Origin of the sequence: Paucidesulfovibrio gracilis DSM 16080 (genome assembly GCF_900167125.1) — a bacterium.
Classification (GTDB): Bacteria; Desulfobacterota; Desulfovibrionia; order Desulfovibrionales; family Desulfovibrionaceae; genus Paucidesulfovibrio; species Paucidesulfovibrio gracilis.
On record NZ_FUYC01000014.1, the window covers coordinates 1 to 53,680 of the forward strand.

Here is a 53,680-nt window from a genome sequence, read left to right on the forward strand (position 1 = left end):
GGAGCAGCGCGGCGGCGTGTCGTTCTGTTGCCGCGATTTCCGGGATGGCTGCGCCCTCCCGAAACTCGCGGCAACGGTGCGCCCCAAAGCAAAAGAACGGCTTCGGCCGTTCTTTTGCTTTGGGAGGGGGGAGAAAATAAAAATCAGATAAACAACGAACATCTGCGACAGACCGCAGGTCTGGAGCTAGGAAAAGTCTTTGGAAAGGGGGTCCAGGGGGAAGAACCTTTCTTCAGAAAGGTTTTCCCCCTGGTCGCCGAAGGCCACTTCTTTTTCCCCTTGGTCGCCGAAGGCCACGTTTCTGATGATCACGTAAAAAAGCGGGGAAGGATGATTCCTTCCCCGCTGGAGTGAGCAGGCTATTGTTCTTCTTTCTTTTCCCGAAGTCGGATGCCCAGTTCCCGCAGTTGTTTTCGTGCCACTTGCGAGGGCGCTTCGGTCATCATGCAGGTACCCCGTTGTGTTTTGGGGAAGGCGATGACGTCGCGGATGGACTTGGCGCCGGTCATGATCATTACGAGCCGGTCCAGGCCAAAGGCGATGCCGCCGTGGGGCGGAGCGCCGAATTTCAGCGCGTCCATGAGGAAGCCGAATTTGGCGCGGGCTTCTTCTTCGTCAATGCCCAGGGCCGCGAACATTTTTTCCTGCATCTCCGGGGTATGGATGCGGATGGAGCCGCCGCCGATTTCGTGTCCGTTAAGCACGAGGTCGTAGGCGCGGGCCAGGGCTTCGCCGGGATTGTCGGTCAGGGTGTCCAGCTGTCCGGGTTGGGCCGAGGTAAAGGGGTGGTGCCGGGCGACCCAGCGTTTGTCTTCCTCGTCCCATTCCAGCAGCGGGAAGTCCGTGATCCAAAGCGGCGCAAAGGCGTTTTCGTCGATGAGTTCGAAGCGTTCGCCGACCTTGAGGCGCAGGTTGCCCAGTGCGGCGTTGACGATGTCGGCCTGGCCAGCCTGGAAAAAGAGGATGTCCCCGGCCTGCACGCCGGTGCGTTCGGCCAGGCGGCTTTTTTCCTCATCCGAGAAGAATTTGACAATGGGGGACTGCCATTCACCGTCCTCCTTGACCTTGATCCAGGCCAAGCCCTTGGAGCCATAGATTTCCACGAACTTGGTGAAGTCGTCGATTTCCTTACGGGTGAGACGGCCGCCGCCGGGTACGCGCATGACCTTGACCAGGGAGGCCTGGGCAAAGACCTTGAAGCCTGAGCCTTCGAAAACATCGCTCACGTTTTGGAGCTTGAGGTCAAAGCGCACATCGGGCTTATCCACGCCGTAGTCGCGCATGGCGTCGGCATAGGTCATGCGGGGGAAGGCTTCGGGCAGGTTTACGTCAAGGGTTTCGCGGAACAGGGTCCGGACCATGTTTTCAGCCATGTCCTGAACGATTTCCTCGTCCACGAAGCTCATTTCAATGTCGATCTGGGTGAACTCGGGCTGCCGGTCGGCGCGCAGGTCTTCATCGCGGAAGCATTTGACGATTTGGAAATAGCGTTCCATGCCCGAAACCATGAGCATCTGCTTGAAGAGCTGCGGGGACTGGGGCAGGGCAAAAAAATCGCCCTGGCTCAGGCGGCTGGGTACCAGAAAATCGCGCGCGCCTTCGGGCGTGGACTTGGTCAGCACCGGGGTTTCGATTTCCAGGAAACCCAGGTTGTCCAGGTAGCGGCGTACGCTTTGGGCGGCCTTGTTGCGCAGGATGAAGTTGCGGGCCAGCGCGGGACGGCGAAGATCCAGGTAGCGGTATTTGAGGCGCAGATTTTCACCGGCCTCCACGCGGTCTTCAATGGGAAACGGGGGCGTATCCGAGGTGTTCAGCAGTTTCCATTCGTCCACCACGATTTCGATTTCCCCGGTGACCAGATTGGAATTGGCCATGCCTTCGGGCCGGGGGCGCACTGTGCCGCGCACGGCCACCACGTATTCGGGCCGGATGGCGTGGGCGCGTTCGTGGGCCTCGGTATTGTGTTCGGGGCTGAAGACCACCTGGGTCAGGCCTTCGCGGTCGCGCAGGTCGATGAAGATCAGGCCGCCGTGGTCGCGCCGGAACTGGACCCAGCCCATGAGACAGACCTGTTCGCCCATGTTGGCGGCGGTGAGTTCGTTGTTGTGGTGCGAGCGCCGCCAGCCGCCCAGATCGTCGATCCAGCGGTATTTGTCGTAAACGCTGTCGTCCTGAAAAATTTGTTCACTCATGGTTTGGTCCTTATGATGCGGGCCGGTGCAGGGCGGCCGTTAACGGGCTGGTGAGAAACGGCGATCTGCCGTGGCATCTGGAACGCCTTTGGCCGTCGTGTCGGCCCGAAGCATTTCCAGCGTGGTGCATCTCGGCATTCATTCCCAGCCTGTGTTTTCAACTTATCCGGCAGACTGTCTCGGGCAGCGCCGGTTACCGTTTTTTGCCGCCCAGCAGCAGTTGTCGGCATTGCTCCGGGGTCACGGTGACCTGGGGGGAATCGCCCACCATGTCCTTGACCGTGACGGTATGATCGACGTTCTCTTCCTCGCCGAGGATCAGGCAATAGCGTGCGCCGATGCGGTTGGCGGCGCGCAAACGGCTTTTCATGCTGCCCGCGCTGTAGCTGACCTGGCCGCCCAATCCGGCCAGGCGGAGTTCCTGGGCCAGAAGCAGGGCGTTGTTGGCGGCTTTAGGCGCGGTTACGGCGATGTAGAAGTCCGGCTGGTCGGCGGATTGTTCCCCGAGCAGCAGGGCCAGACGCTCCATGCCGCAGGCAAAGCCCGTGGCCGGGACATCCGGGCCGCCCAGGTGCTTGACCAATCCGTCGTAGCGGCCGCCTCCGGCCACCGCGGTTTGTGCGCCGATGTCGCCGGAGGTGATTTCAAAGGTGGTGCGCTGGTAATAATCCAGCCCGCGCACCAGACGCGGGTTCAGCTCGTAGACCAGACCGGCCCGGTCGAGCACCTCGCGCACCTGGGCGAAGTGGTCGGCGCATTCAGCGCAGAGGTGGTCCGTGACGCTGGGCGCATCCTTGACCAGCTCCTTGCAGGCGGGCACCTTGCAGTCCAGCACGCGCAGGGGGTTGGTATCCTTGCGGCGGCGGCAGTCTTCGCACAGCTCGTCCACGGGCAGGGAATTGAAATACTCGGTCAGAGCGCGGCGGTATGTGGGACGGCATTCCGGGCAGCCCAGGGAGTTCAGCTCAATGGACAGTTTTTTCAGGCCCAGGTCGCGCAGAAAGGTATCGAGCATGAGGATCAGCTCGGCGTCGGACTGCGGTTCGGGCGCGCCGATGATTTCGGCGTTGATTTGATGAAACTGGCGCTGGCGGCCCTTTTGCGGACGCTCGTATCGGAACATGGGACCAAAGGAATAATACTTGGCCACACTGCCGGGCTGGTGTTTTCCGGCCTCCACGAACGCGCGGATCACTCCGGCCGTGGCCTCGGGCCGCATGGTCAGCGAGCGCCCCTTGCGGTCCGGAAAGGTGAACATTTCTTTGCCGACCACGTCCGTGTCTTCACCAATGGACTTTTGGAACAGTTCGGTTTTTTCCAGCACGGGCGTGCGCAGCTCACCGAAGCCAAAACGCTCAAACGCGTTGCGGGCCTTGGCCTCCATGAAGCTGAAAATGGCGGCCTCTTCTGGAAAGAGGTCGGCGAATCCCTTGATTTTCTGAATCTTTTTGCTCATACGATCGTGTCTTCCTGAACCCTGTTTCGGGGAGGGTCGTTCGGGGCATAGAGATGTTCACAGGAAACGAATTTCGTTAGTCCATCGGGGCCGGGTTGTCAAAGTCTGCATCTCTTGGGCCGGGGATGATCTGGGCCTTGGGGCGGGCTTTGTTGCCTTCTGGGGTCGGTTTTTCGGTTGCCCTCTATTGACAGGATAGATTACATGAATAGCTTTGAAGAAACCAACGGGGTGCGCAAGCCCACCCTCAAGCCGAGCTGGAGGCACCATGCTTCAATTGTCCGACGCGGCCCTGAATGGGCTGAAACAATACTTTGAATCCAACGAGAAGGCGCCGGTGCGCGTATTTGTGGCCCAGAGCTGCTCCGGGGCGTCCCTGGCCCTGGGACTGGACCAGGTGCGCGATGGCGACAAGAGCTTTGATTTTGACGGCGACATCACCGTTGTCGTGGACGAGGAACTGATTGAACAGGCCCAACCCGTGACCATCGACATGGGTCCCATGGGATTTGAAGTGAAGTCCAGCCTGGAGTTTCCCCAGGACGGCGGTTGCGGTTGCAGCTCCTGCGGCACAGGTTCCTGCTCGTCCGGCAGTTGCCACTAGCGCCACGGAACGAATACGGCGATCCGAAGCGGACCTTTCCAGACCAGGAAGGGTTCGCTTTTTTTGTTGCCGCTGGCGGGGCGTTGAGTAAGGGAAGCGCTAGGCTGGGCCGATGCCGAGCCGGTGCAGTATTTTTTTGCAGCTGCGGAGCAACCGACGTACCGGACGTTTGTTTTCCCTCTTTTGCAACGCGTCAAGTTGCTCCTGTTGGCGGGCACAAACGCAACCAAACGCCTGCACCACTTTTTCAAGCGGAATGCCGGGGTATGGTTGCCAATCCTCCTGGTCCGGCAAGGGGTCGAAAAACAGCTTGCCGTGCTCACGTCCCAGATACTCCCTTGCAATGATTTCATATTCTTTGCCGCACCCTTCGATCAAAGCGATCCGTCTTTGCGGAGAGAGCAGGGAATAGGGGGTAAACAGCTGGTTCTGGTCGGTAGGGTGGGATAACTCCCACAGGCAGCTTGTAAAAAGACGTTGCACGTTTCCCCGGGGAATTTTTGGATGGTTGAGCATCATGCGCAGTTCCAAGAAATCCCGGTCAAACCCCGGATTGATGGCCCGTTGTGGGAGCTGGAACTCGCCGGTCAGAGGAATTCCCAGGATCGTGAGGAAATCCGAGAAAATGTTGCCGTCCGTGAATTGCCCTTTTTCATACGGGCGGATGATGACCTTGTCTTTTTCGTATCCACGGACGAATTGGAGCAATGCTTGGGCCGCATTCTCGCCGAGCAGCTGCATGAAGCCGTTGAACATGGGATCATCGCTTTCCCAGGCGTCCAGTGAGCGCAGGCCGTGGAGCTTCACGCCTTGTTGCAGGTAGGATTGCAGGTAAAGATCCTGCCGCCGCAGGTAGGCGATGATGTGGATATCGAAATCAGAGAGCGCCTTATGAAGCCGTGCCATGCGTTCGTCGGACTGGGCAATGAAGAACTCCGAAGAAACGAGAACCGTGTCAAACTCGCTGGCCTGGATTTGCCGCAGCGCGTGCTTATATTCTTTGGAATCGGGTTTCGCGAGGCACAGGTCTCGCCCATTGCCGGACTGGGCGCTGAATTGTGTTTTTTTGGCGGGACCGCCCGGGTAATCAATGCCCTTGGAACGCAATACCTCTCTGTTTTGCTCCAAAAAAGTCTGGATGGCCGAGGATCCTGTCTTGGGTGTGCCGATATGAAGGTACAGCGTTTTACGCATTTGTCTGATCCTCTCAACAGCCTGTAGGATTGATTTTTTCAACGGCCAGTTACTGAAGCAGGTCGCGTTTCCCCGGTATGGGGAAAGGGACCGGTCAAAGATACGGCAAAAACCGTTCCGCGGTTTCAAAGATAACCAAATCCACGTTGTATCGGGTTACCAGATCCTCACAGATATCCCGGTTGGCCTTGCCGGTATACACCACCTTTGAAAATGTCTGGCTGAGCATTGGAATGAGCGCCCGGCTGAAGGAATCACGAAATACCAGCACCGTCAGGTGGTTGAGCGCTTCGGGATTGACCGTGATTCGGTTCAGGTGTTTGGGAAACCGCTCGTCAAGGCCGATGGACACTTCGTTGCCTGAAAAGTCGAAGGCGCGCAAGGTGCGGAACGGTTCGTTGAACCGCAGACGAATCAAGGCGTCGTTCACCGCATCAAGCCCGGCGAGCCTGGCCAGTCCAAAGCCTTCGGGCTGTGGAGTAACCACGCAGCGTTCCATGGTCAGGGCGCGAAGCGGTCCCAACGCATCCGAAAGCTGCTCCATCATGGCTCTGTAGACCAGATAGGCTCCCAAGTCCGACCAGTGGCTGTCCGTATTGGGGTAGAGCAAGGCGTTGAATCGTGATTTTTCCCTTTGCAGAATGCGGCGGCCGTCCACGGTCGGGAGTCCTGCCTCTGCTGCTCCTTCCATGAACAAGTCCGCCGAAGTTACTCCCTGAAAAGGGGACAGCCAGCCCGGCAGGTCTTCGGGATAGATTCCATGTTTGTCCGGTGCCAGAAGAAACAGGAACTCCACGTTCATGTCGTCGAGGGCATGGGCCATTGCGGTCATGCGTTGCACCAGGGCGTCCCGGAGGTCTTCGGACATGACATAGGCGTCACCGGTGTGCTGGGTCATGACCTGATCAAAACGGTCCCCGAGAAAAAAGCGGTCGTTTTTGCCGATGACGACCCTTGCGTTTGGGTCGGCGGGGGGCAGAATGCCGAGCAATCGGTTGAGGTCTTTGTCCGCGTCGAGAAAAACGCGGCGAAAGGCGTAATGGTCGTTGAACCAGGCCTCGAAATCGTGGGGCCACTGGCGCATCGCGTTGAGCACGGTTCCGGGAGCTGCCTTGGCCGGAAAACCTGGAAATTTGTTCGGTGGGCGCAGTTCCTTTCGTTCGAAGCGGGCCTCGTCCACGGTTGCCAGTCCGGAAAGCATAACCAGGGCGGGCAAAAGGAACAATGCCATGCACAGGGCGGCGTGGATCGGATACGATCGGGTCTTCATGCTCTAGAACCTGAAATATAAAAACGGGTTGTAGGTGGAGGCCGAAAGGCGGAACAGGCAGATCATGTACACGCCAAGCAGCATCCCCTGGTGCGCCGGGCGAAGCCAGCCTGCGGCGTTCGAGGCGGCAAGCGCGTTTTTGAGCCGGGGGTAGACGGGCCAGGAAAAAAAGAGACCCATCCCCAATGCCAGGAGGACGTCGTTGGTCAGCACCCGTTCGATCTGGTGCGGATTGGTGGCAATGCCGCCGAGCATGGCTCCGGCCCTCAGGAATTCCAACGCCTGGGGAAGTGTCTCGGCCCGGAAGATGACCCAGCCGCCCAATACCACCAGTAAGGCGTAGGCATGGCGCACCAGCCCCGGCAAACGGTGTAGCACCTTGCCCAGAAAGAGGCGCTCAAGCACGAGGAAGAGTCCGTGGTAGGCTCCCCACGCCACGAAGGTCCAGGCTGCCCCGTGCCAGAATCCGCAGAGCAGGAACACCGTGGCGAGGTTGGCGTAGGTGCGTAAGGGGGAGACGCGGTTGCCGCCCAGGGGAATGTACAGATAATCCCGAAACCAGGTGGAAAGGGATATATGCCACCTTCGCCAGAAATCCTGAATGGAATTAGCAATGTACGGATAATTGAAGTTTTCCGGAAAATGGAATCCAAGCATCCGCCCCAGGCCGATGGCCATGTCGGAGTAGCCTGAAAAATCATAATATATTTGGAGTGAATACGCCAGCGTTCCAAGCCAGGCCTCGCCGGGTCCGATCTGTCCGGAAGGAAGCGCGAAAAGCGTGTCCGCGCATTGGGCCAGGGGGTTGGCGATGAGCACTTTCTTCCCAAGCCCGAGAAAGAACCGATTGGCTCCCTGGGAAAAGTCCTTCACGCTTGTTTTCCGGTCGTGAAGATCCGTTTCAATGTCGCGGTAGCGGACGATGGGACCGGCCACGAGTTGCGGAAAGGACGCGATGTAGCAGGCCAGAGTGGTGAAGCTGCGGGCCGGGCGGATGTCTCCCCGGTAGACGTCGATGATGTAGCTGATGGCCTGGAAGGTAAAAAAGCTGATGCCCACGGGCAGGGCCACGTGTTCCCATCCGGTATTCCCGGCGTGCAGGACGTCCAGGACGAAGAAGTTTGCGTATTTATAATAGCCGAGGAAGCTGAGGTTTACACAGACGGCAAAGAAAAGGATCAGCCTTGCCCGCGCCGGATTCGTGGTCCGATTTTGATGGAGGAGCAGGCCGCAGAAATAGACGCTGAACGCGGAAAACAGCAGCAAAAGGACCGTGAAGCCCTCGCCCCAAAAATAGAACACGAGGCTGCTAAAAAGCAGCGCGGCGTTACGCGCCCGGGGCGGCAAAACAAAATTCAGCGCCAGCGCCGCCGGAAGAAAAAAGAGGAGAAAGACAATGGAACTGAATACCATGCGCGGCCCATATTATCTTATGCGAAAGGTTCCGAGGCGTTTTGCATGCGTGCCTTTGCAATCATTTGCTGTGCGGCGCTCTATCGTACCTGTTTTTCAACGTGTTACCGTCGCGTTCCACAAGCAGGTCAGTGCTCCTGCGGCGGTTTCCACGCGGGACCGGGAGTTAGCAAAAACGTATCGATATCGTATTCCACAACCGTGCACTCACCCGAGGAGGGGGGACAAACCTGAAAGCGCTCCAGCCGCTCCAAGACTTCCGACAGTGCCAGGCCGGGGAATTTTCCCCGAAGCGTGCGTTTTAGAAAATTTTTCTTTGCGTCATGACTCAGTCGGAGCTTGATGTTTCGGATGATGCGTTTGCCTTTTTTGGCGGTGCGGTAAACCCAGCTTTTGGGCTTCGGCAATGTGTACGCTGGGAGTTCTTCCATGGTGTAATCTTGTAGCACCGTGGAAACAATTGTGTCGGAGGCGCTTTGTCCGTCGATATTTGCCAACAACTTGCGTAACTTTGCCATTCGTTCTTCGCGTTCTTCAGGGAGCAAGTTTGAGCGGCCATTGTTGGCGATGGCGTTTCGTACAAGAGCTATAACCTCGTCTGCATCATCCGTTGCCTGGGAAATCTGAACAGCCATGCTGTCCATGTTGGTTTCCGGGCCTGTGTAGCTGATCACGGGTTTCCCCATGGTAAAGGCTTCGATTCCCGTTGTGCAGTCGTTGTGGATCACGGCCACGGCTCGCTTGATCCAGGAATAGGAATTGCCCTGCTTGGATACAAGAATATTTTTTGCAGTAAAGTAGGACGCATAATGCTTTTCGTCTTCAACCGGATGCGGCCGGATGACGATTGTGTGGTCCGGGAACGCGGCCGTTAGTTTTTTTATAAGAGGTATCATGCGTTGCAACGTGTGGTTGTCTTTAACCGTTGCTCGCTCCAAACGTTCCAGTCCCATCTTTAGCGAAATATGAAGTTCTCTGAGCGCTTCAGCTCCGGCGACATAGTGAGCGGAAGCCCAATTGGAGTTAATGAGAATAAATTTTTCCGGAAAGCAAAGTTGTTCTTCCGCTTTTGTTTGGCGGAATGTTTCAACTTCTTGCAAGTCAAACTTGGGATGCCCTGAGGCGACGATTTTGTCTGGGTCGCCGCCATTGGCGACCATAAAATCTCGATACGCTTCGCCCCAGCAAAAAATTTTGCGCAATTTGTCTTGAACCTTGACCGGTGCCAAACGGCAATTCCCTGATGTGGAAAACTTGGCGCCTCCTTCTTCATCAAGGCTATAGATGTTCATCGCCGGGCGGGCGTATTCACTCAGGTTTGCCATTTCTTTGGCAATATAACATATTGGAATGTCCGCGGCATCCTTTCTGAAAAATCTCCAAATGCGGGCACGGTGGCCTATCAAAACCGGAAATCCGGCTTTAATGAAGTTGGCCGACAAGAACAACAATGGGCTGATTTCCCGTCCTTTGACTTCTATGGCAATACAGACCAGTGGAGTTCTCATTGTATTCTCTTTTTGTAATACCGTACAATAACAAGGTTGCACGGCAGCAGCTCATTATGCGGAGCAACGCTTCAACACCGTTGTTCCCCAGGAAAGCCCGACCCCGAATCCCGAGATGAGGATAGTACGTTGTTTTTCTTGCAGCCGCGGCTGCAGCGTCATGGGAATGGTGGAAGAAACCGTATTCCCGATGCGGGCCAAGGCAAAGGGAACCTTTTCCGCGGGAACCCCCAGTCGTTTGGCCATGTTTTCCACGATGTACCTGGAAGCCTGATGCAGCACGAAAAGGTCAACGTCTGCGGGCGTAAGCTGGTTTTGTTCCAGGCATTTTTTTATTTGTCGGGGAACGGTTCCCAAGCTGAAATTAAAAATACTCCGGCCGTCCATTTGCAGTCGGCCTGTTTTTTCGACGGAAAGGAGCTGGTGTTTGGTTCCGTCGTTTTCAAAAAGGCAATGACCGAGCTGATACAACGGGTCCGTCCCGATCAAGGTACAGGTTGCTCCGTCGCCGAACAAAAGTTCCGTCACCACGTCTTCGCTATCCAGTACCTTGGAGTAAGGATCCGCTGTAAACAACAGCCCGCAACGCATGCCGTTGGCCTGCATGAAAGCGTTGAGAATGGAAAGTCCGTGGACATAGCCGGAGCACCCCAGGGAAACGTCAAAGGCGGCGGCTCCGTGAAGTCCAAGCTTGCCCTGTACGATGGAAGAGGTATGCGGCAATCCGTGTCCGTCCGGGGTTTGTGTCACCACGACGATGCATTCCACGGATTCGGGATCTATGGGCGTGCGCTCGCAAAGGTTTTCAAAGGCGGCGACACACAAATCCGATGTTTCGGTTTCCGGCTGTTTCCGCCGCAACTCGGTAAACCCGATTTTGTCCCGAATGAAATCCTCGGGACGGTCAAAGGTCTGGGCGCGACGAAGATTGTCGATAACAACGTCACCATAGGAGACCCCTATGTCAACAATTCCGATCATTCCAGCGACTCCTGGCTAAACTTTGCGAACAATTGATTCGAGCGTGCTGGTAGGCTGCAAAAAAAGCACAAAAAAGTTCTATTCCGCCTTGTCGTTGCCGTAGACCGCCGAGCATGGGGACACAACACCCCGGTCCCGACATCCGAAGAGTCCCTCCAATATATTGTTCCAGTCTTCTTTTCAACTCGCATGGGGGCGGCTTGTGCCGGAGCGGGGCGGGTACGGTTCGGTCGGCCGGGGACGCCGCAAAATCTACGGCGGGCCAACAGGGATCGTCTTGCAGGCACGGGGTGTCTGAGGCGGCGTGTTCAAGTGAAAGGCACGGTATCTGCATGGTTGGTTCCCAAACGGCAAAAAACCGTCAATATCAGGAGCCGAACCATGAAGAACCGATGCTGCAAGTGCGGATTGTCCATTGATTCCTGGGACTTTTACGTACAATCCCGTGAAGGGAACATTTGCAGTTCCTGTTTGGTGGCCCAGGACGCGCTTGACGAGGACATTCGTGCCTTGTTCAAGACCGCGCCCTCCCGGAAGACCGCCCTGGCCGCCCTGCGGGAAATGCCCCAGGCCGAGCTGGAGACGGAACCTTTGATTTTGGCCCGGTCCAGCGGCTGATTCCGCGCCCGGGCCGAGGCAGGGCAAAAAAACGCCTTGCCGGAGGAACGCCATGTCCGCCATGCGTTGTGAGATTTGCGGTGCACGATTGGATGATCGGGAATTTTACCTCGGCGTCAGGGGCCGTTGTGTCTGTCCCGCCTGTGTTCCCCTGTTCCGGAGCGTTGTTCCCCAGGGCAGGCCGGGCAGCACTCCCAGGGGTCAGTGGTTTGACACGGTCCCCAACGGCCCGACATCACGCCGGACCGTGCTGGTCGGCAACGCGCCGCATTTGCGCCCCATGTTCCGCTGATCCAGCGGCGGGACGGTTTGCGCCGCGCTACTCATTCCCGGGCAGCCAAAGATAATAGACACCGCATTCCCTGGGCAGGCCCGAGCCGAGTGCTGTTCCGAGCAATCCGGCATCCAGCAGGGCGGGGCGCACCAGGCGGGCGGACGCGTTATACGCCGTATCATTGGCGTATCGCTGGTCCCGGTAGGCCACGAGTTTCGCATCCTCGGGCAATTCCGCCAACTCCCTTGCCAGGGCGAAAGCCGATTCCAGATACCCCACTCGGTCCACTAGTCCCAGATCCAGGGCTTGCGTACCCGTGAACACCCGCGCCGTGGCAACGGTGTCCATCTGCTCCGGCGTGAGGTCTCGCGCCTGGCGAACCAACGTCTGAAACCGCGTTCCCATTTCATTGATCAGGGTTTGGGCGATATCCTGTTCCTCTTTCGTGGACTCCCGAAAGGGCGACCCCATGTCCTTGTTGCGACCCGATTTGGCCACTTCCACACGCACACCCGCCATTTCCATCAATCCGGTGACCCGGGGCTGGAAAAACACCGCGCCCACGGATCCCGTCACGCTGGTGGGATGCGCCACAATGCGGTCGGCCGGCAGAGCCACATAGTATCCGCCGGACGCGGCCACATCCATGAGCAGCGCCACCACGGGCTTTCCCGACTCCCGGCGGAAGCGTTCAATCTCATGGTGCAGCACGTCGCTGGCCGTGACCCCGCCGCCCGGGGAGTTGATTTTCAGTATGACGGCGCGTACCTCGGCATCTTTTTCCGCCAACCGCAAACGGCTGACCACCTCCTGCAGCAAACTGGGACGGCGGCCCAGCAGTCCCTGGTCCGGGGCATCGCTGATCAGACCGCGCACGTTCACCAGCAGCACTTTTTCCGAACCCTCTCCCTGCAGCACCTGTTCCTCCAGCGGATCCGTGCCGTCGGGAAACAGCCGCACCTTGGGTGCGCATCCCGCCAGCACAAGGAGCAGGATCGTAATCAGGGCCAAGCGCATTGCTTTTGTTCCAACCAGCTTCTCAACCATTGTACGTCTCCCGCATTCGTAACAGGCGTTTTCTTGACAGGCCGGACCGCATCGGGAAAGATTACGCGGTTTGTAGCCTGTCGGAGCCGGGACGCGGCCATGCCGCTGGTCCCTTATCATCCAACCCGGGCCGTTCACTGAAAGCCATGCTGACATTCGATCTTCATTACCATGCCAATGTGCATCAAATGCCGGGAGTGCAGCGCCGCTGCCGGTTGCGAAGCATTGCGCATACGGTTTCCCGCCATGGGCTGCACTATCTGGCTTCCACGGAACATTGCTACAAAAAGCCTCTGGAGGCGTACCAATGGCTGGCGCATGCCCTTGCGGACACGTCCACCGCGGTGCTGCCCGGCATGGAGAGCGTCACTTCCGAAGGCATCGACATCATATATCTCTATCGCACCGAGGACCAGCTTCGTCGGGCCGTGGTGGAGATTCCCAGTTTTCGGCGCTCCGTGCGCGACGTGAAGCGTCTTGCCGAGGCCACGGACGCGCTGACCATCATCCCGCATCCGTTTCATATCTGCCGCTCGGCAGCGGGCAATGTGCTGTGCCGCCGTTCCTACGCCAATTTGTTGCGGGCCTGCGACTATGTGGAAATCCACAACGGCTCCGCGCTCACCTTTGACAAGCGACTCGCCACCAGCCGCACCAAACCGTTGCTCAAAAAAACGCTTTCCAAGCTCCAGCGCACGATCGACCTGCCCATGAAGGATCGTGGCCGGGGCATGGGCTGGGCCGTGGGGTCGGACGCCCATTTTCCGGGAGAACAGTACATTGTGGGCAGCACGGACGCGGTCATGTCGCCCCGCGAAGATATCTTTGATTTCCTCCGTCGCCGCATCCGGTTTTCCACGTATGTGTTGCGCCAGCCTGCGACGGATAATTCCGTAAATAATTATCGCTTGTTGCGGAGCCTGCAAAGCATCGTCAAGGAAGGGGCGCGCAAGGAATACATCAAGGCCCGGGCCAAAGCCGTTGTCATGGCGTCGGCCGTGCTGCGCATCGGCCTGTACCCTCCGGGCTGATGTTCCGTCCCCGAGCGAGAACCCGCACCGGATTAAACAGTCTGCCTATTGATTTTTCAACGGCCAGCACGATTTTTTTCCGTACCGCGTGCTCCCGACCACGGCGCACGATCCGGGCCGGGGGAAGATGGATTCCTCTTACGCTTCGGCCTGGAGCGCCCAGAACCAGCGCGTGCTTTCCTCCCGGCCAGGACGGATGGTGTAGGAGCGGGATTCCACGGGCCGCCATGCCTCGGGCAAAACAGCGGGAAGCGGTTCGTTGGCCAGCACCACCACTTGTCCGCCCGGAGTGAGCATGGGCCGCACAAAGGGCAGCAGCTCCTGCCAGGGCATGAAGGCCCGGCTGAGGATCAGGTCCGCGCCCTGGTCGGCGATTTCCTCGTCCGGCAGCTGCTGGAGCGCTTCCTCGGCGCGAACCTGCAGCACGGCAGTACGCGCGAGGTCCAAGCGTCCCACGGCCAAGCGCAAAAACACACATCGTTTTTCCCGCACCTCCACCAGATAGTACCGGCCACGCGTCCAGAGGCAGCGCAGGGGAATGCCGGGCAGGCCCGCGCCCGCGCCCAGGTCCAGACACAAGGGATCATCAGCCAGGGGCAGGGATTCCAGGAATCCGGCCAGGGGCAGGCTGTCCGCCACCAGGGTATGCAGAATCTCGTCGGCTCGGCGCGGTCCCACAAGGTTGGTTTTGCGGTTCCATTGCGTGAGCAGGTCGAGATAGCCGGCGATGCGGATGGCGGTTTCCGGCTCCGGTGAAACGCCCAGGGAACGGCACAAGGCCGCGACCTGGGCTGCCAGTTGCTCTGTGGATTCCTTGGACGACATCCGGTTCCTCCCGTTCGAACATTGCGGCCTGGGTCATGCATCGGTTCGCGCCCCCGGTGGGCCGTTGTGCTGCGTTTATTCGTTTTTCCCGAACAGGCGGCGTTGCAGATCCGCCAGGGTGCGGCAGGACTCCGCCTCAAACACGGGGTCATGTCCGAGCCGTCCGGCCTGTTTGAGTCGGGTGTCCCGCCCGGATACCGGGCGAACCTGTCCGTTGAGATCCACCTCCCCCCAAAAAATAGCGCCTTCGGGCAGGGGGCGGTCGTAAAACGAGGACAGGATCGCGGCCACCACGCCCAGGTCCAGTCCGGGGTCGCGCATGGCCAGCCCGCCGGAAATCTTGGCATAGATATCATGGCTGGAGAGATTCAGACGCAGGCGCTTTTCCAGCACGGCCAGGAGCAGGTGCAGCCGGTTGGTGTCAAACCCCAGGGCGGTGCGGCGGGGGATGGAAAGAAAGGTCTTGGAGGCCAATGCCTGCACTTCCACGGCAAAGGGACGCTGCCCTTCCACGGCCATGACCAGGGCCGAGCCGGAAAGCGCGGCATCCCGCCGCCCCAGAAACATGGTGGAAGGATCATCCACGATTTCCAGCCCCTGTTCCTTCATGACGAAGACGACCAGTTCGTCACTGGGACCATAGCGGTTTTTGAGCACGCGCAGAATGCGGGAAAAATGGCTGCGGTCCCCTTCCAGATAGAGCACCGTGTCCACCATGTGCTCCAGGAGTTTGGGGCCGGCAATCTGGCCCTCCTTGGTCACGTGGCCCACCAGGATCAAGGTGGTGCGGCTCTTTTTGGCGGCTTCCACCAGTTCCGCGGACACGGCCCGGACCTGGCTCACGCTCCCGGGAATGCCTTCGGCGGAAACCGAGGCCAGCGTCTGCACCGAATCCACGATGAGCAGTTCCGGAGGTTCCGGTCCTTCCAGCACGGCCAGGCCGTCTGCCGCGCTGGTGGAGGCCATGGCCAGCAGGCCCGGTCCCAGCAGCCCCAGGCGTTCGGCCCGGTTGCGCAGTTGGGGCAGGCTTTCCTCGCCCGAGAGGTACACAGCGCGTGCGCCCAGGGCCGCCTGCCGACCCGCAAGCTGCAACAGGAGCGTGGACTTGCCGATGCCTGGTTCCCCGCCCAGCAGAATAGCCCCGCCGGGAGTCAGCCCCTTGCCCAAGACCTGGTCCAGGGCCGGGAAGCCCGACGGCCGCCCCTGGCCGCCCTCCTGGGAAAGCTCCTCCAGGGGGCGCGGAGCCTGGGAGCCTTCCGGACTGCGTGTGCCGGACCGGTTTTTCCCCTTGACCACGGACAGCGGTTCCAGGGTGTTCCAGGCGCGACAGGACGGACACTGCCCCTGCCATTGCGGGGATTGGGCGCCGCATTCGGCGCAGCGAAACACTTCCTTGGTCTTCATGCGTCACCTCGGATGGCCAACGTGGGCGCGGGGTCGGGACGTTCCTCGAAAAAAAACCGGGAGGCCTTACGGCGTACCCCCGGTCTTGATTGCACATTGCGCGGCGGCAGCGGACCGGTGTTTGCCGGTCGGCCCCGCAGGGTGCCGTTCATCGTTTGGGATTGCGGGCGTCCACGATCTCGATCTGGTATTCCTTCACATCCCGGGGTGGATCAAAGAAGACCACCATAAAGGGTGTGGTCTGCTCCGGCTTGATGAACGAGTTGTTGGCATAGATTCCGGCCGAGGAATTCAGGCTTTCCACGATTTCATCGCGGGTCTGCACCTGGAGCTGGAGCAGGGACAGCGTGTTGCCGCACATCTGTTCCTGGGAGGCCAGCACATTGCCTTGCTCGTCGAACAAGGTCACCAACACCTTGATGCGTTCCTTTGGCTCGGTGAATTTGTTCTGGGCTTTTCCTTCCACCACGAACAGGGGACCGGCGTTTTCGTTGCTGATCACGTATTGGCGGAAGTCCACGGGCTGGATGTTTTTGATTCGTTCGGCGGGCAGTTCGCCGGGCTTGGGCTGTTCGGGTTCATCCGGACCAAGCACAAAGGGCACCTTGAAGGGCAGTTCAAAGCCCAGTTGGATGCCTGTGGACTGCATGGAACCCGGCAGGGACCAGAGTCCAAAATTATAGGTCACAATGGCGCCGCCCGCCCCAAGCAGGAGCAGGAGCAGGAGGTAGAGCAGGGCTTTGCCCAGGCCGCCGCGCCGGGGTTCGGGTTCCAGGTCGAGATCCTCGCCGGAGAGGGATTGGAACAAGTCTTCTCCGTCTTCATTCTCTTCCTGGTCCGCGTCCAGTTCGTCCTGGCCCTCGTCCAGATCGTGTTCCGCAAGGTCAAAGCCGTCATCGTCCGAGTCCTGGGCGGGTTTTTCGTCCAGGGAGTCCAGATCAAAGCCGCCGCCCAGTGGATCGTCGTCTTGGTTTTCTTCTTCGCCAAAGCCGCCGAACAGGTCGTCATCCTTGGCATCCAGGTCGTCGCCAAGTTCCTGATCCAGGCTCGAATCCAGGTCGCCGAGCAGGTCGTCGCTCAGGTCCGGTTCCGGTGCGGAGAGGTCGTTGTCGAGTTCATCCTCGGCATCGAACGCGGGAGCCGTGTCCGTTGTCTCGTCGGCCACGGCCTCTTCAAAGGCTTTGTCGAAATCGGGTGCGGCATCGGCAGCCGTGTCCGGCCGGGTCGGGGGTTGTTCTGGTTCCGGAGCCGTATCCGCTGGGGGGTTGGGCGCGGGAGGCACCGGCGCGGAGGCCGGGCTTTCGGCCGATTTGCCAGGCGTGGCCGCCGCAGGGGCGGGAGCCTCGGGTGTCGGAGCCGGTACGCGAAAAACGTGTTCGCATTTGGCGCACTTGACCTTCAACCCTTTGGCGGGAATCTTGTCATCCGGAAGGTTGTATTTCGTCTCACAGCTCGGGCAAGCAACGATCATGGCACTCTCTCTTGGGAAGCGGTTCCGTTGGTCCCGGACCGAGCTGAAGGCGGGTGGCCACGGGGGGAGCGCGGTGTACCTGCGCTGTGCCATGGCATGTTCGCCGTTGCCGGTTCCAGGAAGTGATGGTCGGCCTCCGGAAAGGTTTGACTAGTCGCCCTGGTGGCGTACCAGCTCGTAGATGGCGTCAAGTTCCCGGTATCGCTCGGCATAATCCATGCCGTATCCCACCAGGAATCCCGCACCGGTCAGGTTGAACCCGGCGAAGTCGACATTGATGTCGAGTTCCCGCCTTTCTCGTTTATCAACAAGTGCGCAAACTTTCAAACTCTGAGGCCTTCTTTTCGCAAAGACATGCTTGAGAAATTCTACGGAATTGCCGGTGTCCACGATGTCTTCCACGATGACCACGTGCTTTCCTTCGATGGGGACTTCCAAGTCTTTGGAAAAGCGCATTTCCTTACCTCGGCTCGTGCCGGATCCGTAGCTGGCCAGGCGCACGAAGTCATGCTCGCACTCGATGGTCATGGCCCGGGCCAGGTCCGCAAAGAATAAAAATGCGCCTTTGAGCACGCAGACCAGGACAACGGGTTCGTTGCCGTAGGCTTCGCCCATTTCGCGTCCCAGTTCCCGTACCCGCTGGTGGATGGTATCGGCGTCCACCAGCACGCTCAACGTATGACTCATGGTTCGTATCCTTGTCAGGCCGTTTCCAAACGGTACTTCGTCGTTGCTGCCAAAAAAAGCAAACTTCCGCGTACAGGGAATACGCTTCAGCCTGGACTGTTGCCTGCGTCCGACGCTGTCCTTTTTTTTGAACGGTCTGCGGTTTTGCTCTTTTTATGGACAGCTTTTCTGCTGCCGGGAAAATGGCCCGCCGCGTTGCCGCACAAGCAATCCATCTGCTGCGTTCCTTGTGACGGAGGCAGCCGATTGAAAAAGTATATCATGCCTAGAGCCGGAGCATCATGGCGATTTCATCGCAATCCGGGAATTTCGGACAGTTCAGGCAGTCGGACCAGACCTTTTGGGGCAACACGTCCTTGGGTACTTCGCGGAATCCGAGATGCGCGAAAAACTCCGGCGTATTGGTGAGCACAAAGACCTTGTACAGTTCCAGGGTCACGGCCTCGCTCAAACAGGCATCCACAAGCCGTCGTCCCAGGCCGCGGCCGCGGAACGTGTTCCGTACCACCAGGGAGCGGACCTCGGCCAGCTCTTCCCAGCAGATGGACAGGGCGCAGCATCCGGCCAGTTCTCCGGAGTTCTTTTCCACCACAACAAAAAAATCCCGCAGCAGGGTGTAGAGCTTGTTAAAGGAGCGGGGCAGCACCAGCCCTTCTTCCTCGGGATTGTCCAACAGCATGGCGTGCATGGCCTTTACATCCGAGATGCGGGCCTTGCGCACGACGAAATCGTGGTCCAATTTATTCTCCTGACGCACGCTGGATCAACGCTTCCAGCATGCCTTTGGGATAAAATCCGGAGTCGTCAAAGACTTTTTCCCCCGAAGCATCGTAGAGCACCAGCTTGGGGATGTAGGTGGCCTGAAACGCGTCGGCCACGGACGGCTCCACCAGCAGCACGGTGGCAGCTGGTTCATATTCCTTGAAAAATCCGCGCACAACGGCCCGGTTGCCGTCCAGATTGAGCAGCAAGACCTCCAGGTCGTCCGGGGCATACTGGTCGGCCAGTTCTTCAAGCACGGGCAGTTCCTGCACGCAGGCAGGGCAGTTCACGGACCAGAGGCAAACCAGCACAGGCCGCCCTTTGGCCGCGGCAATGCGTTCCCGCACCTGGTCCGTGTCCAGGGTGCTCAGCGCATCGGTCCAGTGGGCCTCGGCGGCTTGGGTTTGGGCGTCGGGCGTGGCGCTAGCCGAGGAAGCGGGTTCGGAGGAACAGCCCGAAGCCAGGGCCAGGGCAAGAATCGCGGCGGCCAGCAAAGAGCGGAAAACAGGCGTCGTGTTCATGGTAACCTCATACTATAATGTAGCCGGGTTGTATCAGAATCCCCGGACATGGAAAAGCGCAGACTACGAAGCCGCGCCGCCGGAGGCAAGCCCGATTCGTCCTGTGTCGCAAACGGTGTTTTTCCGTCATCGGCGATGCGGGCATACACCGGAACCGCATTCGCCTCAAGCGTCGCGGGGACCGGTGGATTGATTGGCGGGGAAGGGCAGTCGGAAAAGTGTTATAAATCAGTTTGTTGCATTTGGTTGTCCACGTTTCCAACTAACGTGCCGTCATTTGGTGTTTTTTTTCGGAATATTTTTCCAACCCCCTTGTCAACACCCTAAGATTACTTTAATTGTCTTGCAGTACGCTTAGTTTGAGTTGAAAATAACGCCTATTCCATCACTTTCCTTGGGAATACCGCTTGATCTAAACCGGTTCGTAGGCTATCTTCCTCATAACTGGCGTCTTTTTCCCCGGCATTGTGTCGGGAGGGGCTGGCGGGACAACATCCCGCCATGGGAAACATCAGACATTCGGAAGTGACATGAGTGCGGACTGTATTTTTTGCAAGATCGTTGCGGGAGAGATCCCCAGCGCCACAATCCACGAAAGTGAACACACCATCGCGTTCCTGGACATCGCCCCTGTAATCCCCGGTCATGCCCTGGTTATCCCCCGGAAGCATTATGCGAACCTCTTTGAGCTGCCGGACGACCTGGGCAATGCCCTGCTCTCAGACGTCAAGCGCGTGGGCGAGGCCATTGTGTCCGCCACGGGCGCGCAGGGTCTGAACCTGGGGATGAACAACCACGAGGCCGCGGGCCAGCTGGTCATGCATGCGCATTTCCACCTGATCCCAAGGTTCGATGGTGACGGACTGAAATTGTGGGGGCAGCAGGCCTACGAGAGCCAGGAAGCAATGATGGCTCTTGCGGAAAAAATCAGAAACTCGCTCAGCTGAGCGGCACCATGTCTTGATCAGGAGGCAACAATGGGACAGACGCTGACCAAAGCCGGGATCGTCGATTACATCTACGAGCGCACCGACAAGAATCGCGCTGAAATCAAGGATCTGGTGGAATCCATCCTTGAGATCATGAAACAGTCCATCAAAAAGGACCATGCCCTTTTGGTGAGTGGATTCGGCAAGTTCGAAGCCTACGACAAAAAGGCGCGCAAGGGGCGCAACCCCCAGACCAGCGAAACCATTACCCTGCCTCCGCGCAAGGTCGTGGTCTTCCGCCTTTCCCGCAAGTTCAGGGCTGAATTGAATCCGAGCTAAGCACAAAGCTGGCCGGATAATTTGTCTTCAGCTGATCCAGCACGGTTTCCGCTTCGGGCCGGTCCGTAAAGGTACCGGCCTGAACGCGGTATAGTCCATCCTGGGCCATTTCCGCGATGCGCGACTGCTCGTAGCCCTTGGCGTATAACTCCGCCAGGGCGCGTTTGGCGTTTTCACGGTCCTCGAACGCCCCCACCTGCACATACCAGCACGGGGTCGTGGTGGTGGCCTTTGCCGTCGAGTCCATGCTCCGCGTGGTCTGGTCCGCGGTCTGCGTGGCCGGTTCGGACGTTTGGGCGGGCTGCGGTGCGGCCGTGCCTGGGGCTGCGAGGGCGCCGTCCCCTGCTGTGGCCATGCCGTCCAAGACGCGCAGTCGAACTTTGATCACGCCCGGGCCGATCATGCCGAGTTGCTCTGCGGCCCGGCGGGAAACATCAATGATCCGTTCCTGCTTGAACGGGCCGCGGTCATTGATGCGCACCACGATGGACCGACCGTTTTCCAGGTTGGTCACTTCCACCCGGGTATTCATGGGCAGGGTGCGGTGCGCTCCGGTGAGTGCTTCTTTGTCGTAGAGTTCGCCGCTGGCCGTGCGCAGGCCGTGGAAGTCGTCGGCAATCCAGGAAGCCAGCCCCTCGAGCCGTTCCGGTTGATCGGCTGCTGTGGCGGCGTTGGGCGTGGGTTGCAACGTTGTGGACGTGGGCTGGGCTTTGGCTGCGGGTTGTGGTGATGCCGGTGCAGCAGTGGCGGCCGTGGTACCGGCTGCTTGCGTTGCGGCCTGGCGTGGAGCCGGAGCACTAGAGTAGTGCGGCGGCTCGGAATAAATACGTTTTTTCTGAACACAGCCTACGCCGGTCAACAGGAAAACGCCACAGATCACCAGTGCCAAGGCACCCGCGCAATGGACGGTACGTCGCATAAGTCCCACCCTTGTTCGTCCGTCAGTCTAGAATTTTTCTAACATAGAGGAAAGTAAAGATAATCGCAAGAAGAATATCGGCCGTCCAACCTCTGGACGCAGCGGAAAAAAAGTGTCGGGATTCCAGGCGGCCAGGCGGTTCGTCCATGCCCGGCGGATGTGCAGCCGGAGCCGGGCTGTTGTTTAGTGCCGAACCGCGACCCAGGAACCCGCCACGCAAACCAGTGTGACCACCCCGGCGAGCAGCAGGCAATGCTGTGTGGGGAAAAAGGAAATCACCAGGAACACGGGCGGAAAATCCAGGACATGTTCCAGGCGCAGATGCAGCAACCGCAGCAGCCCCAGGGCCAGACCGCTGGAAACCAAACCGGTGAACGCGCCGGACGCCAGCAGCGGAGCGCGGATATACCAGGGTCTGGCTCCCACCAGGGAGAGGATTTCAATCTCATCCTTGCGGGTGAGCATGGAGAGCTTCACGGTGTTGCCCACCACCAGCGCCACCACCAGGGCCAAAAAGCCCACCACGGGCCAGATCACGGAGTGCGACACGGCCAGCCAGCTTTTGGCGAGATCCAATTGCATGGGGTTGTAATGTACGGCCTGCACCTCGGGCAGCACGCGCAGTTCCGCGAGCAGCCCTTTGGCCCAGACTTCGCTGTGATCGCCGGGTGGAATGTTGAAGGCCAGAAACGCGGATGGGGGCAGGGGGTTTTCCTCCTCCAGCCAGTCCAGGGCGCTTTGACCGGAAAGATCCCTGGAGAGTTCGCGCAAGGCCCGTTCCGGCGTAAAGGTTTCCAGCTCCTTAAGATGGTCCATGGAGGCCATCCGTTCCCACTGCCCGCGCACCACGTCCATGTCCGCATTGTGCCGCCAGAAAATTTGAAATTCCACGGCGCCGCGATTGCGGATCAACTCCTGGTTCACGTTGTGCAGCAACAACAAAAAGATCCCGGCCAAAACCGCGGCCATGGTCACGGCACTGAGCGTGAACAGTTGCGCCCAAGGGTGCAGAAAGGATTCCCGCACGCCGCGTCCGATCAGTCGAAGCAGGCGCAGTATCACAGCAGTCCCCCTGGTTCGGCCGGCGCCTGGTTCGGCAGGGTGGTTTCGGTCACCTGTCCGTTTTCCAGGTGCAGCACATGGGCGTCCGGCACCATGTCCAGGATGTGCCGGTTGTGGGTGGCCATGATCACAGTGGTGCCGTAGGAATTGAATTGTTTAAAGATGTTGATCAGATCCGTGCTCAGGTCCGCGTCCAGGTTGCCGGTGGGTTCGTCCGCCAGGATCAGCTTGGGGTTCACCACCATGGAACGGGCAATGGCCACGCGTTGCTGTTCGCCGCCGGAAAGATGACCGCAGCGGGTGTAGCTTTTGTTTTCCAGGCCCAGGGCGCGCACTATGGCCCGCACGCGCCGTTCCAGATGCTGACGCGATACCCCGCGTACTTCCAGGGCAAGGGCCACGTTGTCAAACACCGAGCGCTGGGCCAGGATCTTGAAATCCTGAAAAATGACACTGACCCGCCGCCGCAGCTCGGGTACATGCCCCCGGCGCAGCTTGCGTAAATCGAATCCAGCCACAGAGGCGTGTCCACGCTTGAGGGGCAGCCCCGCATACATGAGCCGCAGCAGAGTGGTCTTGCCTGCGCCGGAATGGCCGGTAAGAAATAAAAAGCCGCCCTTGTCCAAAGCAAAGGAAACATCCTTGAGCGCCCAACTGGAGCCGAACACATGGGAGACCCGTTTGAATTCCACCATGCGAACCTGTGTACCTCCCTGGCAGGGCTTTGTAAATCCGCCACGGCGTTTGGTTCGGCCGGTCGGAGACAACAATCGCTTTGGGATGTTTTACGAATGGGGGGCGGGCCGAAAAATGTTCACTCCACTTGTCAGCATGATCCCGACAGGTTAGGTTGCAGACAACCATTCATTTCAATCGGGCGATCCGCCCAGGGAGGCTCCATGCCGAAAGTAAGCAAAGAAGAACGCGAGGCCCGCAAGGCCAAGGTCGTGGAAGTACTCAACCAGGCCCGCGCCATGGAATTGACCGCCATCACACAGTACATGAACCAGCATTACGGTCTGGACGACATGGACTACGGCGAACTGGCCAAGAACATGAAGCTCATCGCCATTGACGAAATGCGCCACGCCGAGATGTTCGCGGAGCGCATCAAGGAGCTGGGCGGCGAGCCTGTTTCCCTTGCGGACGGGGACATTGAAAAACGCCAGCCCGTGCAGACTATCTTCCCCTTTGACTCCGAACTGGAAGACGACACCATTGCGGCCTACAATGACTTTCTGCTGGTCTGTAGGGAAAACGGCGACAGCGTGAGCATGAAACTCTTTGAAACCATCATTGAGGAAGAGCAGGAACATTACAATTACTTTGACAGTGTTGCCGGACACATCGAAGACCTGGGCGAGACCTACCTCTCCAAAATCGCGGGGACGTCCGCTTCCACGGGCGGCACGCAAAAGGGGTTCGTGCTGGGCGGCGAATAACCGCGAACCGGGCCTTCAGCCTGTATCCCACAGCAGGATAGCCGCCGGAATCGCAACTGCGACGTGCATGGGCGGACGTTTTCCGGCCGGGTACAAGCGGCGAAACCGGTCAACGGTGGACCAGGGGGCGGCGTGCCTCCTGGTCGCCGAAGATCCGCCTTTCCATGATATGTGCCTGCGTTACCCCAGCAATCCCGCTTGTTGCGCCACGTCCAGGCATTGGGACGACTGGTTCAGGGGATAGAGGTGGATTCCAGGGGCACCGCCGTTCAGCAGCCCCTGCACTTGCTGCACGGCGTGGGCGGTTCCCACTTCGCGCACGGCGTCATCTCCGCCTTGGGCGTGGGCTTTTTCCAGGGCGGCGTATAGATTTCCCGGAATGGCCGCGCCGCACAGAGAGAGGATGCGCCGTGCCGAGGCCATGGTTCGCAAGGGCATGATTCCTGGAATCACCGGCTTATGACATCCCTGATCCGCCAGCCGTTCCACCATGTCGAAGTAGCGGCGGTTGTCGAAGAAAAGCTGGGTCACGCCGAAATCCGATCCCGCATCAAGCTTGAACCGGAGCATATCAATATCGGCCTGTACGCTGGGGGATTGCGGATGCGGTTCCGGATACGCGGCCACGCCCAGGGCTATGTCCGGGTATGACTTGCGGATGTGCTCCACCAGGTCCGACGCGTGCTGCAAGGGAGCGTCCCCGTCCGGACCGTTGCCGTCGGTGCCGTCGCCGCGAAGCGCCAGGACATTGTTTATCCCGTTGGCCTGGAATTGGGCGAGGGCGTCGTCCACGCCTTTTGGCTCGAGACCGCAACAGGTCAGGTGCGGCATAACTCTGTACCCCAGAGCGGTGTGCAGCATGTTGGCCGCCTGCAACGTGCCGCGTCCTCCGCCGCCCCCGGCTCCGCAAGTCACGGAAACGAACAAGGGGTGCAGCACCTTAAGCTCCTCCCCCACGCGCAGCATGCGCTGGCGGGCCTCTTCATCCCGCGGGGGAAAAAATTCAAAGGAAACAAACGGCGTTCCGGGCCGGATCAGGTCGGGGATTCGTTCTTGCATGGGTGGCTCCTGGCGATCAGCTTGTTGGGGTGGCGTTTGGTCGTTGGGGAAATATTTCGGTCTTTGCGCATGGATTTTCCGCATCAAGCAGGAACGTGTTGGGTGTTTGGGCTGCTGCGCCGCGTCCCACGTTACCGCATGGACCGATACGGGCTGGTCCAGTGTTGTCTTTGGCGTATCGTTATATTCGGTTATTGTGATATATCGTTCTACGCATCTTTTTCCCAGGGGTCAAGCCGGGATTGTTTGGCCGGGATTGTTTGGCAGGGAGTTTCAGGAACAAGTCCGGCTCGTCCTGAAATGGAGCAAGGCAGCCCGCGGAGCCGTGAGCGTATGCAACGCATGCCCCTTGGTTGGCGGATACAAGGATGCGGGAGCGTGCTGTTCTTTTCACGGCCGTGGCGCATGGCGCTGTCCCGTAACCTGGCCTGTGAACGGGTCCGGGGGGGGGCAGCAGGGAGTGGCGGGGACAGATAGATCGTCTAAGGGCGGGGCGAAAAAGGGTTCGGCTGTGATCAGGTCTGTTGTGAGGGACCGGTGTACGAACTAAGCAGGTGCCGGGGCGCGTGCGTGGCGCCGAGCAGCCGCAGGAGGGTGGTCAATTCACCACGGTGGTGCGCGGCATGCTGTGCCATGTGGAGCAAAATCACGTCCAGGGGGCGTTCCTGCTGCCGACCGGCCAGGTCAACGTACCCGATGGTCCGCTGCAAATCCTTGGGAGCGATGACCAGCAGATAGGCGAGCATGGCTTCTTCCTGCCGCGCCAGAATTTCCTTCATATTGATCAGGCTGGAAAAGAATGCCTCGCCCGGCAGGTGTTCAAGGGAGATGCCCTCCCGGCAGCGCAGGCTCCAAAGCCGGTCAACGCCGACGATATGTGCCAGGGTGCCGAACACGCTGTTGTAGGGGCATTCCAACGGTGTGTGAATCAGGTGCTCCACCTGACCGGCGGCTTCAATGCAATCCATGGTTGATGCGTAGTGGTGACACATCAATTCCCGCATAGCGTGCATGGGATGTATCTCCCGGGAGAATCGGTTCCGAGTCGGTCAGCATATGATCATCCGGCATGGCCGGCTTGTTTGCGACGCGGGGAAAACGATGCACGCCGTTCTTTACCCGCTTTTTTATAGAAGAGCGCATTCCGGGATCGTTTGTCAACTCTGATCCGGGAATGCGTTGGATAGGGGCGTGCGGAAAACGGTTCGTGTCAGAGCCGGCTTGTTATTTTTTTGGGGGAGAGCAGTTCAGGGAAAAGCCGCGTGGTGACGAAGGTTGCTATTTCGCGGGCCTGGAGCAAGCGTGGTCGCCACGTTCCCGGATGGCCCTGTCCGGGTCGTCCAGGTGGAAAAAGACCCGGATCCGCTCGTACACCAATTCCGGCGTGAGCGCATAGAGGCATTCCAGGGTGCCGAGGCGGCAGGTGGACTTGTTGCAGCCCAGGCAGGTGTATTCTCCGGGGCGCTCGTTGCGGATGTACCCATGCTGGGGGGAGGGAAAGGTCCAGGAACCGGGTTTATTGGAACCGAGCACGGCCATGCTGGGAGTCCCCACGGCAACGGCCAGGTGGCGGGGGGAGGAACAGTTGCCGAAATGGGCGTGGGCGTGGCGAATGATGGCGGCAACCTCGCGCAGGGTGGTTTGTTTCTCCGGCAGGATACAGCCGTCGGGATTGCCGGCCTGTTGCCAGATGTTTCGCACCTCTTGCTCCTCACCCGGGCCATAGAGCAGAAAAAGGCGCAGACGCGGGTGGCGGGCCGCCAGCATGGACAGCAGCCTGGCATAATATTCAGCGGGCCATTTGCGGGTGATGCGGCGGTGGGTCATGTCCAGGGTCATGAGCATGGTGGAGCTGTCCACGCCCTGCTTGGCGAGGTATTGTTTTCCCCAGGCGAGTTCCTCTTCCGTGAGGTGCAATTCCGGAGGCTGGCCGCTCCAGGCAACGCCCAGAGGCTCCAGCACCCCGGCCTTGGCCTTGGCTGCGTACCCTTTGCCCACGGCACCGAAGCGGTTGTAAAACAGCTTGTTGTACCATCTGGGTTTGTAGGAAAGGCGCACCGGAGCGCGGCTGCAGAGCGTGGCCAGGCGCAGACGCACAAACTGTTGCAGGTCGATGGCCAGATCGAACCGTTCCCGGAGCAGGCCGGAATACAGGCCCATGGTTCCCGAAAGTCCGGCTTTTTTGTCGATGGTCCAGATCTTGGTCAACAGGGGATTGTTTTCCAGCATGGGGCGGCACTTTTGTTCTGTAAGAAAATGCAGCTCAGCCTGTGGAAAGCGTTCATGCAGCAGGCGGACACAGGGGGTGGCCAAAAGCACGTCCCCGATTTGGTGCTGCTGACAGATGAGGATTTTATGAAAGTCCTGCAAGGTGTGTATCCTGTATGTCGGTTCGGCCCCGACCGAGGGTGACGGGCGCGGCGTGGTCCGGCGGCCATCTCTGGGGATTGGTCCGGTGGGCCTTGGGAACCGTGAAATGTTGTGTTTTGGAACCGCTAGTCCCTACCCTTTTTTTCCGTGGGCTTCAATGTGCGGCAATCGGGGCGCCACGCAGCGGCTCCAGCCGTGTACGCTCATGAAAAAGGCGCTCCCCCGTGTTGGGAGAGCGCCTTGCGGTATCTCTATCGTATGAGCGGCTGTCGGGCTTAGAAGCTGTAGCCGAGGTTGGCGCGCATTTGCGCCGGGATCACGGCCTCTGCGCCTGGCTCCAGAGCCTGCCAGGGAGCGCCGGCCATCTTGCGGCCGTCCTTGACTTCGTCCATGGAGAAGTCACGGGGCACGGAGAAAGTCTGTCCGGGGTAGATCAGGTCAGGGTTCTTGATCTGGTCACGGTTGGCCTTGTAGATGAGCGGCCACATGAACGGATCGTTGTAGATCTGCTGGTATTCAGCGATCCACCACAGGCATTCACCCTTGGACACGCTGTGGCTGGTGGGCAGTTGGGCGTAGTCCTGCTCATAACGCTGCATGGGCGTGAGCACCTCGTCCACTTTTTGTTCCTTCACCACCACGGTCTCGGGCTCGGTTTTTACCTTCTTGGAACAGCCCCAGACAAAGACGAGGCTGAGGGCAACCGAAATCAAAAGCAATTTTTTCATTTTTTTCCGCCTCCTCAATTGGGTAAAGAAATGACAGCCTTGCACATACGTATAAGGGTCAAGAATGAATACTAAGGGACCAATTATCAATAATTTTTTTTTCCTGCAAGACAATTTTATGGTTTGGGTTGATTTTATACGCTTCTGTAACAGCTTCCTCGGCCTGGTCCATCCACCCGCCCAGACGCAGACTGCGCGATGCGAGAATGTAAAGCATCCACGGCCGACCCGCATAAATACCGTTTACCAGGGCGTCGTACAGTTCGCAAAACACGGCCCGGACCATGGAGTTCTGGGAAAAGATGAACCGGGCAAGCAGAGCATTTTCACTATGGCGGGAAAGATACACGGGCAAGAGGCGCTTGCACTGGTCCAGAATCACCCGGATGCGGGCGATTTCACGCCGCATGGATTCCTCGGTCTGCGCGGGCAGGGAAAGCAATTGTCCGGCCACGTCATGCCCGTGCGCGCCTTCCACGGCCATTTCCCGCAACCAGGGCGCGTAGGTCATTTGCTGGTAGATGTCTTCCTTGAGCTTGATGCATTCATGGAAGATGTACCCCATGCCCCAGTCCAGAAACCGTCCCTGAATGGGGTCGTCCGGATCGTTGCGGAACACGTGGTGGGCTGTGTCCTTGAGCCGCCAGAGCAGCCCCTTGAAGCCTTCTTCGCCGATGAGGTCGCGCAACTGGTCGAAATCCATGCTGCCCAGACGGTCATAGCGTTCGAACTGCTCGTCCAGGGTCATGCACGCCTGGCAGAAGTTCCGGAACATGTCCCGCACAAATTCGGGACGCTTTGCCATAATCCACGCTTTGGACATGCATTTCCTCCGACTTGGAAGCGTACGGCATATTTGGCCCGAGTTCAACGGCTTCTCAGGATGGACCGCCTCCGGCACCGTAGGCGCGGGCCAGCCGGGCAAACTCGGCCAGCCGGCGGTCTGCGGCGTGGTAGAGCGTGCCGGTGGCGAATCCGCCCTTGGCGTCGCGACGGTCCACGGGCATCCCCGTGAGGATGCGCATGGCCTGTTCCACGCTGGAGACCGGATAAATGCGGAAGGTGCCGTTTTCCACGGCCTGGAGCACGTCGTCCCGCAACATGAGGTTGGCCACGTTGTCCTTGGGGATGAGCACGCCCTGCTCGCCCGTGAGACCATGACGGCGGCAGACTTCGAAAAATCCTTCGATCTTGCGGTTCACCCCGCCCACGGCCATGATCTGCCCGGACTGGCTCACCGCGCCGGTGAACGCATAGGAAAGGTTGATGGGGACGCCGGAAAGGGCCGAAAGTAGGGCGGCCAGTTCCGCGCCCGAAGCGGAGTCCCCTTCCACGCCCGCATAGCTTTGCTCAAAGCAGAGGCTGCCGGTCATGACGATGGGCTTGTCCTGGGCGAACAGGCCCAGGAGATAGCTCTTCAGGATCATCATGCCTTTGGTATGGATGGGACCGCCGAGCTGGGCCTCGCGCTCCAGGTCCAGAATGCCGCCATGCCCCACGCCCACGGTGCAGGAAATCTGGTGGGGCAGGCCGAATTCGTAGTCGCCGAACAGGGTCACGGACAAACCGTTGCAGCGGCCCACGGCCTGGCCCGAGGTGGCCACCTTGATGATCTCCCGCTCATAGTCGCCCATGTATTCCTCTTCAAAGAGGTTGGACCGAAAGTCGCGGGTGCCAACGGCCTCGCGCAGGTGCGCCGCGCCCACCATGGCCTTGCCGTCCATTTCCGCCAGGGCCGAGGCCTCGATCATGCGTTCGCGCACCAGGGGGAATTGCAGGGACAGTTTTTTCTGGTCCTCGGCCAGCCTGGAGGAGAAGTCCACCAGCCCGGCCAGGGCCGCACGGTCAAAGGGCAGCAGTTCGGCCTCGCGCACAATGCGGCCGAGCACGGTCAGGTAGTGCCGGATGTTGGGCATGGTGCGCGGCGCTGTGGACTGCATGTGCGCCTTGAGCTTGAAGAATTTCTGGAACCGGTCGTCGTGGTAGAGCAGCGCCTCGTAGTGCTCGTCCGAACCGATGAGCACGATCTTGAGGTCCAGCGGGATACATTCCGGCTCAATGGTGCGGGTGCGGGCCTGTTCCTGGTCCACGGGATCCTCAATGCGGGAGTGTCCGGCGCGCAGGGCGCGAAGCAGTCCTTCCCAGGAAGAGGAGCTGGAGAGCAGATCATCGGTATTGAGCAGCAAAAAGCCGTTGTTGGCCTTGTGCAGACTGCCGGGACGTATCAGGGTGTGGTCGGTGTAGAGTGAGCCGAGTTCGGCCTCGCGTTCAATGCTGCCCAGCAGGTTGAAGGTGGTGGGATGGTCCTCCACCACCACGGGCGCGCCCTTGGTCGGGCCGTTATCCACGAAAAGGTTCACCTCAAAACGGGAAAACTGGTCGTCCCCGGAGGCGTCGCCCTGGCTTGCCGCCGCAGCTCCGGCCGGAGTGTTGGCCGTGGATTCCTTGGGCAGGAACATGTCCACGTTTTCCACCAGGTCATCTTCCGCGGCCTTGAGGTAGGCGGTCAGCTTTTCATTGTCGCCGAAGCGCTCCCGCAGGGGCTGCAAACATTCCGTGACCACTTCGCGGGCAATGGCGCGTTGTAATTCCAGCTCTTTGCGCTTGAGTCCCTTTTCGCTCTGGTTGATCTGCCGCAGAAAGGTGCTGATCTCCGAGAGGACGTTGTCTCCCTCGCGCTTGAGCCGATCGCGCTCCTTTTTGGGCAGCTTGTCAAAACTGCCGTCCTCCATGGGTTCGCCGTCCACCAGCGGAGCCAGGGTCAATGCCCCGGCGTCATCCATGTCCAGGCGGAAGTTTTTTTCCCGGGCCGCGTCCTCCATCTGGGAGAACAGTTCTTCGCGCTGCCGGGTATGGCTCTTGAACAGGGATTCGTGCTGGCTGTGGTAGGCGTCCCGTTCAAAGTGGGCGGGCAGGTCCGCACGGATGGCGTTCAGCGCCTTGGACATGGCGTTTTTGAACTGTCGTCCTTGCCCGGCGGTCAGGGACACGGCCAGGGGCCGGTCCGCATCGTCGAAATTGTGCAGGTAGAGCCAGTCCGGGGGCGTGGCCGCCTTTTTTGCGGCGGGGCGCAGGTGGTCGCGGACAAAGTAGGTCCGGCCCATGTTGGCCTCCCCCGCGACAAAAATATTATATTCATTTCCTTTGATGCGCAGAGCCAGCTCCAGCGCCTGGATGGCCCGGGGCTGAAATTTGGAATAGCCGTTGCCCGCAGGAATTTCGCGGCTATCGGCATAGGGAATGCGGTCAGGGTGCAGGGAGGCTCCAAGATGGCGGTGAGCCAGGGGTTTGGGTATGCTGGTCATATCCTCTCTCTTACGGCGTTGTTTCGGGCAGTGGCCCGATAACCGGACACTAAGGGCTTTGAACCGGTTTGTCACGGTCTGCCGGACCGGAATCCCCGGGGCGGAACGCGTGAGCGCTTGAATTCGGCTCCGCCTGCTGATAACGCAGTGACATGGAAGAAAAGCGCGGCAGGGACGAAGCCCCGGACACTCGGGAACAGCGGGCCAGGGGCGAGGATTCCGACATCCCACGGGAACACGGGGTGATTCCCGAGGTACCGGTTTCCAGCGACGATCCGGATCAAGCGGTTCCCGAAGACCTGGAAGCCCAAGCCCCGGAAGCTCCTGGTCCGGCAACGTCCATCGCCGTGGGCGCGCCCCACGCCAAGGAACGCAAGCGGCGGCGCTGGGAGCTGCTCATCGCCGTAACCTGCTTCGGCCTCATTGCCCTGCTCACCTGGGTCCAGCTCAAATACCTGGCCGTGGATTCCTACCTCTTCCTGGGCCTGTTCAACATCAACTTCATCCTGTTGCTGCTGGTGCTCTTCATCGTCACGCGCAACGCGGTGAAGCTGCTCCTGGAGCGGCGGCGCAAGGTGCTCGGCTCACGGCTGCGAACCCGGCTTGTGGTGGCCTTTGTGTCCCTGTCCCTGATCCCCACCCTGCTCATGTTCATCGTTTCCGTGAAGTTCGTGCAGACCTCGGTGGACTACTGGTTCAAAGTCCAGGTGGAGGACAGCATGGAGCATGCGCTCAAGCTTTCCGAGACCTTTTACCGCGTCATGGAAGAACGGCTGGCCCGGCAGGCCGGAACCCTGGAAAACCTGCTGCGCGAAAAGGGCTTCCGCTGGGGCGGCAAGGGCATGGACGCGTTCTGTGAGGAAAAGGCCACGGAATGGGGTGTGAGCCTTTTGGGGGTGGCCCAGCCCGACGGCACCTACGTCAGCCTCTACCGCAACGCCCGCATGCAGCGGCGCTGGGGCGAGTTTGAAAAGCGCATTGCCAAACAATACCGCAAAAAGCCCGGAGCCGCGTTTCTGCTGGAAGGAGGCGGCCCGGATCATGTGATTGTCTACCGGCCCGTGGACGCGGGCGAAACCGGATACATCGTCATCGGCGAGCAGCTAGGCTGGGACGTGCATGAAAAACTCAGCCAGGTTATCAACGGGCTTAACGAATATCAAAAGCTGAAGACCCTCAAAAGCCCCTGGAAAAGTACGCTCTACATGACCCTGGGCGTCATGACCGCCCTGATTATTCTGGGCGCGGTCTGGTTCGGGTTCCGGCTGGCCAAGGAGATGTCCGCGCCCATCCAGGCGCTGGCCGCAGGCACCGAACGCGTGGCCCGGGGCGACTTGTCCGTGCACCTTGAGGATCCCTCGGACGACGAGCTGGGCTTTCTGGTCAAGTCCTTCAACAGCATGACCGAAGATCTGCGCGAGAGCCGGTCGCGCCTGGATACCTACAACCGCCGCCTCTCCCAGCAGAACAGGGAGTTGGAGCGGCGTGGACGCTACATCGAAGCCGTGCTGGAAAACATCACCTCCGGCGTGGTGACCATGGACCACGAAGGACGGGTGGGTACCATGAACCGGGCGGCCGAGGACATGCTCGGTCTGGTGGCCCGGGAGATCATCGGCCGCAAGCCCCTGATGTTTCTCCAGGGGGAGTTCGCGGAAATGCTTCGCGAGGCCCGGGAGCAGATGGCCCTGGACCCCTTTTCCCAATGGCAGCGCCAGATCGACATCCAGGTGCGGGGACGGCTGGCCAAATTCTTTGTGAACGTGGTCTCCCTGCGGGCCAAGGACGGCGAGGCCTACGGCATTGTGGCCGTGTTCGAGGATATCACCGAACTGGAGCGCGTGCAGCGCATGGCGGCCTGGCGCGAAGTGGCCCGGCGCATCGCCCATGAGATCAAAAATCCGCTCACGCCCATCAAACTTTCGGCCCAGCGGCTGCAACGTCGCTACGGCGGGGACCATACGGACAAGACCTTTGCCAGCTGCACCGAGCTGATCGTGCGGCAGGTGGAGCGCATTCAGCAGATGGTCACCCAGTTTTCATCCTATGCCAAGCTCCCGGAAATGCAGCCCAAGCCCGGAGAACTTCCCCTGCTGCTTCAGGAAGTGGTGGACATGTTCGCCAACACCCACCGTGATATTTCCTGGAGTCTTGAACTGGAAACGGAGATCCCTGTTTTTTCCTTTGACCGTGAAGGATTGCGGCGGGTATTCATCAACCTGCTTACCAACGCGGCCGAAGCGCTCCATGAAACGGAAAACGCCGAAGTGCGGGTCATGGCCCGGCACGATGCGGAAAAAGGCCGCGTGGTGGTGCGCGTGCGGGACAACGGTCCCGGCATTTCCAAGGAAGAGGCCGCTCGTCTGTTCGAGCCGTACTTTTCTCGCAAAAAGGGCGGCACCGGCCTGGGCCTGACCATTGTTCGCACCGTGGTGGGCGACCATCGCGGCGTGGTCCATGCCTCGGCGCGGCCCAAGGACGGCGGCGCGGAATTCGTGGTGCGCCTGCCCGACAGTTGATCCGAACGAAACAATCACAAGCAAGCCAGATTGGGGAGAAAATCCGATATGCAGGGAAACGGCATCCAGCGGCTGGCCGAAGCCTTTATCAATGAATCCGCGTCCGCAGCCCGGTGCGAGGTGGCGGCGCTGCGCGCCCGTGCCGAGGGTCGCCCGCAGGCCGCTCGCCTGCTCAATGCCCTGGCCGTGGCCCAGAAAGTCCACGCGGACAAGGCGCTCATGATCCTGCGCGGCAAGCTGGGAGATACGGACGCGAACCTGGACGAACTTTTGGAAGGTCTGGACCAAAGCGCGACCCATTACCAAGAGGCTCTGACCTGCCTGGAATGCGCCACCGGCCCGGCCAACGGATTTTTGGACCAGTTCCGACGCACAGCGCGCAATCATGCGGGATTGGTTCGCCAAGTGGATGAAAGAGCGCCGTCTGCGTACCAGGTATGCACCGTGTGCGGCTTTGTCGCCCGGGAAAATGCGCCGGAACGCTGCCCGGTCTGCGACGCGGTACCCGAACGGTTCGCCTGCGTGGACTGACCCTGCCCCCCCAAGCGGCAAGCATATATTTTCCCTGAGGGGCAACTCTTTTTCCAGGGGGAAAACCTTTCTGAAGAAAGGTTTTTCCCACTGGACCCCCTTTCCAAAGACTTTTCCTTGCTCCAGGCCTGCGGCCTGTCGCGGTTATCGTTTCTTTCCCTTTCCTCCTCCCCTTTCCCCCCTCCCAAAAGAAAAGAACGGCCGAAGCCGTTCTTTTCTTTTGGGGGCGCACCGTTGCCGCGAGTTTCGGGAGGGCGGAGCCATCCCGGAAATCGCGGCAACATGAGATCACGCCGCCGCACGACTCCGCCTGTCCACTCCCCAGACGTCCTCCCACCCCATGCCCCCGGCCGCGCGCAGCGCGAGACCGGGAAATGGGATTCCAAAGGGTCGCGGACCCTTTGGCCGCCGGAGGCATGCTTTATTCGGACAAACGCTACCTGTCAGGGAACGATTTGCCAATGGCGAACAGCGGCGTTGTAGAATCCGCTTTCCTGGTAGGCGCGTTCCAGGGTTCCCTGATCCCGGAGGAGTCGGATTCCCCGGTTCAGGGCGTGCAAGGCTTCTTGGCCCCGTTCGTGTACGGCGGAAACCGGCAGGTGACGGCTACCCGGGAGCGTGGTCTTGATGCCGGGGATGGGAACCAGCCGCAGTTCTCCTATGGTCAGGGAAAGGTCCGTCGTGGCCGGGAAGGGTGCCAGGGTCACGTCGGCCCGGCCGCGATCCAGCACCCGAAGCATGTCTTCCCAGTCGTTCACGTCCAGAACGTCGTGGCAGAGAGCCGTCATGGCGGCCCAATCTGGTGTCCAGTCCCGTGAGGACACGCCCCGAAGCTGCCGCAAATCCGATGTGGTGCGTGCTTCCAGCGCCAGAATATTTTTGGAATCCACGTAGAGTCCGGCCTCGAATCGCCCTTCGGGGATCAGCGGGTCCGAGGCCAGCATTGTGGTATTATTTTGTTCCAGGTCCGTACGCCAGACCGTGTTGCCGGAGAGCAGCACGTCCCCGCGTTCCAACTCCGCGAGCAGCCGCGCATACGTGGGAACGGCCACAAATTGTACGGTTGCGTGCAGGCCGCCCAGGGCCAGCGCCTGTTGGGTGAGCACCACTTCCACCACGTCCCGCCGGGAGTGCGGGCCGGAAAATCGTTTGATTTCCAGTGGATTTCGCCCTTGCAAAAACCGCTGGTAGTCCTTGAGCACATCCTCGGGTACGACCATGCGTATCTGGTCCGCAACACCGCCCGTGGGCGCCTGGTCCCGGCCGAACCCCGATGCGGCCCACGCGAGCGACAACAGGAGGCTGAGCAGCATTCCCCGCCCAATGGGGCGCAGGATACGCAGGGAGCGTTCTGTGGCTTTGGTGTTCATTTTTCGCATGGCGCGTGCATACATATTACGAGGTCCGGCTCCTAGAGAAAAACGTCGTTCATGATGCTTCGGGACTAAAATTCTGTCATGAACGTCGTATCCAACTCAAATCGCCGTAGCTTTTGTTTTGATTGCGTCGGCAGATGTTTTTGTAGAACGTTTGTTGTGTGACGCACCATACACATTTTGCATTTCCAAGGTAAGGGTGCGGCTCTGCATACACTGGAGCGGCCCGTCCAACGTATCCAAAAAAATCCTTGAGCCGTCTTGGTCTTCCTGTCGGGGTTTGGTATTGACTATCCATAGAAGTATCGAGTCGTCGGAATATCACTACGGAGGTCACCCACCATGCCCGATCTGAAAGGTTGGAGCTACCGCGAGTTGGGCAGGCTGCGGCGCGACATGGACCGGCTGTTCGACAGCCTGTGCCAGGACTATGGGCTACCCGGTCCCAAGTGCGCGGAGCGTGCGGAAATTGAGGAAGACGACCAGGAGGTCCGTATCCGCCTGGTGTTGCCCGGGTTGCGTGCCCGTGATCTGGATGTCCGCGTAACGGAGCTGGATTTGGAAATCTCCGGCAGACAGGAAAAAGCAACGGACCAGGGACACACACTGCGAGGGTTTACCCGCCGTTTGGGGCTGCCCTGCCGGGTGCAGCCCGACCAAGTGCGGGCCGTGTACCGCGACGATGTCCTCAACGTGATCCTGCCCAAATGCCGGGGCGCACAGTGCCGAAGCATCCACATTTCCGAGGAGTGAACATGCCGAGCAAAATGGACCGGACCATCAAGGTGCCGCAGGAATCTCTGCGCTGGAAACTCGATCCCGCCACCCTGCCTTTCGAGACAACGGACGATCTGGAACCGCCTTCCGATATCATCGGCCAGGGGCGGGGAGTGGAGGCCTTCCGTTTTGGCATGGGCATGGACCGTAAGGGGTACAACATCTTCGTTACCGGCCCGGCGGGTACGGGCAAGATGTTTACGGTCAAGAAGCTGCTCAAGGAGCTTTCCGATGACAGAGCCACACCGGACGACCTGTGCTACGTGAACAATTTCAAGCACCCGGAATCACCGGTGCTGTTGCGGTTTGCTCCGGGTCGCGGCGCGGCCTTCAAAAAGGCGGTGCAGGAGTTTTTGGACAACGTCAAAAAGGAAGTGCCGCAGCTTTTTGAGTCCGAAGAATACATCGCCCGCAAGAACGAGATTATGGAAGCGCATGAAAAGCAAGTGCGCGAATTCTATAAGGGCGTGGAAGAAAAGGTAAAGGACACGGACCTTGTGGTGGTGAACATGCAGATGGGTCCGGTGCAGCGACCCGACGTGGTACCCCTGGTGGACGGGGAGCCGAAGCGCATGGTCGAGGTGGAGGAGATGGTGGAGAAGGGGCGCTTCCCCCAGGAAGAGCTGGAACGCCTCAAGCAGCGCCGTCTGGAGGTCAAGGAGGAGCTGGACCAGATCGTCATTCAGGTCAAGCAGCTCAACAAGGAGGTCAAGGACAAGAGCGAGGAAGTGGACCGGCTCATGTTTCTGGCCCTGGCCAGGGAGCACATGCAGCCCCTGCGCGACGAATTTTGCCAGGGTGACAACGCCGAAAAGATCGAACGCCATTTGGACGCGGTGCTCGACGACATGGTGGAGAACATGGACGCCCTGAAGATGCTCGGTGCCAAGCCGCAGCAGGCCGGGCCAATGATGATGATGGCGCCGCCCCCGGAAGTGGTCTTTCATCCCTACCAGGTGAATCTGCTGGTGGACAATGCCGAGCAGGACGGCCCGCCCGTGATCATCGAATCCTACCCCACCTATCGGAACCTGTTCGGATCCATTGAGCGCATCATGGACCGCAACGGCGGCTGGCGGACGGATTTTACCAAGATCAAGGCGGGATCCTTTGTCAAGGCCAACGGCGGCTTTTTGGTGCTCAACCTCATGGACGCCATTATGGAGCCGGGGGTCTGGCAAACCCTGAAGCGTTCGCTCAAAACCGAAGCCATTGAGATACAGACCTTTGATCCCTATTACTTCATCACGGCCACGGGCCTGAAGCCGGAATCCATCCCCATGCAGGTCAAAGTGGTGGTCACCGGCGATCCGCGCCTGTATCACCTGCTGCGCCACTACGACCCGGACACGCAGAAAATATTCAAGGTCCGGGCGGATATCGAAACCAGCATGGACCGCACGGACGAGAACGTGCTGCAGGTGGCCCGCTTTGTACGGGCCGTGGTCCAGCGCCATGAACACAAGCCCTTCCATGCCTCGGCTGTGTCGCGCATCACGGAACGGGCCGTGCGCATGGCCGGGCGGCAGGAAAAAATCTCCACCGCGTTTCCCCGGCTCTCGGACCTGGTGGACGAGGCTGCCTACTTCGCAAGCCGGTGCTCTGCGTGCGATACGGTCACGGCCGAACATGTGGAGCAGGCTGTGGAGGCCAAGATTCATCGTTCCAACCAGATTGAGGAACAGCTCCAGGAGATGATCGACCGCGGTTCCCTGTTCGTGGATACGGACGGAAGCGAGGTGGGGCAGATCAACGGCCTTGCCGTGTATTCCATGGGCGACCACATGTTCGGCAAGCCTTCGCGCATCACGGCCGTGACCAGTCTGGGCAAGGAAGGGGTCATCAACATCGAGCGGGAGGCGGACCTTTCCGGTCCCACGCACAACAAAGGCATGCTCATCCTTGCGGGCTGGCTGCGGCGTATGTTCGCCCAGGACAAGCCCATGGCCCTGGCCGCGTCCATTGCGTTTGAACAGAGCTATGGCGGCGTGGACGGCGATTCCGCATCCAGCACCGAGCTGTACGCCCTGCTTTCCAGCCTATCCGGGCTGCCCATCCGTCAGGACATCGCCGTGACAGGCTCCGTGAACCAGAAGGGCGAGGTGCAGCCCATCGGCGGGGTGAATGAAAAAATCGAGGGGTTCTACCTCTGCTGCAAGCGGGCCGGACTTACAGGGCGTCAGGGCGTGCTCATTCCCCGGGCCAATGTCAAGGATCTGATGCTCCGCCAGGAGGTGGTCGATGCCGTGGCCGAGGGCCGGTTCCATGTCTGGGCCGCGTCCAGCGTGGAGCAAGGGGCCGAGTTGCTCATGGGTAAGCCCGCGGGCAAACGCGGCAAGAACGGCAACTATCCCAAAACGTCCATTTTTGGCCGGGCGGATGCTGCGTTGGCGGAAATGGCCGAGGCGCTGCAAAAATTCGGCAAGGACGACAAAGAGGAAAAGGATTCCTGACGAGCTTCGGCTTTGTCGGGATGGCGGCTTGGGACCGGTCGGCGGAATGTCGGCCGGTCTTTTTGTGCGTGGAGGGGCGCATTGCGGTTGTGTCCTGGGGCGCGTTGCCGGAAGCTGCCGAGCAAGGCACGAATAATGCAATAAATCGCGGGAGGACAAGGGACCGACAGTAAAATGACCCCCAGACCGGCAATGTCTCCGCTGCCTGCCGGTCGAAACGAGGTGAGGCATGGACGAGGAACTGCGGGATTTTTTGAAACGACAGGCCAGAATCACGGCCGAATACACCCTGCTGGGCGAGCGCACCCCCAAGGACAAACAGCGCTATGTCTTTATCGGACGTCGGCGGGGCGGTTTTTCCGGCAATACCAAATATCAGTTTCTGCACATGTTGCGGCATCACCCGGAATTGGACTGCCGATACTTCACCGAGGAGCGCGGGGTATACAACGAATTGTGCGATGCGGGTCTTCCCGCTGCATATTTCCCATCGCGCCATGCCGTGGAAGTGCTGGCCGGAGCCGGAACCGTGGTGGTGGAATCCATCAGTTTCCGGACGCAAATTTATTATCCGCTGCTGGCCGGAGCCAGGCAGATTCAGCTCTGGCACGGCGTAGGCAACAAAAAGATCGGGTTTTTGCTGCGGGGCGTTCCGGTCCTCCAGGGCTATGAGGACGACCTCCTGCGCGACCACAGCGACTACGACCTCATTGTTTCCACCTCGCCGTTCTACACCGAGGAAGTGTTCCGCAAGTCCATGCATGCCAAGGAGTTCGCCTCCCTGGGGTATCCGCGTACGGATGTTTTGTACCGGCCTGTGGACAAGCAAACCCTGGTGGGCTGCGATCTCCAGGCCTACTCCCGGGTACGCCGCGCCGCCAAGCGCGGTCCTGTGGTGCTCTTTGCGCCCACGTTCCGCGATACGGACATGAATCCCATCACCCAGAACGTCCTGGACCTGCGTCGGCTGGTGGAGCTTTTTGCCGAGCACGACGCCCACCTGCTGGTCAAGCCCCACGGTCGGATTCCCCTGGAAACCGGAACCCTGCCGGACAACGTCACTTTTTGCCGTTCCGATTCGGACGTCTATCCCTTCTTCCCCCTGGTGGACGCCATGATTACAGATTATTCCTCCATCCACACGGAATTTTTGCTTATGAATCGTCCCGTGTTGTTTTTCTGGGCGGATTTTGACAGTTATATGGCCGTGGACCGGGGGTTTCAGTTCCCGTTTGAGTCCATGTGTCCCGGGCCGAAATGCCGCGACGCGGAAAGCCTGATCCGTGAGCTGGAAAACGTGCTCACCGGCGGACCGGACCACTGGGCCGAAGCCCGGAGCGCCCTGCGCGACAAAGCGTTTTCCCATCAGGATGGCCGTTCCGCCCAGCGTGTGGCCGAACACATCCTGCAAGGCGAATTCGCGCCAGCCGTCAGTGGGCAGACCGTTTCCTGAGCGGTACGACTACGTCAACACACCGGAATTACAAGGATAGCAAGGTCATGAACGAACCCAAGACCATTCGTAACGGCGCAACCTATTTCGGACGCATCGATCGGCAACAATGGAACGGCTGGACTGTGCTGGCTCTTGGGGATGTGGACGTGGATCCGGACATTCCGGAAGAGTATGTGGTCCGGGTTCCGAATCCGGCGCAAGTCCGGCCGGAGAATTTGGTCGAGCGTCTTCCCGGGGAGCATGCCCGGCGGCCTCTTGCCCTGGTCATGCCCGAGCAGCCCGGTCCAGACAATGGCGCGGCCCAACGCCGATTGCTCATGCATCTGCTCCGCAAACATTACCATGCCGTGTTCGAAGGGCTTACGCGGCAGGATCCTCCCGGGCCTTTGCAGCCTTTGCTGCGCGGACTGCGCGACCCCTCCAGAAGCATCCATCAATTGCAGAATTATCCCTGGCTGCTGCGCTACCCTCTGGTGGACCAATTGCAAAACGTCTTTCAGGATACGCCGGCACTGATCTTGGTGGGCGGTCCCTCTTTTCGTGAGCTGCTGCCCCGCCTGCCGGAGCTGGCCAAGCATTGCCTGGTGATCTGCATCGCCCGCACCCTGCGCCCCTGCCTGGAGGCCGGGGTGGAGCCGGATTTTGTGGTGCAGTACGACACCAATCCCGAGCAGGCCCAGTTCTATGAAGAATTGCCGCGGCTGGAGCACACCACGCTTGTTTCCCTGTCCACGGCCTACATCGCTCCCTATGCGGATTTGTTCCGTGGGGTGCTCTTTCGCGGCAGCTTCGGCAAAAATTTTCTGCCCAACCCGTTCACCATGCGCGAAGGCACCGAAGGCTCGCTCATTGCCTGTTTGGGATTGGTGGAGGTGTTGGGCTGTTCCCATACGTTCGTCACCGGCACGGACCTGAGTTGGCCTTTGGACGGATGCCGGTATGGGACATCAAAGGTCTCCGAATTTTCAGAGTCGGAAGAGACGGCCATCGCTCCCGACGACCAGCGGGTTCACCTGGTGAACGGCATGTGGGTGCGACTGCGGCGTCGGGATGGTGAAATCGTCAATTCCAACTGGAACTTTGTGGCTGCCGCGGTCAAGGCCGAAACCATGGCTCGGGAAATCAATCAGGCCAACGGTACCCGGTTTTTCACCATGAATGACAGCACCCTGCTGGATGATGAGGTGTTTCCCACCAGCCCCGAAGAAGCGGTGCGCGCCCTGCCGACCCTGGACCGCCACGCCCTGCGGCAGACCATTGACACGGCTTTGACGACGAGGGAATCCATTCATCTTGAGCGGCTCTATGAGTACCTCAAGTCCTGGGAGCAGGGACTTGCCTCCATGGGGGAACTTTTTGCCATGCGCCGCCTGAATCCCAAGGAGCAGTCCAAACTGAAGACCGACATGTTTGTGCGGCTGCTGGAAAATTTTCGCGGTGCCTGCTGGATGCGCGGAATGAATGATCCCGTGGAGTCGGCTTCACGCTTTATCCGCATTTGGAAAGGCCACAACGCCCGGGCCGCAAAACTGGCTTTGGCGCACCACCGCGTGGCCGGGGGGATTCCCCTGCCGTTGCTCTGCCGTGCGGATGAGCAACCCGGCCTGCTGCGCGCTTTGGAGCAATACCTGCCCGGAGGCCGGTTCACGATCCGGCTGGTGGTTCCCTTTGGCAAAAAGAAGACCAGCCCCACGGAATTCGACGACATGGACCTCAAGCCCCTGCTGGATGGATACGATTTGATCCTGGTATCGCCCGCTGTGCAGAAGCGGTATCGCCACTTCTGGAGCATGGCTCCGGACGACAGCGTGTTGGACGTGGACTGGCTGGTCGGGCAGCGCTCCATATAGCGACTCGACGGACGGCCGGTTTTTTTCGCATAAGATCATCCCGCGTTCCGCGCGGCAACGGCCAAAGGAACGGCCTCGGCTGTCCATGGTCCGTTGGCAAGGGATCACACTCTGCTGAATCCGGCCCTGCCACCCCGGTTTTGCGCTGCCACTGACCACTATTTTTCGATCCGACATGGACTTGTCCCCGGACTCGTGTCTATGATGGGACACGGGGTCACAACTATCGCAGGAGATATCAAATGAATGTTTTCCCTATGTTGCTCATTGCCGTGGGCGTCTACAACGCCCTGGCGTTTTTGTTTCCGGAATCTCTGGCCGGAGCGCTGGTCTCGGTTCCGCTGCTCTCGGGGCGTGTTCTGTCCGTAACCACGGGGGAACTCGTCATTTGCCTCGCCGTGTTGCTGCTGTTCGTGGAAATCGTCAAAGCCACGCGCACCGGCGGAGCCACAGCCATCGACCATGCGCTGTCCCTGGTTTTGTTCGTGGTCTGCCTCATTGAATTTCTGGCGGTTCCCGCCCTGGGGACCGGAACCTTCATGATCATCACACTGCTCACCCTGCTGGACGTGATCGCTGGATTCACGGTCAGCCTGAGTACCGCCCGCCGCGACCTGATGGTTGGCAGCGCCTAGCCGGACCCGGCATCGGCCGCCCCGGTTTGGGGCTATGGCACGCCGTGCACTACGCGGCTGCCGGAACATTGCGGCCCGTTGCTCCGGGCCTATGCCGCCTTTTGGTTCTTTTTCATTGCAGCGGTTGGTTCATCGCCAGCGCGTTGCCATACGCCCTGGTTCGTCTTGTTCGAGCCGGGGCGTTTTGTCCCGCACTTTCCCCGGCACCTGTCCTGTCAGATGTTGGGTGCCACTGTGTTGTTTTCCAAAAAATAACACGACCGTTCTTGTGATTTCCACCTCTCGTTATATACTTGGCGTTCATTGGAACGCCCCGCGGGTCTTGCTCGTTTTTTTGTACACTAACACGCTACAATTGAATGTTTTTTTGCATGTCGGCCGATTCGCGACGCCCATGCATGCGGCCCGCCACACGGAAGCATTATTCGCGAAAAGCGGTAGCTGCCCCTTTTCGCGCAGGAGAGGTTGCCCATGACCCTGCGACGCCAATTGATCCTTTTTTTTCTGCTTGCCGGATTGCTCCCCCTCGGCAGTGTCGGCATCATCAGCGAGTGGGCCTCCACGGACGCCCTGCTCAGCCAAGCCTATCAACAACTTGTTTCCGTGCGCGAGATCAAGCGTTCTTGGATCACGGATTATATGGAAACCATCCATGACCAGATTCTGACGCTTTCCGAAAACCAGATGGTTGTGGACGGCATGCGCGCGGCTGCCCGGGGCATCAACACGTATCTCTCCGAGCGCCGCATCGAGCCGGAGCAAGTGGATGCCATGCGCCGGGAACTGACGGGCTACTATCGAAGCGATTTTTCCACGGAATATAACAGCCGGACCGGGCAGGACGCGCCGCTGGAGCGCATGCTTGCCGGGTTGGACGATGTGGCCGTGGTCATGCAGCACGCCTTTATTCAGGACAACAGCCACCCATTGGGCAGTAAGGATTTGCTGGACGACCCCGGGGACGGCACCCGCTACGCCATGCTCCACGCGCGCATACATCCCAAGCTACGAAGCTATCTAAAGGAATTTGGATACTACGACATTTTTCTGGTGGAACCGAAAAGCGGACGCATCGTGTATTCCGTGTTCAAGGAGCTGGACTTTGCCACGTCGTTGAGAACCGGTCCCTACGCCAACAGCGGCATCGGGCGCGTTTTCCAGCAGGCCGTGGACAAGGGAAAAGAGGTCGTGGTCTTTGACGATTTTGACCGCTATACCCCTTCCTACGAAGCTCCGGCCGGGTTCATTGCCTCCCCCATTTTCGACGGGGAATACCTGCTCGGCGTACTGATCTTTCAAATGCCCATCAATCGCATCAACGGCATTATGAATCAGCGGGAAGGACTCGGGGAAACAGGCGAGTCCTACTTGGTCGGACCGAATAAACTGATGCGTTCGGATTCCTACCTGGATCCGGAAAACCATTCCGTGCAGGCCTCCTTTGCCAATCCCGATGAAGGCCGCGTGGACACGCTTGCCGTGCGGGAAGCCCTGGCCGGCAACAGCGGCGTGGGCATTATCGAGGATTATACTGGCAACAGCGTGCTTTCTGCCTATGCCCCGCTGGACGTCTATGGATTGCACTGGGCGCTGCTGGCCGAAGTGGATGAATCCGAAATCATGGCGCCCATCCAAACGTTCCGCATAGCCGTGACTATCGCGGCCGTGCTCTCGGCCCTGGGCGTGGGCTTTATCGCCTGGTTCGTAAGCCGGGGCGTGCTTCGCAAGCTCGGAGCCGATCCCACGAAACTCTCCGCAGTAGCCGATCAGGTGGCGCTCGGTGATCAGGAAATGGAATTCGGGGAGAATCCCCAAGGTGTGTACGCCTCGCTGCAACGCATGACCGCGAGCCTGCGCAAGATGGCCGATGTCGCCACGGCCATTGCCGAAGGGGATTTGAGCCGCGAGGTGCACCCTATCTCGGAAAAAGACCGCCTGGGCCGCGCTCTGGAACGCATGAGCGAAAATCTGAACGAAGTCATGGGACAGGTGAGCAGCGCCGCAGCCATGGTCAACAGCGGCTCGGACCAGGTCTCGTCCGCAAGCCAGGCGTTGTCCCAGGGAGCCACGCAACAGGCCGCCTCCTTGCAGGAAATCAGCAGCTCGTCCGCAGAAGTGAGCAACGGAGTCAAGCTGAATGCGGACGGCGCAGGGCAGGCCAACAGCGCCGCAGAAAAATTGTACCAAGTGGCCGAGCAGGGCCGTGAGCACATGGCCGCCATGGTCACGGCCATGGCTGAAATCAATGATTCCAGTCAAAATATTGCCAAGATTATCAAGGTCATCGATGAAATCGCCTTTCAGACGAACCTGCTGGCCCTGAATGCGGCCGTGGAAGCGGCCCGGGCCGGACAGCACGGCAAAGGATTCGCCGTGGTGGCCGAAGAGGTTCGCAATCTCGCTTCCCGTAGCGCCAAGGCCGCACAGGAGACCGCCGGAATTATCGAGGCGTCCGGAACCAAGGTGGAGTCTGGAAGCCGCATCGCCAACGAAACCGAACACGCCCTGGAAGAGGTGTCCGTACAGGTTACCAAATTGCGGGGACTGCTTGAGGAAATTGCGGAGCAGTCCAACCAGCAGGCCGCACAGGTCACCCAGATCAGCAATGCGCTCAATCAGCTGGACCAGGTGACACAGGCCAATACGTCCAATGCCGAACAAACCGCGTCCGCGTCCGAAGAATTGATGGCCCAGGCCGTGGAATTGCGGCATCTCCTGGATCGGTTCTCGCTGAAGGATCACGCCTCGGCACGACCGGCCCTGACCGAAAGCCGCTATAACAATGCGGACGAGGAAGAGGAACAGGAACCCGGACCGAGCGCATCCACGGATGATGGCTTTGCCGCCTGGTAAATCGAAACAATGTGTCGTATTTTGAGAGTGTTCCGAGGGGCAACCCTTTCTTGCAGAAAGGGCTTTCCCCTCGGGCTGCTCCCCTTCCCAAAGACCGTTCATTCCTCTCGGCTGACGCCGCTCTGATTTTCCGCCAAAATTGCCGGGATTGGTTCAACGGAGCAGCCCTGCCGGATATCCCGGCCGCGCAGCGCGCGGTCGGTAAATGGGATTGCAAAGGGTCGTGGACCCTTTGCCCGCCGGAGGCAATTGTTTCAACAAAGAGGATTTTCATGTTCGAGGGTATTCATCCCCGCACCGAGTATCTGGAAGCCGGGCGTTTGGGCCTGACATTGCAGTGGAGCGTCCGGGGGCTTTGCGGCATGGAGTTGCGTTGGAGCGTGGGGACCGGGCCGGACGCGGCGTTGAGCGCCTGGGGCCGCGCCATGCAGGGGGCGCTTGCGGCGTATGTTCAGGGTCGCGATGCGCCGTGGCCTGCGGTGCCGTTGGACGACACGGGTCTGACGGCGTTCACGCGTTTGATTTTACGAACGTTGCGTGACCGTGTCGGGTACGGTTGTACTGTGGCGTATGGGGAGCTGGCCGCCATGGCCGGGAGACCGGGTGCGGCGCGTGCCGTGGGCGGAGCATTGGGCCGCAACCCCTGGCCGCTGCTGGTGCCATGTCACCGTGTGGTGGGAGCGGGCGGCGCGCTCACGGGATTCACCAACCCCTGCGGTCTGGATATGAAGCGTTATTTGTTGATGTGCGAGTCGCGCTCTCTTGCGGAGTAGGCATAGTCGGCAAAATCCATGTCTTCGCGCAGGATGTGCGTGCGCAGCCAATCCGCGAGAAAGAGGAATATATCCAGGTGGAGTTCACGCCGTCCCTGGGCGCGTTCCAATTCATTGATTCGTTGCAGAAATTCCTTGTGGAGAAAGGCGTGGTTCTGCGTGCCGGGATAGCCAAGGCGGAGCATGTGCTCTTCTTCGAGGTCGAAGTGGTCACGGGCATAGTCCCGCATATCCTGAAGCATGGCCTGAATCCGTTGTTCATCGTCCGCCTCGGGATTTCTCAGCACGGTTTCGTAGGCCTGGTTCAACAGGTGCATCAGATCTTTATGCTGTTCATCCAGGGTTTCCACCCCGAGGCTCATGTCATCGGTCCATTGAATGATGGCCACGTTCCCCCCCCTTTGGTTGTTCTCATGTTTCCGACGGATCAATGGAAACGGCAATGTGTCCGTTATTCCGAAAACCACCGACCGGTATCCCATGGAACGGCTCGACGGTGTGGGACGTTTTCGGTGCTGCCGAAGAGTGGCTCCGGAACAGCGTGTTGTGTTGCGGATTCTCTAGGCGGTCCATCGGCAACGATTCGTCGAAGGCAATGCGAACAATGTTAACGAAGTATGCCTGGATACGGACCGCAGGGCAACCCTGCTTTCTATTCTCTCGAATTGACACAAAAAAAACCCCGAACCAGGTCGGAATGGACCGTGGGTTCGGGGCTGGGTAGGGTTTTTCTATTTGCTCAGTTTACGCTGGAGCCTGGCCCGCAGGAAGATGGCGATCAGGTTCATGCCCAGTACCAGGGCGATGAGCACCAGTGCCGTGCCGTACTGCAGGGGTCGGGTTTGTTCGATGTTGGTTCCTGCCGTGGCCAAAACATAGATGTGGTAGGGCAGGGCCATGACGTCGTCGAAAATGGACGTGGGCATGTCCGGCGTGGAAAATACTGCCGCTGTGAACATGATGGCCGCGGTTTCGCCCGCTGCGCGCGAGAGCGACAGGATGGAACCGGTGAGGATGCCCGGCAGGGAGGCCGGAAGCACCACACGATAGATGGTCTGCCATTTGGTGGCGCCCAGGCCCAGCGAGGCTTCCCGGTAGGTGTCCGGTACGGAGCGCATGGCCTCCTCAGTGGTGCCGATGACCACGGGCAGGGTCAACGCGCCCAGGGTCAGCGCGCCCGCGGCAATGGAAACGCCCAGTTGCATGACCGTGACGAACAGGCCCAGGCCGAACAGACCGAAGACCACGGAAGGGACGCCGGCCAGGTTGTTGATGCCGATGCGTATGACGCGCAGCAGTTTGCCGGGCCGTGCGTATTCGTTGAGGTAGATGGCCGAGGCCACGCCCAGGGGCAGGGCCACGACCATGGCGCTGAGCGCGAGGAGAAAGGTGCCCACGATACAGGGCAGGATTCCTCCGGCGGTCATGGAATCGCGTGGTTGTTCGGAAAGGAACTCCCAGGAAAGCGCGGGAACGCCGTGGTAGAGCAGAAAGCCCAGGATGATGGCCAGCGCAAGCCCGCATACCCAGGCCGCGGACTGGAATAGTCCGAAGGTGAAGAGCTGGGAAAGTTTGCGCCGACGGTTCCGTTTTTCCGCCTGGTCCATGATGGCGGCCACGCGCTGCATGGATTCCTGCATCACGATGGATCTCCTTGGTCTGGAGGGTTGTGGTCCCCGTTACAGGGTGGCCGCGCCCACCTGCTTGTATTTGTGCGAAATGTGATCCGCCACGATGTTGAAGAGCATGGTAAACAAGAACAGGACGATGCCGATGGCGAACAGGGCGTAGTAATGGTCGCTTCCCAGGGGGGCTTCGCCCATTTCCGCGGCAATGGACGAGGGCATGGGCCGTACCGGATCAAAGATGGAATCCGGCACCATGCCTGCGCCGCCCGCCACCATGAGCACCACCATGGTTTCGCCGATGGCCCGGGACATGCCCAGGATCACGGCCGTGCTGATGCCGGAAAGCGAGGCCGGAACCACCACTTTCCAGATGGTTTCATTATGCGTGGCCCCGAGCGCGAGGGAAGCTTCCTTCAGTTCCAGCGGCACGGCGTAAATGGCATCCTCGGAAACGGAGGTGATGGTGGGTACGGACATGAACGCCAGCATGAGCGAGGCGTTGAACATGTTCAACCCGGTGTTGATGTCGAACGAGTTTTGCAGGAAGGGCGCCACCACGACCATGCCGAAAAAGCCGATGACCACCGACGGCAGGGAGGCCAGCAGTTCGATGATGGGCTTGACGATGTTGCGCACGCGCAGGGAGGCGATCTCCGCCAGGTAGAGCGCGGTCATGACGCCGAGAGGAATGGCGATGGCCGAAGACAGGGCCGTGACCGAAAGGGAACCCATGATCAGCGGGAAAATGCCGAATTCGGGATCGTCCTCGTCCGTGGGGTACCACCCGTAACCGAACAAAAAGTCCATGACGTCCACTTTTTGGAAGATGGGCAGACCTTCCAGAAAGAGAAAGACCATGATCAGCCCGAGCACCACGATGGAAGTGAGGGCCGTGCCGAAAAAGACGCTCTGGATGAGTTTGTCGCGGGTTTTGCGTTGCAGGTTCAGGGCGCGGAGCACCAGCGTGAGCACGCTGAAAAACGCGAAAATGGCGGCGAACACGTAGTACCAGGTGGCCCGGGCCTCCATGTGCGCGTGGACGAAGTCATCGAGGTAGTGCAGTCCCTGCTCCTCCAGGTCTTGTCCATGTCCCTGGCGTCGCAGCTTGGCACCGTGCTCCGTGATTTCCTTGGTCAGGGCGTCCAGTTCAAGCAGCGACTGGTGGAGCTTTTTTGCGTTCAGAGCCGGATCTCCGGGCCGCGTCTCCATCTCTTCCGTAATCACGAAAGTGACGTAGCGCGACATCTCCTTCAAGGCTCCATTCAGGCTTTTGTCCGGCATAATGCGATGCGGGGCCATTTCCAGTTGTTGGAGATAGACCCGTTCCACATAGTCCGGCTGCGCCTTGTGGTGGCCGTAGAGGGCCAGGCCAACGGCAGCCAACAGACCGGCGATGATGAAAATTTTGATCCTGTCCACGACAGCGGTTCCCCTTTGCTTGGCACAAGTCCGCCGGAACAGCCTCGGATCGGAAGCGGTTCCGGCGGACGTTTACACGTTACGCCTTGGAGTTCGTCGTTACTTGATGGGGATGAAGCCTTCGTCGGCAGCCATCTTCTGACCGGCCGGGCTCATGACGAAGTCGATGACGGTCTTGGTGTCGCCGGTGGGCTGACCAGCGGTGTAGAGGTTCAGGCCGCGGGAGATGGGGTAGGAACCGTCCATGGCGCTCTTCACGCCGGCGGCAACGCCGTCCACGGGCAGAGCCTTCAGCTCGGAGTTCACATAGGCCAGGCCCACGTACCCGATGGCCTGCACGTTTTTGGAAACGGCCTGGGCAACAGCGCCGTTGGAGGCCAGCAGGGAGGCGCCGGGGAAGACCTTGTGCTTCTTGCCGTCGCGCTTCATGATCTTGGACTTCCAGCAGTCGTAGGTGCCGGAGGAGGTGTCGCGGGAAACGACCACGATCTCTTCATCCTGGCCGCCCAGCTCGGACCAGTTGGTCAGCTCGCCGGTGTAGATCTTGAAGAGCTGTTCCTTGGTGATGGCGGAGACCGGGTTGTCCGGGTGCACCACAGGGACGATGCAGTCGTAGGCGACCACGTGCTGCATAGGCTCACGGCCGTTGGACTTGGCAGCCTTGATTTCCTTGTCCTTCATGTCGCGGGACATCATGCCGATGTCGGTGGTGCCGTCGATGAGCGCCTTGGCGCCGTTGGAGGAGCCGCCGCCGGAAAGGGAGATCTGAATGCCCAGATCCGGGTTGGCTTTGAAGTGATCATCCACGAGCTGCATCAGGGGCAGCACGGTGGTGGAACCCTTGACTTCGACTTTTCCGGCGTAGGCCGTGGAAGCCATCAGGGCAAACACGGCGACAAGAGCGAGAAGCTTCTTCATTGGTTTTTTTCCTCCGAAAGGGTTGAAGCGGTTGCGAACAAATTCATTGTTGACGGCAGTAGTTAGCAGGGGGGAGTTACAGAATCGTTACGGCCTGGAAAAAGATGCGTTACACACGGTTCCAACCTTGAAAAATCACGCTTTTTCCGCTCCCCGCCTTGCCAAGGGGTGGGAAATGCCGCATATTTGATTCATGCATGTAAAATATCTGATCATTGGTGCCGGGCCGACCGGTCTCGGCGCGGCGCATCGGCTGCGGGAGCTGGGCGAGCAATCCTTTGCCGTGCTGGAACGGGAGGGGCATCCCGGCGGTCTGGCCGCCAGCTTTCGCGATACCCAGGGCTTTACCTGGGACTTTGGCGGACACGTGCTGTTTTCCCACTACGATTATTTCGACAGGCTCACGGATGAGCTGCTGGACGGGGAATATTACGAACATGAGCGGGAATCCTGGGTCCGGGTGGCCGGAACCTGGGTGCCGTACCCCTTTCAGAACAACATCCGCCACCTGCCTCCGGCCCTGCGTTGGAAATGCGTGCAGGGGCTGCTCCCCGGAAATCGGCCCGAGCCTGGTCCCGGCGTCCGGCCCGCGGATTTCGGCCAATGGATCGACACCGTGTTCGGCCCGGGCATCGCGGAAGTGTTCATGCGGCCCTATAATTATAAGGTATGGGCCACCCCGCCGGAGCGCATGGGCTATTCCTGGATCGGCGAACGCGTCAGCCTCGTGGCCCTGGAAAAAGTGCTGGAAAATATCCTCCTGGAACAGGACGATGTGGCCTGGGGACCGAACAATACCTTTCGGTTTCCCAAAAAGGGCGGCACCGGAGCCATTTTCCAGGCCTTGGCCCGTCGTGTGGAGAAGCATGTCCAGTACGGCCAGGCCGTGACCCGCGTGTTTGCCCGGGAGCACCGGGCCGTCACGGATCAGGGGCTGGAACTGGAATACGACGTGCTGCTCAACACCGGACCGCTGGACCTGCTGGTGCGCCGCTGGCTGGACCGGCCCGACGCCGACATGGTCGAAGCCGCCGCACAGCTGGCCCACAACAGCGTACACGTCACAGGTCTGGGCGTGGACGGCCTGGGTACGGACCCCCGGCATATGGGCGAGGATACCCGGTGCTGGATGTACTTCCCGGATACGCAGATTCCCTTTTACCGCATGACCAATTTCCATCACTATTCGCCGCAAAACACGGCGCACCCGGGCAGCCAGCGCGCCCTGATGTGCGAAACCGCGACCTCCGAACACAAGAAAGAAGATTTGGACAGCCTGAGCGAACGCGTGGTGCGCGGATTGCAACGCGCCGATCTGCTCGATCGCGGCGAGAAAAAACGCATTGTGTCCCGCTTTGAAATCAGCCGGGAATACGGCTACCCCGTCCCCACGCTGGAACGCGACAATGCCTTGGAAACAATTCAACCACGCTTGGAATCATTGGACATATATTCAAGAGGCCGCTTCGGTGGCTGGAAGTATGAAGTGGGCAACATGGACCACAGCGTCATGCAGGGGGTGGAATGGGCGCAACGAATGCTTGAAGAGCGCAAGGAAACCACATACACCCTTTCATCATGACCAATACCAATACGATCTATCAGCAGCGTCGTGAGGCGCTGCGCAAACGGCTTTCGGAAAAAGGGCTGAATGCTCTTTTGGTCAGCCACGCCGCCAACCGGTACTACCTTTCCGGATTCGAGCTGCACGATTCCCAGTGCAATGAATCCGCAGGCTGGCTCGTGGTTACCGACAACGGCACGGACTACCTGCTCACGGATCCCCGCTACGAAGACGCGGCAAAACGCTGCATGCCCGAAGAAAATGTTTTTATTTATTCGGGAAAGAAATTCGAACAGGTCGGCCCGTTCCTCAAAGGACTCAACCTCGGCTCCCTGGGATTCGAACCCAAGGCCATGAGCCTGTTCGACCATGAAAAACTACGGGATTACGTGCAGCTGACCGCCACGGAAAATCTCGTGGAGGATCTGCGCCTGATCAAGGATGCGGATGAAATCGAACGCATGCGGGCGGCCTGCGCCCTGAACCACCGCGTGTTCCGCGCCCTGGAGGATTCCCTGCGGCCCGGGCAGACCGAAGTGGAAGTGGCCTGGAACGCGGAACGTATGTTCCGGGAATGGGGCGCCAGCGAGCTGGCCTTCTCCACCATCGTGGGCGTCGGACCCAACGCGGCTCTGCCCCACGCCATCCCCGGCAATACCACACTCAAAGAAAACGAGCTGGTGCTCATCGACATGGGCTGCCGACTCAATGATTACTGCTCGGACCAGACCCGAACCTTCTGGGTGGGCGAAAATCGGTCCGAACGCTTCCGCAATGTGCGGGAAATGGTACGCACGGCCCAGCAAAAAGCCATCGACGCCATCCGCCCGGGCATGACCTTTGCCGAAGCCTACGGCATCTCCCGAGGCTACTTCGAGGAACAAAACGTCGCCGAGTTCTTCACCCATGCGCTGGGACACGGCATCGGCCTGGAAACCCACGAACCGCCGAGCCTCTCCCCCCTGGGAACCGGCGTGCTTCAGCCCGGCATGATCGTCACCGTGGAACCCGGACTCTACTGGCCCGACTGGGGCGGCGTGCGCTGGGAACACATGATCGTCATCACCGAGGACGGCTGCGAGACCCTCTAAGGCCGAGAGGTCTTTTGAGAATGGTCCACAGCGGCCTCCGGCGGCCCCGCAGGGCTGAAAGGCATGCCTCCGGCGGCCAGGAGGCCCGCGGCCCCCTGGACCCCCATTTACCGGTCTCGCGCTTGCGCGCGGCCGGGGGCGTGCGGCGGGAAGGAGTCCGGGGAGTGGACAGGCAAAGCAGCGCGGCGGCGCGATCTCATGTTGCCGCGATTTCCGGGATGGCTCCGCCCTCCCGAAACTCGCGGCAACGGTGCGCCCCCAAAAACAAAGGAACGGCTACGGCCGTTCCTTTGTTTTTGGGGAGGGGGAGGAAATAACAATCAGGGAAACAAACGATACCCGCGACAGGCCGCAGGCCTGGAGCTAGGAAAAGTCTTTGGAAAGGGGGTCCAGGGGGAAGAACCTTTCTTCAGAAAGGTTTTCCCC

Annotated in this window: 46 protein-coding genes; 18 read left to right on the top strand and 28 right to left on the bottom strand. The window is 59.7% G+C overall.

Annotated features, from left to right (window positions below; translation table 11 throughout):
- Window positions 1–354, top strand: a 354-nt coding sequence (locus B5D49_RS14890; RefSeq protein ID WP_159447217.1) for a hypothetical protein, incomplete at its 5' end; no start/stop codon positions are given.
- 5 nt (window positions 355–359) lie between these two features.
- On the opposite strand, the gene aspS is transcribed toward B5D49_RS14890, so the two are convergent.
- Together aspS and hisS are read right to left on the bottom strand one after the other, a co-directional pair.
- The gene (aspS, locus tag B5D49_RS11565; protein ID WP_078717867.1) at window positions 360–2,192 is read right to left on the bottom strand and encodes an aspartate--tRNA ligase; all 1,833 of its coding nucleotides are present in this window, start codon (window positions 2,190–2,192) and stop codon (window positions 360–362) included.
- Window positions 2,193–2,385: 193 nt separating this feature from the next.
- Window positions 2,386–3,648 (bottom strand): histidine--tRNA ligase, encoded by a 1,263-nt coding sequence (gene hisS / locus B5D49_RS11570; RefSeq protein ID WP_078717868.1) that lies wholly within the window; start codon window positions 3,646–3,648, stop codon window positions 2,386–2,388.
- 268 nt (window positions 3,649–3,916) lie between these two features.
- Between hisS and B5D49_RS11575 the strand changes: the two genes are divergently transcribed.
- The gene (locus tag B5D49_RS11575; protein WP_078717869.1) at window positions 3,917–4,252 is read left to right on the top strand and encodes an IscA/HesB family protein; all 336 of its coding nucleotides are present in this window, start codon (window positions 3,917–3,919) and stop codon (window positions 4,250–4,252) included.
- A 99-nt stretch (window positions 4,253–4,351) separates the two neighbouring features.
- Here B5D49_RS11575 and B5D49_RS11580 read toward each other — a convergent pair whose 3' ends face one another.
- The 5 genes from B5D49_RS11580 to B5D49_RS11600 all read right to left on the bottom strand — a co-directional run bounded on the left by B5D49_RS11580 (window position 4,352) and on the right by B5D49_RS11600 (window position 10,618).
- On the bottom strand, window positions 4,352–5,446 hold the full coding sequence (locus B5D49_RS11580; RefSeq protein WP_078717870.1) for a hypothetical protein: 1,095 nt from the start codon (window positions 5,444–5,446) through the stop codon (window positions 4,352–4,354).
- 94 nt (window positions 5,447–5,540) lie between these two features.
- A complete protein-coding gene (locus B5D49_RS11585; protein WP_078717871.1) occupies window positions 5,541–6,716 on the bottom strand; it encodes an alginate O-acetyltransferase AlgX-related protein in 1,176 nt (391 codons plus the stop codon).
- 3 nt (window positions 6,717–6,719) lie between these two features.
- Window positions 6,720–8,129, bottom strand: a complete 1,410-nt coding sequence (locus B5D49_RS11590) for an MBOAT family O-acyltransferase (protein ID WP_078717872.1) — start codon at window positions 8,127–8,129, stop codon at window positions 6,720–6,722.
- Window positions 8,130–8,257: 128 nt separating this feature from the next.
- The gene (locus tag B5D49_RS11595) at window positions 8,258–9,637 is read right to left on the bottom strand and encodes a surface carbohydrate biosynthesis protein (RefSeq protein ID WP_078717873.1); all 1,380 of its coding nucleotides are present in this window, start codon (window positions 9,635–9,637) and stop codon (window positions 8,258–8,260) included.
- Between the two features lie 54 nt (window positions 9,638–9,691).
- Window positions 9,692–10,618: a ketoacyl-ACP synthase III gene (locus tag B5D49_RS11600; RefSeq protein ID WP_078717874.1), complete on the bottom strand. Its 927-nt coding sequence runs from the start codon at window positions 10,616–10,618 to the stop codon at window positions 9,692–9,694.
- 381 nt (window positions 10,619–10,999) lie between these two features.
- Here B5D49_RS11600 and B5D49_RS11605 point away from each other — a divergent pair, with 381 nt between their 5' ends.
- Window positions 11,000–11,236, top strand: coding sequence for a hypothetical protein (locus B5D49_RS11605; protein ID WP_078717875.1), 237 nt, complete (start codon window positions 11,000–11,002; stop codon window positions 11,234–11,236).
- A gap of 319 nt (window positions 11,237–11,555) precedes the next feature.
- Here the strand turns inward: B5D49_RS11605 and sppA are convergent, their stop codons facing one another.
- Window positions 11,556–12,557 carry a signal peptide peptidase SppA gene (gene sppA / locus B5D49_RS11610; RefSeq protein ID WP_234990722.1) on the bottom strand — a complete coding sequence of 334 codons (1,002 nt, stop codon included), beginning with the start codon at window positions 12,555–12,557 and terminating at the stop codon, window positions 11,556–11,558.
- A gap of 146 nt (window positions 12,558–12,703) precedes the next feature.
- On the opposite strand from sppA, the gene B5D49_RS11615 reads away from it, so the two are divergent.
- Window positions 12,704–13,588, top strand: a complete 885-nt coding sequence (locus B5D49_RS11615) for a hypothetical protein (protein WP_078717876.1) — start codon at window positions 12,704–12,706, stop codon at window positions 13,586–13,588.
- A 138-nt stretch (window positions 13,589–13,726) separates the two neighbouring features.
- On the opposite strand, the gene B5D49_RS11620 is transcribed toward B5D49_RS11615, so the two are convergent.
- From B5D49_RS11620 to B5D49_RS11645, 6 genes are all read right to left on the bottom strand, one after another.
- Complete coding sequence (locus B5D49_RS11620) at window positions 13,727–14,413, bottom strand: 16S rRNA (guanine(527)-N(7))-methyltransferase RsmG (RefSeq protein ID WP_078717877.1); 687 nt, start codon at window positions 14,411–14,413, stop codon at window positions 13,727–13,729.
- 75 nt (window positions 14,414–14,488) lie between these two features.
- The gene (gene radA / locus B5D49_RS11625) at window positions 14,489–15,817 is read right to left on the bottom strand and encodes a DNA repair protein RadA (RefSeq protein WP_078717878.1); all 1,329 of its coding nucleotides are present in this window, start codon (window positions 15,815–15,817) and stop codon (window positions 14,489–14,491) included.
- Window positions 15,818–15,965: 148 nt separating this feature from the next.
- Window positions 15,966–17,288 carry a DUF3426 domain-containing protein gene (locus tag B5D49_RS15060; protein ID WP_234990724.1) on the bottom strand — a complete coding sequence of 441 codons (1,323 nt, stop codon included), beginning with the start codon at window positions 17,286–17,288 and terminating at the stop codon, window positions 15,966–15,968.
- A gap of 150 nt (window positions 17,289–17,438) precedes the next feature.
- On the bottom strand, window positions 17,439–17,975 hold the full coding sequence (gene hpt, locus B5D49_RS11635) for a hypoxanthine phosphoribosyltransferase (protein ID WP_078717880.1): 537 nt from the start codon (window positions 17,973–17,975) through the stop codon (window positions 17,439–17,441).
- A gap of 265 nt (window positions 17,976–18,240) precedes the next feature.
- Entirely contained in the window at window positions 18,241–18,714 is a 474-nt protein-coding gene (locus B5D49_RS11640) for an N-acetyltransferase (protein ID WP_144019464.1), read from the bottom strand.
- A 1-nt stretch (window position 18,715) separates the two neighbouring features.
- Window positions 18,716–19,258, bottom strand: coding sequence for a TlpA family protein disulfide reductase (locus tag B5D49_RS11645; RefSeq protein ID WP_078717881.1), 543 nt, complete (start codon window positions 19,256–19,258; stop codon window positions 18,716–18,718).
- A gap of 530 nt (window positions 19,259–19,788) precedes the next feature.
- Here B5D49_RS11645 and B5D49_RS11650 point away from each other — a divergent pair.
- Both B5D49_RS11650 and B5D49_RS11655 read left to right on the top strand, forming a co-directional pair.
- The gene (locus B5D49_RS11650; protein ID WP_078717882.1) at window positions 19,789–20,205 is read left to right on the top strand and encodes an HIT family protein; all 417 of its coding nucleotides are present in this window, start codon (window positions 19,789–19,791) and stop codon (window positions 20,203–20,205) included.
- 30 nt (window positions 20,206–20,235) lie between these two features.
- Window positions 20,236–20,526 (top strand): integration host factor subunit alpha, encoded by a 291-nt coding sequence (locus tag B5D49_RS11655; protein WP_078717883.1) that lies wholly within the window; start codon window positions 20,236–20,238, stop codon window positions 20,524–20,526.
- Here B5D49_RS11655 and B5D49_RS11660 read toward each other — a convergent pair.
- The 3 genes from B5D49_RS11660 to ftsE form a co-directional block, all read right to left on the bottom strand.
- On the bottom strand, window positions 20,501–21,445 hold the full coding sequence (locus B5D49_RS11660) for a septal ring lytic transglycosylase RlpA family protein (RefSeq protein WP_078717884.1): 945 nt from the start codon (window positions 21,443–21,445) through the stop codon (window positions 20,501–20,503). The genes B5D49_RS11655 and B5D49_RS11660 overlap by 26 nt on opposite strands.
- A 183-nt stretch (window positions 21,446–21,628) precedes the next feature.
- Window positions 21,629–22,507 carry a cell division protein FtsX gene (locus B5D49_RS11665; protein ID WP_078717885.1) on the bottom strand — a complete coding sequence of 293 codons (879 nt, stop codon included), beginning with the start codon at window positions 22,505–22,507 and terminating at the stop codon, window positions 21,629–21,631.
- Entirely contained in the window at window positions 22,504–23,202 is a 699-nt protein-coding gene (ftsE, locus tag B5D49_RS11670) for a cell division ATP-binding protein FtsE (protein ID WP_078717886.1), read from the bottom strand. The genes B5D49_RS11665 and ftsE overlap by 4 nt, the downstream gene beginning before the upstream one ends.
- A 204-nt stretch (window positions 23,203–23,406) precedes the next feature.
- On the opposite strand from ftsE, the gene B5D49_RS11675 reads away from it, so the two are divergent.
- A complete protein-coding gene (locus B5D49_RS11675; RefSeq protein WP_078717887.1) occupies window positions 23,407–23,949 on the top strand; it encodes a bacterioferritin in 543 nt (180 codons plus the stop codon).
- A gap of 180 nt (window positions 23,950–24,129) precedes the next feature.
- Here the strand turns inward: B5D49_RS11675 and B5D49_RS11680 are convergent, their stop codons facing one another.
- The 6 genes from B5D49_RS11680 to B5D49_RS11705 all read right to left on the bottom strand — a co-directional run bounded on the left by B5D49_RS11680 (window position 24,130) and on the right by B5D49_RS11705 (window position 31,411).
- Window positions 24,130–25,008 (bottom strand): methylenetetrahydrofolate reductase, encoded by an 879-nt coding sequence (locus tag B5D49_RS11680; RefSeq protein WP_078717888.1) that lies wholly within the window; start codon window positions 25,006–25,008, stop codon window positions 24,130–24,132.
- A gap of 515 nt (window positions 25,009–25,523) precedes the next feature.
- Entirely contained in the window at window positions 25,524–26,021 is a 498-nt protein-coding gene (locus B5D49_RS11685; protein WP_078717889.1) for a DinB family protein, read from the bottom strand.
- Window positions 26,022–26,286: 265 nt separating this feature from the next.
- Window positions 26,287–27,378, bottom strand: a complete 1,092-nt coding sequence (locus B5D49_RS11690; protein WP_078717890.1) for a glycosyltransferase family 9 protein — start codon at window positions 27,376–27,378, stop codon at window positions 26,287–26,289.
- Window positions 27,379–27,653: 275 nt separating this feature from the next.
- A complete protein-coding gene (locus B5D49_RS11695; RefSeq protein ID WP_078717891.1) occupies window positions 27,654–28,106 on the bottom strand; it encodes a LysM peptidoglycan-binding domain-containing protein in 453 nt (150 codons plus the stop codon).
- 58 nt (window positions 28,107–28,164) lie between these two features.
- Entirely contained in the window at window positions 28,165–28,929 is a 765-nt protein-coding gene (locus B5D49_RS11700) for a hypothetical protein (protein WP_078717892.1), read from the bottom strand.
- A gap of 55 nt (window positions 28,930–28,984) precedes the next feature.
- On the bottom strand, window positions 28,985–31,411 hold the full coding sequence (locus tag B5D49_RS11705; RefSeq protein ID WP_078717893.1) for a Lon protease family protein: 2,427 nt from the start codon (window positions 31,409–31,411) through the stop codon (window positions 28,985–28,987).
- 152 nt (window positions 31,412–31,563) lie between these two features.
- Here B5D49_RS11705 and B5D49_RS11710 point away from each other — a divergent pair, with 152 nt between their 5' ends.
- Together B5D49_RS11710 and B5D49_RS11715 are read left to right on the top strand one after the other, a co-directional pair.
- Window positions 31,564–33,930, top strand: a complete 2,367-nt coding sequence (locus tag B5D49_RS11710) for a sensor histidine kinase NtrY-like (RefSeq protein ID WP_078717894.1) — start codon at window positions 31,564–31,566, stop codon at window positions 33,928–33,930.
- 48 nt (window positions 33,931–33,978) lie between these two features.
- Entirely contained in the window at window positions 33,979–34,461 is a 483-nt protein-coding gene (locus B5D49_RS11715) for a rubredoxin-like domain-containing protein (protein WP_078717895.1), read from the top strand.
- 443 nt (window positions 34,462–34,904) lie between these two features.
- On the opposite strand, the gene B5D49_RS11720 is transcribed toward B5D49_RS11715, so the two are convergent.
- Window positions 34,905–35,855: an ABC transporter substrate-binding protein gene (locus B5D49_RS11720; RefSeq protein WP_078717896.1), complete on the bottom strand. Its 951-nt coding sequence runs from the start codon at window positions 35,853–35,855 to the stop codon at window positions 34,905–34,907.
- Window positions 35,856–36,179: 324 nt separating this feature from the next.
- Here B5D49_RS11720 and B5D49_RS11725 point away from each other — a divergent pair, with 324 nt between their 5' ends.
- The 7 genes from B5D49_RS11725 (at window position 36,180) to B5D49_RS11755 (ending at window position 46,634) form a co-directional block, all read left to right on the top strand.
- Complete coding sequence (locus tag B5D49_RS11725) at window positions 36,180–36,590, top strand: Hsp20/alpha crystallin family protein (protein ID WP_078717897.1); 411 nt, start codon at window positions 36,180–36,182, stop codon at window positions 36,588–36,590.
- A 2-nt stretch (window positions 36,591–36,592) separates the two neighbouring features.
- Window positions 36,593–39,067 (top strand): Lon protease family protein, encoded by a 2,475-nt coding sequence (locus tag B5D49_RS11730; protein ID WP_078717898.1) that lies wholly within the window; start codon window positions 36,593–36,595, stop codon window positions 39,065–39,067.
- Window positions 39,068–39,296: 229 nt separating this feature from the next.
- Window positions 39,297–40,520 (top strand): CDP-glycerol glycerophosphotransferase family protein, encoded by a 1,224-nt coding sequence (locus B5D49_RS11735; RefSeq protein WP_078717899.1) that lies wholly within the window; start codon window positions 39,297–39,299, stop codon window positions 40,518–40,520.
- A 47-nt stretch (window positions 40,521–40,567) separates the two neighbouring features.
- Window positions 40,568–42,373: a 6-hydroxymethylpterin diphosphokinase MptE-like protein gene (locus B5D49_RS11740; RefSeq protein WP_078717900.1), complete on the top strand. Its 1,806-nt coding sequence runs from the start codon at window positions 40,568–40,570 to the stop codon at window positions 42,371–42,373.
- A 242-nt stretch (window positions 42,374–42,615) separates the two neighbouring features.
- The gene (locus B5D49_RS11745; RefSeq protein WP_078717901.1) at window positions 42,616–43,008 is read left to right on the top strand and encodes a hypothetical protein; all 393 of its coding nucleotides are present in this window, start codon (window positions 42,616–42,618) and stop codon (window positions 43,006–43,008) included.
- A gap of 471 nt (window positions 43,009–43,479) precedes the next feature.
- Window positions 43,480–45,861, top strand: coding sequence for a methyl-accepting chemotaxis protein (locus B5D49_RS11750; protein ID WP_078717902.1), 2,382 nt, complete (start codon window positions 43,480–43,482; stop codon window positions 45,859–45,861).
- Between the two features lie 272 nt (window positions 45,862–46,133).
- Window positions 46,134–46,634 carry a methylated-DNA--[protein]-cysteine S-methyltransferase gene (locus B5D49_RS11755; RefSeq protein ID WP_078717903.1) on the top strand — a complete coding sequence of 167 codons (501 nt, stop codon included), beginning with the start codon at window positions 46,134–46,136 and terminating at the stop codon, window positions 46,632–46,634.
- On the opposite strand, the gene B5D49_RS11760 is transcribed toward B5D49_RS11755, so the two are convergent.
- The 4 genes from B5D49_RS11760 to B5D49_RS11775 all read right to left on the bottom strand — a co-directional run bounded on the left by B5D49_RS11760 (window position 46,595) and on the right by B5D49_RS11775 (window position 50,599).
- Window positions 46,595–47,023: a bacteriohemerythrin gene (locus B5D49_RS11760; RefSeq protein WP_159447218.1), complete on the bottom strand. Its 429-nt coding sequence runs from the start codon at window positions 47,021–47,023 to the stop codon at window positions 46,595–46,597. The two genes, B5D49_RS11755 and B5D49_RS11760, sit on opposite strands and share 40 nt — an antisense overlap.
- A gap of 342 nt (window positions 47,024–47,365) precedes the next feature.
- Entirely contained in the window at window positions 47,366–48,274 is a 909-nt protein-coding gene (pstA, locus tag B5D49_RS11765) for a phosphate ABC transporter permease PstA (protein WP_078717905.1), read from the bottom strand.
- Window positions 48,275–48,313: 39 nt separating this feature from the next.
- Window positions 48,314–49,210: a phosphate ABC transporter permease subunit PstC gene (gene pstC / locus B5D49_RS11770; protein WP_078717911.1), complete on the bottom strand. Its 897-nt coding sequence runs from the start codon at window positions 49,208–49,210 to the stop codon at window positions 48,314–48,316.
- 570 nt (window positions 49,211–49,780) lie between these two features.
- Window positions 49,781–50,599 (bottom strand): PstS family phosphate ABC transporter substrate-binding protein, encoded by an 819-nt coding sequence (locus B5D49_RS11775; protein ID WP_078717906.1) that lies wholly within the window; start codon window positions 50,597–50,599, stop codon window positions 49,781–49,783.
- Window positions 50,600–50,792: 193 nt separating this feature from the next.
- Here B5D49_RS11775 and B5D49_RS11780 point away from each other — a divergent pair, with 193 nt between their 5' ends.
- Complete coding sequence (locus tag B5D49_RS11780) at window positions 50,793–52,181, top strand: protoporphyrinogen/coproporphyrinogen oxidase (RefSeq protein WP_078717907.1); 1,389 nt, start codon at window positions 50,793–50,795, stop codon at window positions 52,179–52,181.
- Entirely contained in the window at window positions 52,178–53,254 is a 1,077-nt protein-coding gene (locus B5D49_RS11785) for a M24 family metallopeptidase (RefSeq protein WP_078717908.1), read from the top strand. Before B5D49_RS11780 ends, B5D49_RS11785 begins: the two co-directional genes overlap by 4 nt.
- The last annotated feature ends 426 nt before the right edge of the window (window positions 53,255–53,680 follow it).

Excerpts from the sequence above, each read along its gene's own strand:
- B5D49_RS11660 (WP_078717884.1), bottom strand. The coding sequence starts at position 21,445 with ATGCGACGTACCGTCCATTGCGCGGGTGCCTTGGCACTGGTGATCTGT.
- B5D49_RS11700 (WP_078717892.1), bottom strand. The coding sequence starts at position 28,929 with ATGTCCAAAGCGTGGATTATGGCAAAGCGTCCCGAATTTGTGCGGGAC.
- B5D49_RS11650 (WP_078717882.1), top strand. The coding sequence starts at position 19,789 with ATGAGTGCGGACTGTATTTTTTGCAAGATCGTTGCGGGAGAGATCCCC.
- B5D49_RS11775 (WP_078717906.1), bottom strand. The coding sequence starts at position 50,599 with ATGAAGAAGCTTCTCGCTCTTGTCGCCGTGTTTGCCCTGATGGCTTCC.
- B5D49_RS11710 (WP_078717894.1), top strand. The coding sequence starts at position 31,564 with ATGGAAGAAAAGCGCGGCAGGGACGAAGCCCCGGACACTCGGGAACAG.
- B5D49_RS11595 (WP_078717873.1), bottom strand. The coding sequence starts at position 9,637 with ATGAGAACTCCACTGGTCTGTATTGCCATAGAAGTCAAAGGACGGGAA.
- B5D49_RS11780 (WP_078717907.1), top strand. The coding sequence starts at position 50,793 with ATGCATGTAAAATATCTGATCATTGGTGCCGGGCCGACCGGTCTCGGC.
- B5D49_RS11705 (WP_078717893.1), bottom strand. The coding sequence starts at position 31,411 with ATGACCAGCATACCCAAACCCCTGGCTCACCGCCATCTTGGAGCCTCC.
- B5D49_RS11715 (WP_078717895.1), top strand. The coding sequence starts at position 33,979 with ATGCAGGGAAACGGCATCCAGCGGCTGGCCGAAGCCTTTATCAATGAA.
- B5D49_RS11685 (WP_078717889.1), bottom strand. The coding sequence starts at position 26,021 with ATGCACGCTATGCGGGAATTGATGTGTCACCACTACGCATCAACCATG.
- B5D49_RS11645 (WP_078717881.1), bottom strand. The coding sequence starts at position 19,258 with ATGAACACGACGCCTGTTTTCCGCTCTTTGCTGGCCGCCGCGATTCTT.
- B5D49_RS11695 (WP_078717891.1), bottom strand. The coding sequence starts at position 28,106 with ATGAAAAAATTGCTTTTGATTTCGGTTGCCCTCAGCCTCGTCTTTGTC.
- hpt (WP_078717880.1), bottom strand. The coding sequence starts at position 17,975 with ATGAGTCATACGTTGAGCGTGCTGGTGGACGCCGATACCATCCACCAG.
- B5D49_RS11680 (WP_078717888.1), bottom strand. The coding sequence starts at position 25,008 with ATGCAAGAACGAATCCCCGACCTGATCCGGCCCGGAACGCCGTTTGTT.
- B5D49_RS11735 (WP_078717899.1), top strand. The coding sequence starts at position 39,297 with ATGGACGAGGAACTGCGGGATTTTTTGAAACGACAGGCCAGAATCACG.
- B5D49_RS11720 (WP_078717896.1), bottom strand. The coding sequence starts at position 35,855 with ATGTATGCACGCGCCATGCGAAAAATGAACACCAAAGCCACAGAACGC.
- pstA (WP_078717905.1), bottom strand. The coding sequence starts at position 48,274 with ATGCAGGAATCCATGCAGCGCGTGGCCGCCATCATGGACCAGGCGGAA.
- B5D49_RS11615 (WP_078717876.1), top strand. The coding sequence starts at position 12,704 with ATGCTGACATTCGATCTTCATTACCATGCCAATGTGCATCAAATGCCG.
- B5D49_RS11745 (WP_078717901.1), top strand. The coding sequence starts at position 42,616 with ATGAATGTTTTCCCTATGTTGCTCATTGCCGTGGGCGTCTACAACGCC.
- B5D49_RS11740 (WP_078717900.1), top strand. The coding sequence starts at position 40,568 with ATGAACGAACCCAAGACCATTCGTAACGGCGCAACCTATTTCGGACGC.
- radA (WP_078717878.1), bottom strand. The coding sequence starts at position 15,817 with ATGAAGACCAAGGAAGTGTTTCGCTGCGCCGAATGCGGCGCCCAATCC.
- B5D49_RS11575 (WP_078717869.1), top strand. The coding sequence starts at position 3,917 with ATGCTTCAATTGTCCGACGCGGCCCTGAATGGGCTGAAACAATACTTT.
- B5D49_RS11590 (WP_078717872.1), bottom strand. The coding sequence starts at position 8,129 with ATGGTATTCAGTTCCATTGTCTTTCTCCTCTTTTTTCTTCCGGCGGCG.
- B5D49_RS11620 (WP_078717877.1), bottom strand. The coding sequence starts at position 14,413 with ATGTCGTCCAAGGAATCCACAGAGCAACTGGCAGCCCAGGTCGCGGCC.
- B5D49_RS11755 (WP_078717903.1), top strand. The coding sequence starts at position 46,134 with ATGTTCGAGGGTATTCATCCCCGCACCGAGTATCTGGAAGCCGGGCGT.
- B5D49_RS11785 (WP_078717908.1), top strand. The coding sequence starts at position 52,178 with ATGACCAATACCAATACGATCTATCAGCAGCGTCGTGAGGCGCTGCGC.
- aspS (WP_078717867.1), bottom strand. The coding sequence starts at position 2,192 with ATGAGTGAACAAATTTTTCAGGACGACAGCGTTTACGACAAATACCGC.
- B5D49_RS11750 (WP_078717902.1), top strand. The coding sequence starts at position 43,480 with ATGACCCTGCGACGCCAATTGATCCTTTTTTTTCTGCTTGCCGGATTG.
- ftsE (WP_078717886.1), bottom strand. The coding sequence starts at position 23,202 with ATGGTGGAATTCAAACGGGTCTCCCATGTGTTCGGCTCCAGTTGGGCG.
- B5D49_RS11730 (WP_078717898.1), top strand. The coding sequence starts at position 36,593 with ATGCCGAGCAAAATGGACCGGACCATCAAGGTGCCGCAGGAATCTCTG.
- B5D49_RS11675 (WP_078717887.1), top strand. The coding sequence starts at position 23,407 with ATGCCGAAAGTAAGCAAAGAAGAACGCGAGGCCCGCAAGGCCAAGGTC.
- B5D49_RS15060 (WP_234990724.1), bottom strand. The coding sequence starts at position 17,288 with ATGATCGTTGCTTGCCCGAGCTGTGAGACGAAATACAACCTTCCGGAT.
- B5D49_RS11580 (WP_078717870.1), bottom strand. The coding sequence starts at position 5,446 with ATGCGTAAAACGCTGTACCTTCATATCGGCACACCCAAGACAGGATCC.
- sppA (WP_234990722.1), bottom strand. The coding sequence starts at position 12,557 with ATGGTTGAGAAGCTGGTTGGAACAAAAGCAATGCGCTTGGCCCTGATT.
- B5D49_RS11655 (WP_078717883.1), top strand. The coding sequence starts at position 20,236 with ATGGGACAGACGCTGACCAAAGCCGGGATCGTCGATTACATCTACGAG.
- B5D49_RS11600 (WP_078717874.1), bottom strand. The coding sequence starts at position 10,618 with ATGATCGGAATTGTTGACATAGGGGTCTCCTATGGTGACGTTGTTATC.
- B5D49_RS11605 (WP_078717875.1), top strand. The coding sequence starts at position 11,000 with ATGAAGAACCGATGCTGCAAGTGCGGATTGTCCATTGATTCCTGGGAC.
- B5D49_RS11585 (WP_078717871.1), bottom strand. The coding sequence starts at position 6,716 with ATGAAGACCCGATCGTATCCGATCCACGCCGCCCTGTGCATGGCATTG.
- B5D49_RS11725 (WP_078717897.1), top strand. The coding sequence starts at position 36,180 with ATGCCCGATCTGAAAGGTTGGAGCTACCGCGAGTTGGGCAGGCTGCGG.
- hisS (WP_078717868.1), bottom strand. The coding sequence starts at position 3,648 with ATGAGCAAAAAGATTCAGAAAATCAAGGGATTCGCCGACCTCTTTCCA.